Here is a 57,671-nt window from a genome sequence, read left to right on the forward strand (position 1 = left end):
GAAGTAATCAAAAAGAGTACAAAAAACAGCCTTATGTTTTTAGAAAAAAAAGAAAAAGGATAGAGACATTATTTTCTCAACTTTGCGATCAGTTTATGATAAGACGAAATTATGCAAAGACTTTTCAAGGGTTTAAAACTAGAATATTATCAAAAATTAAAGCGTTAACAACGGTTCAGTACATCTATAAATTTATATTCGATAGGAATATTAATAATATTAAAATTAGCATTATTTAAAATGCACAACGGGTATATTTTATTTATTGATAAAATTTAGTTGATTCTACTTTAACATAGTTATTTTAACTTTTACATCTTTACTTGGCTCATAGCCAATTCTATGTGCTTTAACTACTAGCATTTCTGTAGATTTTATCTTAAAAGGCCCAGAATAAACTGACCAACTCTTGGCTTTAGGGTTTGTTTTATAGCCTATAGAAGCTCCTTTTGTATCGCAACTAATTGCAATTTTACCATTTTTTATAACTGGTACTGGATTTGCTGTTTTGGGTTTTGTTTTTTTTCCATCCCAAAGTTTGGCTACCAATTCTTTTTCTGGCAAGTTAGGTACATCCCCAATTTCTGCAAGCCATCTATCCATTTCATTGCTTAATTCTGCTAATTTACCTTTATACTTAGGCTTTTCTGCTAAGTTATTCAGTTCAAAAGGATCATTTATACAATCGAATAATTCTTCTTTTGGCTTTTTATCTCTAAACCATTGCATCTGAACATCATTTAATTTACCCTTATCTTTTAACCTTATTAATTCTTGCATTGTCGGAATTTTTTCGCGGTACGTTATTGGCAAATAATATCCTTGCTCTGGCCTATAATTTCTAATATATTTAAATTGCTTGTCTTTTACAGCTCTAATTGCATCTGTAAAACCATCAAATCGATCTGCTGCTGCATGTATATAATTTCTTTGTTTTTTTGATTGATACTTTCCTAAAAAAGCTTGCCCTTGCATGTATGCTGGCGGTTTTTGATGCGTTAGAGAAAGTAATGTTGGTGCAAAATCTACAAAACTAACCAATTGATTAAATTTTGTTCCTGCTTGTATTTTTCCTGGAAAACGTACAATCATTGGGGTTTTTAAACCAGAATCATAAATCAGTCTTTTTTCTCTAGGCATTGGCCCTCCATGATCACCGTAAAACATAATTATAGTATTTTCTAGTAGCCCATCTTCTTCTAATTGTTTTAAAACCGCTCCAACTTGTCTGTCCATTTCTGCAATATTGTTGTATAATTTCCAAAGATCTCTTTGTACAATATCAGTATCTGGTAAATATGGAGGCACTTTAAATTTAGTGTCTTTTGGAATATGAACAGGAGTTTCTGCTTCTGTCATTCTATTTTTAGCATGAGATTTTCCTTTGTTTTTCCAATTGTACGATTTATCTCCAGCATGATAATGTCTTGTTTCAATTTCTCGAAATCCATAAGGTTCAAACAAACCAGATTCATGTGTTTCAGTAAAGTTAAATACAGCAAAAAATGGCTGGTCTTTATCTCTATTTCTCCAATGTGCATAAGGACTACTCTCATCCCAAGCAGTAACAGGAGGTTTAAATTGATAATCTGTTTTGTAATTATTAGTACAATAATACCCTTGTTTTCGAAGTAATTCACTAATCATTTTTACTTCTGGAGGAGGAACTGCCCCATATTTAGGCAATCCAGTTACCTCACTATAAGAAGTAGTACGCATGTGGTTTGCACCAATACTAGATGGATACATTCCAGTTGCAATTGCAGCTCTACTTGGAGCACAAACACCAGATGTAGAATATAAATTGGGATAAATTACACCTTCATTTGCTAATTTGCTTAAATGGGGAGTAACTATGGTAGAATCTCCAAAAGAAGGGATGTAATGTCCCATATCTTCTGTGACCAACCACAATATATTAGGTTTCTTAGGCGCTATTTTTTCTTGTTTACAACTGCTGACAAAAAGAATTATAACTAAAATTAAAAAAATATACTGTTTCATATTCGCTTTATTTATGATATTGTGAGTTATTGCAAAATATATATTAACTTAAACTTACGTATCTTGTACTGTACCGATTGTTAAGATAATGTTTATAAAAACACTTTCTCTGGCAGGATACCACAGGGTATCAAATTAGTTAAATCGTCTTATTTTTATTTTTGAATATCAAAACAAATAATCAAATGAAAAAAAATGTACTCGTTATATTTTTACTATTATTTTCTTTTTACCAAAGTATTTCGCAAACCATTAACCCTCCAAAAGGAAGAATAGCCATAGTTGCAGATGGAAACTCACCTGATCCAGATGATTTGGGAGGCACAGCAATTACTATTGCATTACTTAAAGCTGCTGGTTTAGAAGATAGATTGGTACATTATTCTCATAGTTGCGATTTGGTTAGAGATGATAGAATCTCTGAAAAAGCAGAAAAAGAACGTCATCATTTAATGCAAGTTGCTTGTGATATGACAGCAAGACGTTGGGATGCTTTTAATCACCTAACTTTTTTTGATGCAGTTTGGCAAAAAGAAGCAACCATTAACGATTTGTGTTGGGCAATAAATACTTCTACAAAAGAGAACCCTTTATGGATAATTGAAGCGGGTGAACCTGACATTATAGGAATGGCGTTACAAAAAACACCAAAAGAAAAACACAAATTTGTAAAAGTGATTACACATCACCCTGCAAATGATAATGCTGGCGATTTTTATTCCTGGCAACAGATTTTAGATTTTGGTATTGAGGAAGTGCGAATTCCAGATCAAAATATCAATTTAAAATTACCTATTTCAGACTGGGATTGGGCTAAAAATCACGCTGATTCTAGAATTCAACTACTATGGACAATAGGTAAATTAGCTGAGGTTGATAATGTTGTACGATTTCAAAAAGGAAAATGGGATTGTTCTGATGCTGGTATGATTTTATATTGGATTACTGGTGCTAACGTTAACAATGGTTTAAAAGCTGGAGGTCTTGAAGTGGTAAAAAAAATACTTTTAGATTTTATAAAATTAAATCCTGAACCTAAAAGAGGCCCAAAAAGGAAAAAAAAGAAGTAAGTTGCTATTTTATTTTTTTTAGTAATATATTTTTGTACTCTACTTTCATTGGTGGGCCAACATGTACTTGCACACCAATAAAGCCTTTTTTACTTCTGTTTTTGGTATCTAAATCTGTAACATCACTCATTAAAACACCGTTAACAAAATGTTGCATACGATTACCATTTACAATGATATGCATGGTATTCCAATCCTCATTTTTTATAGATGTTTTTAATGTTTTTTTATCACCTAAAGTAGCCACAATAGTTCTTGTTTGCCAACAATTCCTTTTTACATTTTTTCTGATATTGGTTGGTGGAATACTATCTGGCATTGCTTCAATAATCACTTTCTCGCCAATATAGGCTAAAGTAGTTCGTTTTTTTTCTTCGTAGTTTTGACCAGTATATTTATTTTTCCCGTCAATATCTGACTGATACCCTCTTAAAGCAAATGGTTTATTTTTTATCTTTTCACTCCTATAATTGACTCCACTATTGCCTGATTTTGAAATTCTGTATTCTAATTTTAATTCAAAATTTTGAGGTTGTTCTTTTTCATAAATGATAAAAGAGTTTCTTTTTAGAATGGTTTCTGGAGTAACTTCTCCAATTAAAATACCATCTTTTACAGACCAATAGGTTTCATCTCCACTCCAACCTTCTTGGTTTTTTCCATTAAAAATAGATGTAAAATCATCTTTTTTTTGGTTCTGGCAAGAAAAAAAACAAAAGGTAATATTAAATATTACCAAGTAAATTATTTGTCTCATTTTTTTAGTCTTTAGTAATTTTACTTTTCCACCAATTCTCATTGGGTTTAAAATCTTTAGATAATACTTTTAACCTGTTTTTTTCTAAAGACTCTAACTTTTTAGTTTTGATGTTTATTAGTCTTTTTTGACGTTTAATACTATCAAATTCTATATCCTTTTTAGGATATTTTGCACCAACTTCATGTAACCAAGATCTTAGTTGATTGCTTAATTTTTGAGCAATTTTTGGATGTTTTGTAATTACGTTTAATTCGTCTTTTTCTGTAGAGGGTAATTTGAATAATTCCTCTCTATTATCTTCCCAATAATGTATTAATTTCCAGCCATTTTGTTGAATGATAGAAGAAGGTTCTCCTCCTTGATTGCCATAATGTGGATAATGCCAATATAATGGTCTCTCTAAATTGATGTGTTTACCTTCTAAAATAGGTTTTAAACTAATGCCATCTATATGTTGTTCTGGTTGTAAGGGAACACCTGCTAAATCTAATAACGTAGGATAAAAATCGGTATGAATTACAGGAAAATCTGATGCTAGTTCTTTTGTTTTCAACCAAGGTACTTTTATAAAAAAAGGTTCTCTAATACCACCTTCCCATTGATACCCTTTACCTCCTCTTAGAGGTAAATTACTGGTAGAATAATTATCGCCAGAAGCCACACCACCATTATCAGAGGTAAAAATTACAATGGTATTTTTATCTAAACCATTATCCTTTAACGCTTTTAAAACAATACCCACAGCATCATCCATCGTTTCAACTAAACCACCATAAATGGGATTATCTTGAACTTGCCTAATTGGTAAAACACGCTCTATTTTATAACCAGATTTTGCAACTCCCAAACTATCTGCTTTATCTCTATACTTTTTCCATTTGGTTTCTGTAGTTTGTATAGGCGAATGGACAGCATAAAAAGAAAGATATGCAAAAAATGGTTTCTCTTTATTTTGCTTTATAAAACTTGCTGTTTCATTAGCTAAACGTAAGGTTAAATTCTCTCCTTCTTTCTTATCTTTTAATTTTGGATTTCTAAAAGGCGCAAAAAATCCACCTGAAGGGCCACCTCTATGAAACCCTCCTTTGTTAATATCAAAACCATGGTCTTCTGGATACGAACCTTTATCTCCTAAATGCCATTTACCTGCAAAAAAAGTAGCATATCCTTTATTTTTAAATGCTTCAGCAATGGTTATATCTTGCTTTGGAAGAGCTCTTACATAATCTGCAGGTAGTAATTTGTCGTGTCTATTTCTTGTTCTCCAATCTTTACCAACTTTGGCACCAATCCAATCTGTGATTCCATGACGAGCTGTAAATTTACCTGTTAAAATACTTGCTCTTGAAGGGCTACAAACTCTACTTGAAGCATATCCTTTTTTAAACCAAACAGATTGTTCTACTAGTTTGTCTATATTTGGAGTTTCATAAAATGTGCTACCTGTAATACCTAAATCATGATAACCTAAATCATCAACCAAAATAAAAAGTACATTTGGTTTCTTTAGATTTAACTTATCTTTTTCTGAATTACAACTAGAAAAACATACTATAAATAATAGTCCAAAAAAAAATACTATTTTCTTCAATGCTGAATTATTATTTGTGAAGAATTAAATTTTAATAATCTTTCTAACAAAATGATTTTTTTTGTCGTTGTTAGAGATAAAATATACACCTTTTTTTAAATTACTAATATCAATAGTTTGTGATGTTGATTTTACATTTATCTGACGAACTCTAGCTCCTAAAATATCAGTAATAATTAATTTTGAATTTTCTGGTAGATTTTTAATTTCTATTTTCCCATTTGTTGGGTTTGGATAAATACTAACCTCTTGCTTAATAATATTGTTTGTAGATAACGAAGCATCATAACATGTAGATTCTGGATTTGATAAATTAAAAGCAACACTATCTGAAACCGTACTTCTTTTTAATACCATTTTATCTATAAATAAATAAGACGATCTTGCGTCTACTGTAATAGTATATTCTTTTGCTTCAAAAACAACCCAAACTCTATGTGCAACATGATCGTTTGTATTGGTTACAAAACCATAATCTAAACGATTCCCAAAAGCTTTTATAAAATTCTGAGTAGAAGTTCCTGCTGCACAAGTTAATTCATTACTTGAATTACAATAAGGTTTTGGATATACTTTTGCACCATTTTTAATTCCATAAAAATCTTCTCCATCTATTTTTAACCAAGCATCATTGTGTTCTCCTTTACTAGTACCTTTACCAACTCTCATTCTCCAAGCAAACCTGTATGTTCCTGGATTATTTATTTTAATTTTATAAGTAATTGGCGCACCAGAAAGTTTACTAAAAGATTCAGCACCTGTCCAATGCAAATACGTTACTTCTTCACCTTCAAAAGTTTCTGTAGCAATTTTCCACCTATCATCATTTATAATTCCAGATTCCATTTCTATAGTTATAACACCATTTTTTTCTTCAAATGGTAATGATCCATCACAACTAGCGGTTTGCGAGAATATTTGTATTGTAACGACTGATAATATAAAAAGTAAAACTTTATTTTTCACTACTTTATTTTTATGATTAATACAAAATTAATTGAACTATAATTACAAAGTATCCTGTTGTGTATTGAATTTATTTTTATGATTTTTTATATTCAATTTTATACTTTCCAGAACCTAAAACTACTTCATCTTTATCATCAAAAGAAGCATCGTTTATTTTTAAACTTTCAAATTCTTTTTTGTTTAAAATGATTTTAGCCTTTGTATTAAAAGGTACTTCAAGATTCATTGTTAAAAGACCACTTTCTGATCTCCAACTATTTTTAATATCCCCATAAGGTGAAGGCACAGAAACAGTTGTATTGATAACTTGACTAGGAAATTCTGGATTTACCGTAAACATTTTAAAGCCTGGAGCTTCCATCGAAGATTTAATTCCTCCTAAAGACTCAAAGAAATATGCAGCAAAACCACTGTGCATAGGGTGATTTAAAGAGTTGCTTGGTCCTTCCATTTTTTCCCAAATAAACTGACGTTCTGGCCATGTGGTAAACCCTGAATTCATTACATAAGTCTGACTAGGAAAATCTGGTGTAGTTAAAATTTGATAGGCCAAATCTGCTTTACCATACTTAGACAAAACTGTGTAAATGTATCTATTACCATGAATACCTGTATTATGATGACCTCCTCGAACTTCTACAATATTATAAGCTAATCCATTAACAACAGTTTCTATTTCCTCTTCTGGAACCATACCAAATTGTAAAGCTTGTACAGTTGCAGTCTGACTTTGATACCATTTGTGTTTTGTATTTGGAATATTAACTAAAAACTCTTTATTGAATGCTGTTTTTAACGCTTCTTTTTCTTGTTTCATTTTTGCTCCATAAGCAGCATCATTATTCATTTTTGCAAAAGTTTCCATTACGCCTAAAACATCATAAAAATAAGCATTTGCAGAAATAATTGGATCACATTCCATTGCACTTGGGTTTCTTCTTCTATCCCAAAGTGGTGGACACCAATCTCCCATTCCATCTTGCATAATTCCGTTTTCTCCTTTAAAATTTAGGTAAAAATCGGTCAATCCCTTCATTGGTTCGTAATAGTCTTTTACGATTTCATCATCACCATAAAACTTATAATTGTACCAAGGCAAATACATGGTTGCAACTCCCCAATCTATTTTTGCATAGGTTGATGTTCTTTTACCTGGAGCAATCATTGTAGGTACTTGAAACTTCAATTCTGGATTGTTATGACCTTTTGTTGGCCTCATTTGTGTTTTGATGTCTTCCATATATTTTTTATAGAAATCGTACATGTCATAATTGTACAATGCATATTCGCAAAACGCATGTGCATCACCTAACCAACCACATTTTTCTCTGTGGGGACAATCTTCTGGAATACCATGTACATTGTCTACAATTGTCCATTTACTAATGCTATGCATTTTATTTAGCAATTCATCAGAAGATGTAAAACTTCCTGTTTCTTGAATATCTGTAGCTACCAAAACTGCTTTAATCATATCTGCGTCTGGTTTTCTAGAAATTCCTGTAATTTTTGCATATCGAAAACCATGGTAACTAAATTTAGGTTCCCAAGATTCAACACCTTCTCCTTTACAAATGTATTTGTAAATCTGTGGCATTCCGTTTGCACCACCACCTGTAGAACCTTTGTGAATATCTTTTCCATTGGTTAATAAGGCTTCTGTAGTAATTATATTAATTAATTGTCCTTTTTTTCCTTTTACGTTTAATTTTACCCAACCTGCAATATTCTGACCAAAATCTACAATCCACGCACCATCTGCTCCTTTAAAAACTTTTTGAGGAGCAAACTCTTGTAGTTTTTTAATTGGCGGAATTTGACTGGCACTTATGTTTCTCAATTTTGGTGATGCAATTTTTGCATTTCCCCAAGAAGTATCATCATAACCAACAGTGTTCCATTTTCCTATTTCGTAACGTGCGTCATATGTATCTCCTCCATAAATATTGTTGAATACGATGGGTCCTGTGGATTCTTTCCAATTTTCATCCGTATAAAAATCTTTTGTGGAGCCATCTGTATATTTTAATTTTACCAAACATTTTACAGTTGGTGGGCCATAAGCCATATCTCTTTCAGATTCTGGATCTCTTTTCCATGAAATATCTTGTGCATAAAAACCATTTCCTAAAATAATTCCGAATGCATTTTTACCCGATTTTACTTGTTTTGTAATATCATAATTTACATAATACGCTTGTTTATCATAATTGGAAGGTGCAGGATCTAATACATGATCGCCTACTTTTTCTCCATTTAAATACAACTCATAGTATCCTAATCCACAGATATAAACTTGGGCATTTTCTACTTTTTTATCAATTGCCAATTCCTTTCTAAAATAACTAGCAGCAAAACCATTTACCTTTTTTGCTGGCTGATTTCTCATTCTACCTGTTTTGTAATCTCTATATTGATAAGGCGAAGTTCTGGTGTCTTTATTTAAAGTAATCCATTTAGCATCTCCCCAGTTTTTTTTAGAGATTAATCCCATTTCAAATTGTTGAACAGCAGACCATTTTGTAGCTTCTCCATTTTCATCCCAAATCTTCACTTTCCAGAAATAGTTTTGCATTGCTTTTAAATCTTGGCCTTGGTATTTTACAAATGCAGATTTGTTACTTTCTACCTTGTTTGAATTCCAAACATCTGCATCAGTTTCATTTAATTTTTCTTTTGATGATGCTACTAAAATTTGATATGCAGATTGCGATTTATTGAAACCTTTTGCATCAACAGTCCAAGAAAATAAAGGTTGTTTACTTTCTATTGTTGATGGATTTTGTTTGGTGTTTACCAATAATTTCTCAAAAGTTATTGAGCTACTAGATGTAGAAACTTGTTTGCAAGAAACTAAAAGAATAGCTAAAAGAATTATGGAATAAAACGTTTGTTTTTTTAACATCATTTATGTTTAAATTTTCAGGTTATGGTTTTAAAATTTAATATACTTTATTTTATTTTACTATAATTTTATGATTAGAAATCCCTTGTTCACTCTCTAATTGTAATATGTAAATGCCTTTTTGTGTATTCTCAAAACGCACTTGTTTTTCTGATATAAAATTACCTTTTTGAACTTCCACTCCGTTCATTGAATAAATTCTGTATTGTGCCTTCTCTCTACTATTTATTTTGATAGTAAACACACCTTTAGACGGATTAGGAAAAACACTAATTAGTTCTTCCTGTACTATCTCTGAAGTGGATAATGTAGCACTAGTTAATTCAATAATATTTATAGAAAGTTTAGGCAAAGTAATTCCTTCACTTCCTTGATTAATTAAAGTCAACGGATCTACATCAATACCCATAACTCTTTCTTCATCTATTTTATTAAATGCAATCGCTTTGTGAATTGATACATCAGTATATTCCTCTCCATCTACATTTATATTGAAAGGCACATATTGATTACTAAGGTTTACAACGAAAACGGAAATCTTATCATTTTTTGTTACAACTCTTGCGTTAACAGCTTTTACACCATCTACTAAATTTGATACTTCTACGTCGCTGTCTATTAATGTGGTGTTTTCCAGAGCCAAACGAATGATTTCATAAGCTGAACCAAATAATGTTTTTTCTAAAGGATACTTAATTCTTGGCCGCTCTTTACCACTAGGAGAAATATAGGTTTCCCAAACGTAATGAGAGTTTAATTGCCCATTTACACTAAACCAGTTTGCGCGCTCAAAAATATCTTGATTTTGACTCATAAAAATATAACAATCTGCCATCCCTAAAACAGAAACTGCATTTGGACCACCAGATTTTACGCCCCATTCTGTTAACCAGATTGGTTTATTAGGTGCCACTTTATGTGCATAATTATAAATTGAATTTCCTAAATGTTTTCTAGCTGTAAGTGCAGTACTATAAGCTTCATCACTATTATTTGAATCATCAGGATCTGAACCTACATAAGTATGTACTGTAACTGCATCAAAATACGTAAGATCTTCCGTTAAATCTTTATTCCAGTTAGGGTTTGCCCAACTATCTCTTCTTAATAAAGGTACAGAAACTCTTATGTTGGGATCTTTATCTTTTAAAGCTGCAGACATCGATTTTGCCCTAGCAATATAATCTTCAGCATTTGGTATTATTGAGCTTCTTTGTCCAGGATAAAAATTTTCATTCCCTAATTCTATAACTTTCACCTCAAATCCTCTAGAAATCAAATCATTATACCTTGCTATAGTTTCTGGACTTTCATTATTAAAATCAGTACCATCTGCACTCATATTAAATGTCCACATCATATCAAACCCTTTACCTGTTTGAGATTTTCTTGTTGCATTTAAACTAGTAAGCCCATTAATACCCACTTTAATATCATTAGCATCAAATATCTTTATATTGGCTAATAAATCAGGTTTTTTTGTTTTAATCGTTTTATTTACGCCTTGTTCGTATTGAAAAGATTCTTCTCCAAAAAGTCTAGTAACATCTCTTCTCCAATCGTACCAATTTGCCCATAAACCGTGAGGAAATCTTATGGTTATTGGTTTTAATTTATTTATTAAGTCTTTTTCTTTTGCAGTTGAAAAATGATGTGTATTTGTACCCAGTAATAGATTATTAAACACTTCTGTCTTCGAAGATGTTATATTAATTGTTGCTTCCATATTGGTAGGCAAATTAAATGGATACTCTTGAGAAAATACAGATACAGTGAGTAGTAGGGTAAAGCAAAAACAAAGTAATTTCTTCAACATTTCTATAATATTTAACTTATAGTTACTCAAAAATATTATTATTTTCTAAGAGCAGTATCCTGCACAGTCCTTCAAAAAAGTTAATTTTAATTAAGGTTCTATCAATCTGAAACTTTAAAATTATACTTGAAACTATTATTGTTGTATAAAGACTATCAATAACTTAAAAGTTTTACAGGACCTTCTAATCCTGTTGGCGCTAAATCTTTGTAATTTCTAGTCCATCTATTCGTTAAAGGATTGTTGAGTGATTTACAATAATTGGCCAATACTGTAGTGTATTTAATTTCTATTTTATTTTCTCCTTTTTTTAGATGGTTTTCAATTTCATAAATTGCTTTTCCATACCAACGCTTACCAATTTTCACATCATTTATATACAATTCTGTAATTCCTCCATTTACATTTCCTAAATCTAAGTGGTTATAATCACCATCATTATTTAGGGTTATTGTGTAACTAATTTCTCCTCCAAAAGAACTTTGTGCTTTGTCTTCTGATTGACTAAAATCAATCAATTTTTCCATTTGCCAAGTAAAGATCTTTCCATCAACTCTAGCTCCTGAAACATTCCAAGTACCAGTAATTTCTGTTGAAGATTGAATGTTAGTTATTTTATTTAAAGGCTTTTCTATGGGTTTTTCATCTTCAAAAACTAACAATAAAGATTCCAAAGGATCTAAAGAAATTTCTAACTCGTTTGCATTTTTAGTATAATAAAATGATTCTCTCTCTCCAGTTTCTGGATTCCAGACATATGGATATTTCCCTTTTACAGGAAAATCAGCCTTAAATTTTGCAGTATCAAATTTATGAACATTTGTAAAAAAATACAATTCTTTCTCTTTCGTATATTGATGAATTTGATACACTTTTTTAGAAGGATTACTTATCACTACATCTGGAGCAATTGCAGATTTCTCAAGAAAATGTTTTGACCAAGTCATTATATTTTCTAAAGATTTTGGCTGATTAACTTGGATAAATGCATTTGGGTTTTTAGCCAAAAGATTCTCCATGATTTCTTTAACCTTTGTATCGTTTTTATCTGAATCTTTAAAGTGCAATGATTTTTTTGGAAGCTCATCAATCACAACAACTTTACCTCCTGAAGCCACAAATTTCTGAATGGCAATAGCGGTTTCTGGATGAATGGATTTTAAACTGGCTAAAACCAATAATTTGTAACGCATTTTTCCAAAAGCAATTTCACCATTTTTAATCTCAGCTTTGACTAACACATTCTGATTGATATATTCACAAGAATAGCCTAATTGACTGATAGGTTCCCAGATTTTATGCAAATATTTTGGTTCCATATGAAAAGGTTCTCTTGCCAAACCTTTGTCTCCCCAAATATCAGCAGTTGGCCCAATAATGGCAATCGATTTATCTGCTTGAGAATTTTGAAAGACAGCAGACAATCTTGCATTGTAATCTACCCAACTATCTATGTGTTTCCACCAGGTATTTTGCTCACTAAAATAGGCTCCATAACGAATCCACCCTGGAAATGGTGCTGATTTTGGCGAATAATTATAACCGTGTAAAATTGAATGATTAATTCCAGTGATAAAATTCATATCATCATGCTGCTTAATTTCTTCTAAAGTGGTTTTAAAAACACCACGTGTATTGGTCATTACTTCTGAACTTATAATCTTTTTATTCATTAAATGTCCTCCAGCAGAAGTATATAGGTTCCAAGTCATATACCCATGATTTTGATTCCATTGCCACAAAGAATCTTTCATTTCTGCAGAGTAAATCCAGTTATTACTTTCTGGTATATCTGGTATCATATAACCATCTAATATTCCCATTAAAAATGGTGTTCCGTAAGCTTGATATCTACACAAGACTCCATTAGCCTCACAAAAATCTTTATAGGTTTGGGTAAAGTTTTTTAAGAAAACCTCTACCAAAAGCTTATTGTAATCGTAACGAACACGCTTTAATTTCTCTTTAAAGTCTGATGAAAAACTGTTTGCATAATCATCATTAGCATAATTCCCTTTGGCTGAATAAAAAACAAAAGGCATCCATTCTTTTAATTGATAGCCATAAGCATTGTAAAAAAGTGTCTCAAAACCATCTGTCCAATTAGCACCAGAAACTTCAATACTGTCACAAAAAATAGCTCTTATTAATTGATTTAAAGAAATCCCAGAACGTTCAGAAATTTTCTTTAATCTGCTTAAATAAGCCAAAGTCATTTCTTTTTTATAATGATCCATTACAGCGCCTGCACCTCCTGGAGCGCCTAAAGTAACCTCTCTAAAATTTTGTTGAATTAACGTATAACTCAAATAATAATTACCAGATTTTTCAATTTTATAATTTAATTTTTTGTTTTTATCTAAGAATCTAGAAAGGTTAATAATTTCATCTTCATCATTACAATTTACTGGAACTAACGCTAAATTAGCAAGCGTATACGTTGTTCTTTTACTGATATGTCTTTGTGATCGAGATTTACGGTATTTTTTTTTGTACAAGTTGATTAGATAATCTTCATCAACTTCAATAATTGCATTTGAGCCATACAAAATTTTATCAGTTACCATTCGCTGACTCGTTTCTTCGTCTTTTAAAAACTCGCCTCCAAATGGCCAACCTGTTCCAGCAATAATATCTGTAATCATCCCCAAATCTTTCGCTTTTTTTGCTGCATGCACAACCATATCTACCCATTCATCACTCATCCAAACTAGTGATTTCTCACTTTTATCAAATGCTAGTGGCATCGCAATAGGGTTAATTTCTACACCACCAAAGCCACCATACTTTAGCGATTCTAATTGTCTATCAAGTTCTTTTGTTTTTATTTTATTCCCATTCCACCACCAACGTACAAAAGGTCTTGCTTCTGCTGGCGGATTTTGGAATTTGCTAAATAATATTTCTTTTTTTTGCTTACTACTATTAATGCCTTTACAATTATTAAAACTAAATATAGCAACCATCATGATTGAGATAATGACTGTATTTTTACATTTGGATATGAGCATTATTTTTAGTTTTATTAATTCCTCCAACCATTCTAACAATATTCATCTTTAATCCTGGACGAATATTAGATCCATTTCTTGGACTAATTCTATTGGCAACATTCCAAACATTATGAATAGGAAGTTTTTTATCACTTTCACTCGTAAAGTCTGTAGATAATTTTACTTGACCTTGTGTAATGGTGACAAGAGTAAAACTTAATAAAAGAAATAAAAACTTTATTAAGAAGTTTAAATTTTTCATTATCTATAATTTATTTTTGAATATATTTTCTCGAAACTAATATTTATTCATAAAATTAACATCCTGTGATGTCCTGTTATTCTTTTTTTAAATTTTTATTAAAAAGAATTTACATTACTTTTGACCTTCAAGCAAATAGCCCAAGGCTAACCACTAAGAATTGTAACCGCAAATATTATATCTTTTTGACTCATAAAAATTGAAGCAAAATATAAAAAAGAATACATGACCAAAACTATCCAAAGTAAAGAAATGAATGATACACTTGCTTCACTCTTTAGCAAGTATGGTTTTAATGACAAAAGGGCCAAACTATTGGCAGAAGTGCATACAGAAAATACTTTACATGGGGTAAATTCTCATGGCATTAATAGGGTCCCTTTTTTCATTGAACAATTGAAACTAGGATTAATCAATAAAGATATTGAACCTGAAAAAGCAGATAGTTTTGGCTGTATTGAACGATGGGATGGTAAACTAGGTTCTGGGGTTATAAACGCTATGAAATGTACCAATCGCGCTATTGAGATTGCTAAAGAAAACGGAATGGGATTAGTGGCTCTAAGAAATACCAATCATTGGATGCGAGCTGGCTATTATGGTTGGATGATGGCAAAACAAAACTGTATAGGTATTCTTTTTACAAACACAGAACCTAACATGCCTGCATGGGGTGGCAAAGAAGCAAGACTTGGAAACAATCCTTTAGTGATTGCTATACCTAGAAAAAAAGGACACATAGTACTTGATATGGCTATGAGTCAATTTTCTTTTGGAAAAATGAACGAATATAAATTGAATAATCAATCCTTGCCTTTTGATGGAGGATGGGATACCAATGGTAACCTCACAAGAAACCCTAAAGAAATTTTGACCACTAAAAGTGGACTACCCATAGGTTATTGGAAAGGTTCTGCACTCTCTATGGTTTTAGACATACTCGCTACGCTACTTTCAGCAGGAAAATCAACTTACAAACTTGGATTAGAACCACATGAATATGGGGTGTCTCAAATTTACCTATGTATTAACCCTAATACTTATAATGATAATGAACTTCAAGAAAAACTTACTGAAGAAATCATTGCTTATACTCGAGATGTTACTCCTACTCAACCAAATGGAAAGACTTATTATCCTGGTGAACGATCACTTATAAATAAGATTAAGAACGAAAAAGAAGGGATGAAGGTAAGTGAAGAAATATGGAAAAAAATAATTGATTTATTAAACAAATAAAATATAATGAATACGAATAGAAGAGACGCGCTTCGTAAGCTAGCATTCACTCCAGCGCTTTTTGTAGCACCTACAATTTTGACTGCAGCTACTAAAGATTCAATAGAACCTATTGCACAACGAATACAGTACAGTGTTAATGCTTATTCTTTTAATGACGAATTTCGAAGTGGCAAAATGAATTTATTTGATATGATGGAATTTGCCTCAGAAATTGGCCTAAATGCTGTTGACTTAACCGCCTATTATTTTTCTTCTTATCCACGTCTACCGAAAAAAACTGAAATTTTTGCTTTAAAGAAAAGAGCTTTAGAACTTGGGTTAAATATCTCGTGGACAGGTGTGAGGAACAATTTTGTAACCGCAAATGTAGAATCTAGAAAAAATGATAGAGAAATGATTAAAAATTGGCTAGATATTTCATCTATGATTGGCTCTTCTATTCTACGAGTTTTCACTGGTAGAAATTTACCTGACGGATACTCAAAAGAACAAGTAAAAGCATGGCTTATTGAAGAATACAAACTTTGTGCTAAATATGGTGAGCAAACAGGCGTTATTGTTGGACTACAAAACCATAATGAGTTCTTATTTAAAGCCGATGAAGTAATCGAAATACTAGAGAAAGTTAGCTCTGAATGGTTTGGTCTTATATTAGATATTTCTGGATTAAGAACTACAAATGATCCGTATGCAGAAGCTGAAAAATTGGCACCTTATGCTAATTATTGGTTTATCAAAGAACATGTATATCACAATCAAGAAAAAAAACGAACTGACATGTCAAAAATGGTGTCAATGATAAAGCGACATGACTTTCGTGGTTACGTCTCTTTTGAGAGTCTATCGGATGGAAATCCAAAAGAAATTATTAAAGAGATGGTTTATGATTTTAAAAGGGAATTTAACAAAATTTAGAAAAGTTAAACAAACATATTTTATGTGGTAATTTAAATTGAATTACCAGTACCCACCAAAACAACGGATAAAATAATCACAACAATTCCTGATGTTATGGTCCATTTTGTTTTTTTGGTTACACCTTGCCATTCTTTTCGATAAATTCCCCAGAGATTGGCAGTTAAAATAATAGTAGACATATGTAAAATCCAAGAACTGGCTCCATTTCCTAATTTACTTTCTCCCATTCCGTAAAAGAAAAATTGTAAAAACCAAATGGTTCCTGCTAGTGCAGAGAACAAAATATTATTACGGATTGGTGTACTTTTATTTGTAAAGTCTTTGTAAGATTTATTTTTGATACTCAAAATGGTAGTCCATACTAAATTAGTAGCTAAACCACCCCAAAGAATTACCACAAAAGTAACATTGTTAGCAAACAAATGATCATATCCTGCTGCAACAGCTGCATCTGCTAATGGTTTTCCTGCTTCTATACCAAAGCTAAAAAAGGAACTTAAAATCCCTGATAAAATTGCAACAATTAATCCTTTTACCAAATTGAATTCAGATACACTCTTTTTCTTTTCTTCTTCTGATAATTCTTTTTCTTTTAACATTCCTGCTTTCCCACAAAGCGCAATCCCTAGAAGGCAAACTAAAACTCCTAGTAAAACTACCTGTCCTCCAGAAGTACTTAACATTTCTGTAAATGAAGTTTTACCTTCTTGAGGATTAAAATTATAATAAATGGATGGAACAATTGCCCCAAAAGCAGCACAAAAACCTAAAACTACAGAGTTTCCCAAAGACATACCTAAATAACGAACCCCTAAACCATAAGACAACCCACCTATACCCCAAAGTAAGCCCATTAAAAAGGTAAAGCCTAAAATTGTATTGGAGCTTGATGCAATAATATCTACAAAACCTGGTACTGTTAAATAAGCTGCAATTGGTGGCACTATTAACCAAGACATAACTCCACCTACCATCCAATAGGTTTCCCAAGACCAACCTTTTACTTTGTTGTATGGCATGTAAAAACTACCTGCTGCTACGCCGCCTAATGAATGAAATAAAACTCCTAAAATTGCTTGCATAATTTTTTTTTTAATATAAATTAGTATTAGATCTTATTGATGTACTCTAGATTTTTAGTTTTTGGAATAGGTGCATTCGTGTATTTCCACCATTTTTTCAATATTTTTAATAACTCCGCTTTCTTTTCTGGATTCGATTCTGAAAGATTATTTTTTTCTCCAATATCTTCAGATAAATTATATAACTCAACACCATCATCTTCAAAATAATAATGAAGTTTCCAATCGCCTTTTCGTATAACAGAACCAGGACGTGTTCTAAATAAAGAATCCCTGTTTTCGTTATCATTTACATTATAGGCTTGTAAATAAATAGGAAAATGCCAAAACAAAGGGCGTTCCAATTTTTCCTCTTTTCCTTCTAAAATAGAAGATAGATTATTTCCATCCAAAATTAGACTTGTATTTTTCACTCCTGCATATCCTAAAATTGTTGGAAAGACATCTAGGTTTGTTATAGGCACATCGCTCTTAGAATTTGGTTTAATTTTATCGTTTAAGACAAAGAAAAATGGTTCTCTAATACCACCTTCATAATAACTTCCTTTTCCTGCACGCAATGGTTTTTGTTTGGTTATGCCATACAAACCACCATTATCTGAAGTAAAAACAATCAACGTATTATCAAAAAAATGCTTTTCCTTTAGTTTATCGATAAGTAACCCTATGTTTCTATCTAAATTATCAACCATAGAAGCATATTCCGGATTCCCCTGACCATTCCAAGGCGATTTATTTTCATATTTAGGTAAAATACTATCTACTGGCATTATAGGGACATGAACTGCGTATGGCGAATAATTAAGATAGAACGGTTTTTGTACGGTATCCACAAAATGTATGGCTTTTTCCATTATGGCATCCGTAAGATACTTATCAGAACCACCCTTAATTGTTACATTTTTATACGGTGGCTTATAACTTTTAGGCAGTCCATTATGACCACCTCCAATATTTACATCAAATCCATATTCTAAAGGATTATTGCTTAAATGCCACTTTCCTGCCTGACAAGTCACGTAGCCGTTATCATGCAATACCTTTGGCAAAATAGTATGTTTTTTGGCGAGTGTATGTGTGTTTTTTGTTGGAATCAATTTTCTGTCTTCAGATTTTCCGCGTGTTGACGGACTAACGGTGTAAATGCCATGACGTGGTGTCCATTGACCTGTCATTAAACAAGCTCTACTAGGTGCACAATTTGAAGCTGATGCATATCCATTGGTGAACACCATACCTAAGCTCGATAAATAATCTATGTTTGGTGTTTCGTAATATTCACTACCCATAAAACCAACATCTTTCCATCCCATATCATCAACGTTTATGATAATAATGTTGGGCTTAGCATATTCTTTTTTGTTAAATTGATTCTTACAAGAACTTATTGATAAAAGCGCAACAGTTGCAATTAATAATTGTAATTTCATACTTGATTTTTAGATTTATAAATGAAAGATAAACTTATTTTTTCTTTAACGTTTTCTTTACCAAAGGAAATTCCGAATGGTCAGTTCTAGAATTATTGATTAAATACAATAGTTCTTTAGCTTTTTCTGGGTATTGTTCTGCAATATTGTTTTGTTCACCAATATCTTTATTTAAATCGTAAAGTTCAATAGCTTCATTATCGAACTTCACAGCTTTCCAATTGTTTTGTCTTACCGCTTGTATGGGCCCTTGTCTTTCATTAAACTCCCAATACAAATACTCGTGTTTTTGTTGTTGACTCTCATTTCCTAAAAGTGTTGGCGCATACGAAACACCATCAATTGTATCAGAAGGTTTTACACCTGCCAATGCACATGCCGTAGGTAAAAAATCCCAAAACGCAGAAATATGACTAGTTGTTGAACCAGCTTTAATTTTATTCGGCCAATAGGCTATAAATGGGGTGTGAATACCACCTTCATACAAATCGCGTTTATGCCCTTGAAAATCGCCATTACTGTTAAAAAACTCATTTTTTAAATCGTCATATTCGTGCCCATTATCACTCGTAAAAACAATTAAAGTGTTATCGGCTACACCTAGATTTTCTAGCCGTTTTAAAAGATTTCCAATATCTCTATCCATAGTAGACACCATTGCTGCATAAGTAATATGTCCATCTTCATCATGCCGATAATGCCCAGGTTTCATCTTTCGTTTTGGCCAACCTAAATTCTTGTATTGCTCTTTTTCTTTTTCAAGAATTGTTAATTCAAAATGCGGAATTGTATAAGACAAATACAAAAAGAAAGGTTTTTTATGATTTTTATCGACAAATTCAGTTGCTTTTTCAGTCATTAAATAATGAATGTGTTGTCCTTCTTTTGTTTGAGGATTATTTCCTTTTAAGGTAATTCTCTTCTCATTTTCAAATATACTTTTCGGGTAATAGTGGTGTGCTGGGGAGTGTTGATTGAAGCCGTAGAAATAATCAAAACCTTGTTTATTAGGTACGCCATCTTTCAAATTTTCTGCTAAGCCCCATTTACCAACAATTCCTGTGGTATAACCTGCTCGTTTCAATTCTTCTGCTACAGTTACATCTTCTGCATTAATATCTACAGGAGTACCACTTGCTGTCCATCTTGGATTGCCTCTAACTGTGCTGTGTCCCGTATGTTTACCCGTCATTAATACTGCTCTTGAAGGCCCACAAACCGAAGAGCCTGTGTAATGATTGGTAAAAATCATTCCGTTTTCTGCTAGTTTATCAATGTTTGGGGTTTTTATTTTATCTTGTCCATTAAAGCCCACATCGCCATAGCCTAAATCATCTGCTAGGATAAAAATGATGTTTGGTTTTTTTACTACTTTGATCTTTTTATTTACTGTTTCATTTTTACAGCTAGAAACTAACAACATCAAAAAAATCAAAGGAATTACATAAATTGTTTCAATTATTTTCATTCTAAATTTTTATTGTTTTTTAGTTGATTAGCGCTTTTAGTTTTAGAATTCCAAATTAACACTTTTTTAAACTTTTTATTATCCTGTAAAATCCTGTTCCAAATTAATTAACAAATACGTACCACTCGTAAATTTAAAATATTACCTAATTTATCTATTTTATTGGCAATATGCCCAACACCAATGGCACAATGATGTGATGGCCCTTGCTTAGACCATTCGTTCATAAAAGCACGTGCGCCTATTGAAAAACGATAGCGGCTATTGGTATTCCCTATTTGCAATACAGGCCCTTCTACAGATTCACCTTCAGCAACCAATAAAAACACATCATCTTTTCCTTCTACAACTGATAATAGCGTTACTGGACCATGTTTTACAGTCATTTGAATGGACAATCCCTTTCCTGGTTTTCCGTGATAAACGGGTAAAGGTACCAATTGTACATTTCCTTCTGCAATGGCAAAATGTGCAGGCCCATCATGTCCTAACATGACAATATCATCATTAAAATCCATCGCATAAAATTCAGAAAAAGAACCACCAACACCAAAAGCATCCATAATTTTCATGGCTTGCGCATTCTTTACTTCATACTCTCCTGCAACTGGTACATTTTTACCTGTTAGTAAGGTATTTCCTGCAATCACAGAAGTCACAATATTTTCATATTCGTTAGCTGTTTCGCCTTCGTAATAATAGGCTAAAGACCCTAAATCGTGATTTTCAACCAATTTATCTAAAGCTATTGATGTTTTTGCTGCGCGAATTAATTCGGATTCTTCACAAGCATCAATCACTTCAAATGTGTTATTAAACTCTTTTATTTTTTCATTAACCTCTGCTTGTGTAACCCCATCTCTATATTTTTTTACTTCACACATTTCAACAATTTCTATGTGAGTTCCAAAAGCAGCAGATTGTTTGGTTAAATCGGAATATACATCTAGCATTCCTGCATAATAATGCCCTAAAACACCTAATCTGTTATTTTGCATTATAGATGCAACTTTGGTGGCATCAATCCAATCCTGAATGTCGTCCCAAACGACTTGTTCTCCCAAATATCCTGTAACAAATTCATAATCAATTCCTGCACGATTAAATACATTCGCAAATTCTGGTACAGAACAAGCTTGACAATGTGCCAACCACTCTCCTGTCATTTTACCACGATCTCCCAGCGCATTAAAACTGTCATAATCTATGGCTGCAACTGGTTGTATGTTTAAAATAACCACAGGGCATTTTACTTTTTGTACAACAGGTAATACTGTTGATGACAAGGCATAGGTTGAGATGTATAAAAACAAGATATCTACATCTTCTTTTTTAAGTACCTCCGCTTTTTCTCTAGCAACTAGAGGAGAATCTACTAAACCAACATTTACAACCTCAGCGCCAAAACTTTCCATTTTAGTAGCAATTTGTTGTTGATAACCTTCTAAACGTTCTAATAGTTCTTCAAATTGTGGCCAATAGGTATCTAAACCTATTCCAAATAATCCTACTTTTATCATTATTTTATTTATTTTTATTTTAGATTTAACCTAGTTCTTAACTTCACCTTTAACTCTTTAACTAATTCTGGGTGTTCTTCTGCTATATTCTTGGTTTCCTTTTCTGTTGTTGTGTGATCATATAATTCTACAAATCCATCCTGATGTAATGTCATTCTATGCGTTGAAGTTCTGATAGTTGAAGCTTTATTTATGTATGATATAGCTGTATGACCATCGGTATTCGGATTAACCAATATATCTTTAAGCGATTTTCCTTGGATATAATTTGGCTTTTCAATACCTGTTAAATCACATAAAGTCGGGAAAATATCAAGGGTTTCAACGACAGCATCCGTATTAGCTCCTGACTGTTCCATCCCAGGGTAGTGAATGACTAGAGGAGAATGCAAGGACTCTTCAAACAAACTATGTTTCCCCCAAACGGCGTGCTCTCCCAAGTGCCAACCGTGGTCGCCCCAAAGCACCACAATGGTATTCTTATCCGCACCTGTTCTTTTCAGTTCGGCTAAAACTTTACCTATTTGTGCATCTGCATAACTCACACAAGCGGCATAATGACGGCGCACTTCATCCGCAAAAGCTACATCTTTATTGGGGTTTTTACCCCAACGGTTATATCCCATAAACTCACCAGAGCCATGCCATGTTGTTTTTCCTTCTGGTTTTTGAGGGTGATTTATTGCTGGCAGTTTAACGCCTTCATACCTGTCATAGTAAGTTTTAGGCGCACCGAAGGGTAAGTGGGGTTTAATAATTCCAACAGTAAGAAAAAATGGTTTTTCTTTATTACTGGCAAGTGCTCCTAGTTGTTTCACGGCTTCATCTGTAATTGCTCCATCTGGATAAATGTTGTCGTCTCCTTCTACTGTCTGAAAAACGTCCATGCCGCCTCTTGTTACCCGAATCTCTCCATTAGCTAATCCGTGCATCATCCCACGCGGATGTTGCCATTCCGCAACTGGCATCAAATGTCTATCCCATGCATTTGGCATTTCAATTTTTGTACTATCATTCCAATTTTTACCACCTCTTCCTCCAGGGTGATGAGATACTTTCCCGACTGAAACCGTTGTATAACCATGTGCTTTAAACCACTCTGGCATACTTTGTTTTATTTCTTCTTTGCCATTTTTTATTTTCTTTGCTCTAAGAAAAAGTGCGTTATTTCCATAATGCCCATATTGTCCTGTTAAAAGCGTATATCGAGATGGACCACAACTTGGGGCGTTTACAAAATGATTTTGAAAGGCCACCCCTTTTGCTGCAAAAGCATCTATGTTTGGTGAACTTATATAGTCTGCTCCAAAGCTCTTCAATTCTGGACGAAGGTCATCCACACAAATAAGTAGTACATTTGGCTTTTGAACAATTTGTTCTTTTTGACAACTCGTTATCATAAAAAAAGATAACGCCGCACAAATTAACGGTATTGTCTTTTTAAGGTTCATCATTATATTTTTTATCATTTTCAATATTCTTTTAAAAATTTGTATTTATGTTAAACTTCTATATACAATTCACTTACTTTTTTCAAACGGTCTGTATCTATTTCTAGTCCAAAACCAGGTGCTGATTTAAAGGAATAATATCCATTGGGTTCCTTTTTAGTAGCTGCGCTTTGCAAACATTCTAAATAGTTTTTAGAATCTTCTTTTTTCTCAATCGCTTCTACCCAAGTGGCTCCAACGCCTATTGCTATTTGTTGCCACGCAGAACAAGCTGGACCCACCAAACTATCATCACCTATCATTACTTTTGCATCTATTTCCTTTACTTTATGCGCTAATTTTGCTGTGTGGGTTAAACTTCCCATTGTAGAGGGATGCAGATTATAAATGTGTCCCATTCCTTTTTGTATTGTGTTGATGCCTTTCCAAGCAGGACGCATAGGCGCATCTGGAATCAAGTTTAAATCACCCACCATTTCTTGTAATTGTATCCATTGCTTTGGTTTTAAATGTGCAGGATCTTCTATTGCATTTAGTCCATTTGCACTAAAACGATCTAAAATCCCTTTTAATTCGTCTAAAGATTTCCACTTTTTATAGCCTTTATTCACATCTGAAATTACTACAGATTCATCGCCCAAAACATCTCTAATGGTTTTAAGTAACTTCATATCCACTTTTTCATCACCATACATTTTAAACTTCATATGATGCGCTAGATTCTGTTCGATACTTTTTTCAGCCTCTTCTCTAACTTTTTTCTCGTCTTTGTCTAGTATGCAATACAACCCTGGAACTGGATTTGTTCCTGTTAAACCTAATAATTCAACAGCAGATTTGTTTTGTAATCGACCTAATACATCTAAAAGCGCCATATCTAAAGACTCTAGCATTTTTAGAGAGCGTTTAGAACCCAATACTTGTTCTGATGCTAATAATTTTTGTGCTTCACCTAAGGTTAATCCTTTAAATTGTTCTAGATATTTAACCCAAGCCGTTGGTTTAAAATCTGGATTATTTTTGGATGCAGGTGTTTCTGTCCAACCATAAAAATCTCCTGCAGATATTTTTATAAATAAATGCTGACGGTTGTGCCAAGTTCCCCATGAAAAATAACGAGGTATGTTAATATCGTATCGAAATATTTCGATTTTTGTAATCTTTTCGTTTAAATATTCATTTCCATTTTTACTTGCACAAGCAGATAAAAGAGGATATGTAGCACCAACAATACCTAATGCTGACATACTTTTTATAAAATCACGTCTGTTTGTTTTCATAATTGTTTTTACCAAGGGTCGTTCATAGAAGTTAGTAATGCTGCCAACTCTGTTTTCATTTTATTATCTAAAGTTGGATTTTCTCCCCAAATATTTTTCATTTGATAAGGATCTTTAGCATCGTTATAGAGGTAGTGAAATTTATTCCCATTTTCGTGTTTTACCACAGCATAGGTGTAGTCTTTCGTTCTAAAACCTCTAGCATCGCCATTAGAAGCAAAACTTTTTCCTCCAAAATACAATTGCTTTTCTGGGCGGTTTACGGGTTTATCAAAAAATAAATCCGCATAATTTTCACCTTCTACCACATCTGGTATTTTATTTTCAAGTCCTATTAAGCCCAACAAAGTGGGCATATAATCAGGAACACTTAATAAAATATCATCTTTTTTGGGTTTTACTTTTTTTGGATAATGCACAATTAACGGAATTTTATACGCTTCTTTAAACCATACATTTTTATGCATTAAACCTTGACTTCCTAACATTTCGCCATGATCTGCAGAAAACACAATTACGGTATTTTCGTATAATCCTTCCTCTTTTAGTTTTGAAATCACACGTCCTATTTGATCATCAACTCCATTTACAGAAGCAAAATAATCGGTAGCTTGATCTAAGCGTTTTTCTACACCATGATCGCCTCTTTTTAATTCATAATTGTCATCAAACTGCACATTTGGTCTATTTAAAACGTCTTTATGCGTCATTCCTTCATAACGTTTTCTATAACGTTCTGGCACTTGTTTAAAAGGTGTATGTGGTGGATTTATAGACCAAAACAAGGCAAAAGGCTCATCCGATTTTCTTTGCTTTTCATTGTTTTTCAGGTAATTGATAATAACACCTGCTTCGTGTTCTGCAGACCATTTTTTGATGTATGTTTTTTCATCTTCTTTGGCATTGGTTGTCCAATAATAAGGTGCATTATGTCTATTGTGAGTTCCGTAAGCATACCAAAAAGAAAAACCGTGTCTTCTATCTGGAGGACACCAAGTATCCCAAACCCGTTTTACATTTGGTGGTGTTGGTTCTGGACCATCTAAATGCCATTTACCAACATAACCTGCACTATAGCCATTTTCTACCAAAACATCAGAAAAACAAATTTCATCTTTCTTTAAATAATTCCCCAACGCAGTTCTTTGAGAATTGCAATTTTCTACAACTCCTGTTGATAAAGAATAACTTCCAGTCATTAGCATCGCGCGGTACGGACTGCATAAAGGATTGTTTGAAACGGCTTCACTAAAAAACACCCCTTCTTTTGCCAATTGATCTAAATTTGGGGTATGAACAGGATCTTCATTTAAAAACCCTAATGAGGCTTGACGATACTGATCTGCAAAGATGAATAGTAAATTAGGTTTAGTTTCTGTGATCTCTTTTTTTTGTTGAGTTTTACAGGAAATAATACTGCATAAAATCAATCCAAAAACAATTAAATTTCTTGATGTTATTTCTTTCATATTTTTTCCTTTCTATTATTTATAAAACACTTTGACTTTCCAAATACCAGATTTAGCTTGAAACTTCAAAAATTCAGGATTCTCACTTTCAAAATCAAATCCACTAAATCTTTTTTTCAACTTATTTTTTCTCCATATACTTTTACCATTTACTTCAACCTTTGCTATTTTTTTTCCAGCTTTAGGAATACAAATTGTTGCTGTTGTGCTTTCTGGGGAAATTAAATTAAGATTGTAATTGTTTTCTGTTTTATTGACTTCGACTGTAATATCTCCTTTAACTGAAGGTACTATTTGCTTTACAGAAGTCATGTGCGCCAAATTTGGTTTTACTTCATAATTTGACCAAGCAATAGCTGTTGCTTTTATACCGGCAATGTATCTTGAAAGCACGTAGTTTGGTGCATTCCAAGCATGATTATATGTTCCTCGTAATTTTGGTTGATATTTTTCATACAGTGTTGTCAACCATTTACGATCTACTTGTTGTTGATAACGTTGTTTCATTCGCTCTAAACCTTTATCATATTTTCCTGTTAGCATAATAGCTTCTTCGGCTATCCACTCCATGTGTGGACTTGATTTCTTTACAGGCACTAAAACACTATCTACTAAAATAGTGTAATTTTCTTTTTTAGCTAATCCACTAATAATCGCTAAAGCACTTACCCGTTCTTCAATTTTTTTCTTTTTAGATCCGTAACGATTCCCTTGCCAATATTCTTTATCAAAATTCTTTTTAATACTGTCGATACGAGTATCGTACCAGGCAACATCTTTGGTTTCTCCTAAAGCAATAGCCATTTTTTTAGCGGACTTTAATGCCATATAGTACAATACTACATTTGTTGCTACTGGGTCTGTATCAATTCCCCAATCTACCCAATTGGCATAGCCTTTTCTGTGTTTTGGTAAACCATTTTCTTGCATGCCCCATAATTTTAAATAATTTAAAACAGCAGGGTATGCATTTTCAAGAGTCGCTTTGTCGCCAGTATTGTAATAATATTGCCAAATACCTTGATCAATATACTGTAAACTTTGCCCAGTTAACTCACTGCTTTTTCCACGATATGCACCAAATCCAGGTGCTAATCCTTGAATAGTATCTCCCTTTCTATAAGCAATCGTATTATCAATTCCTTTTTTTAATAACAGACGCCCAGGCTCATCCAAGGTATAAAAAACTGCTCCTGTTTGGTCGGCTACATCTCCAACCCATAAACCACGTTCTCTATCTGGACAGTCCATATAACCATCTCTTGCGCAAACATATAGAGTATTTCTAGCCATCCACCACAAACGTGTAAAGTAAGGATCGCTTGTTTCAAAAGTACCTGTCATTTCTCCAACACCTGTCCAACGATATTTCAATTCTAATACTTCAACTCCTGCAGGAATTGTATATTCTACCACGTGACCATTTATCCAAGAGTAACTTTCAAAGGACTGTACACCATCTTTAGTAATATACGTTCCTTTTAGCATATTAAACCGATTGTCCATATCTGCAATAATGGTTTTACCAGCTTTACTATTTACTTTTAAATAGGGTGTAATTTGTTGATTGAAAGGCAGTTTTGCGTGAATTACAACTATAGAATCTGTTGTGTTTTTAAAAGGTAATTTAATTTTGTTTTTGTTTGATGCTAAAGTAAGAACCTCGTAATTGGTTAAGCCCCTATCATTCCACTGTGGAATTGCTCTTTTTACTAGAGTTCCCCATGGTTTACTATTTGCAACTCCCTTTTCAACTGGTTTATTCCAATTAGTATCATCAAAATTATTAGAATACCAGGCTTTATCAGACCAATCTCCCAGTGCTTTTCTAGCATCAAACTTAACATTATAAGCATTTACTCTGTTTGCGCTTTTACCTCCTCCTCCACTTCGTGGGTCATATGCAGGATGTACTTTTAGTTTCCAATCAGCATTAGAAACTAACGTTTGTTGCCCTAAATTGGCATGAAATAACAAGCCTCCTTTTCCACTATCATCATGAACTTTTCGGGTTCTGCCCCAGTACCAAACCAAAATAGCAATGGTGTTTTGTCCTTCTTTTAAGTAGGGTTTTAAATTTACTTCATCATAATAATTGGTATTTGGTGCAGCACCTCTAGCTAATCCGCCTTCAAACAATACCATCTCTCCATTAATCCAAAGCCAATATTTGGTATCCACAGCAATTTTTGATAATGCTTGGTCTGGAATTTCATTTAAGTTGAATGATTTTCGAAATGCTACCCAAGTGTTTGCTGGCCCATCTTCTTGTTGCCAAATCCATTGTGCGTCTTCCCAACTGGGTGAGTTTGACATACTAAAAGTTGAAGTGGTTAAAAAAACTACTCCAAATAATAATAAAATAGTTTTCTTCATCTTAAAATAAGCCTTTTATTATTTATAAATTGCTTTAACATACCAAGTTCCAGAATTTGCTTTAAATTTCAAATATTTAGAATCTTCACTGCTATAAACCAAGCCATTAAGTTTCTTTTTATTTTTTCCTTTTTTCCATATACATTTTTCATTAACCCATACTTCTTTAATAACTTTATCTGTTTTAGGTATCCCTATAATAGCCTTGGTATTTTCTGGGGATTTTAATGTTATCTGGTAAGTAGTTTCTTTTAATTCCAAATCAATTTCTATATTTCCTTTTACTGTTGGAATGATTTTTTTCAACTGCTTAAAATCTACCAAGTTTGGCATAATTTGATACTCGCTCCAAGCTGGCTTAGTTGGTTCTACTCCAGCAATATATTTTGATAAAATTTTATTGGAACCATTCCAAGCGTGGTTATAACTTCCACCTTTTGGAAACATTTCGTACAAGGTTGACATGCCTTCTTTATCAACCTGACTTTGATACTGTTCTTTCATTCTTTCCAAAGACTCCTTAGGTCTATCAGCAATACACATGGCTTCTTCTACAAGCCATTCAAAATGTGGACTCGAATAACGATTTGGGATTAAGACATTATCTACAATTTGATTATAATAATTTGGATTTGCAATTCCTGAAACAATAGCAATAGCATTGGCTCTATCGTCTTTTAACTTTTCTTTATTTGTGCTATAAAAACCATCTTTCCAATACGTCTTCTCAAATGCTGGTTTCATAGTTTTCATTCTATCTTCGTACCATTTTATATCTTCTTTTTTTCCTAAAACTTTAGCCATTTCTTTTGCTTTATCTAAAGCTAAATAGTAAAAAGCCATTTGTATCGGCTCTTTATCCGCAGTATTTTTAACACCCCAATCTACCCAGTCCCAAGAATCTGGACTTTTCCTTTTACGATATTCTGGCAATCCGTTTTCTTGCATTGGAAATAATGCTAAATAATCATAAACAAAAGGATAGGCTTTTTCTAAAGTCTCTTTATCGCCCGTATTTAAATAATAAGGCCAAATACCTTGAGCTATAAATTGTAAACTTTGCGCAACCAACTCACGAACTCTTAATGGTCCTAAAGCTCCAATCACTCCATTTTCACTAAATGCAGTAGTCTGTAAAATAGCTTTTTTTAATAACTGACGCCCAGAGTTATCCATGGAATAAAATAAATAACCCACTTGGTCTGCTACATCACCAATCCATAATGCACGCTCTCTATCTGGGCAATCCATAAAATTATCGCGAGCACATACAAATAAAGTATTGTTACCCATCCACCACAAACGATTATAAAATGGATCGTCAATTTGAAATTTACCAACCATTTCTCCAACACTCATCCATCTGTACTTTAATGCTTTTACTTTAACACCTTCTGGAATGGTATAGCGTATTTCATTACCATTCATCCATGAAAAACTCTCAAATTTTTGAGTTCCTGCTTTGGTAATGTAGGTTGCTGTAATTTTATTTAATCGGTTATCAGTGGTTACAAAAATTGTATCGCCTGCTTTGGCTTCGACTTCTAAATACGGTGTAATTTGTTTATTAAAAGGTAATTTACATTTAATAACTTGCCCTTTGCTTATAAATGGAAATTGTAAATCATCATGATTTTTGTAATTTTTTAAACCATGATTTATTAATTGAGGTACAATATTGGGTTCTAAATTATACCAAGGCGCAATACCTGCTTTTCCTTTTTCTTTTGCTTTTGGCCAATTACTATCATCAAAATTAACTTTATACCAAGCATTTTCAGACCAATCTTTCATTGCATTTTGTGCATTAAATTGAACTGGATATTGCACTAAAGCTTTACTTGCTGGTGATATGGTATTGTCATATCCTGGATGCTGAATGGCTTTCCAAGATGCATTAGAAACTAATTTTTGACTTCCAATTTGTGATGAAAATAACAAACCTCCTTTTCCACTATCTATATGTGTTCCTTTATGGGTTTCACGCCCCCAATACCAAACTAAAATAGCAATTGTATTTTCTCCTTTTTTAAGATATGGTTGAATGTTTACTGTATCGTACCAAGAGTTTGTAGGTGTTATTTTTTTCTTCCTATCCCAATCTCCTGCTTGACTTGGTCCTCTAGACAGTCCACCTTCAAAAAGTACCATCTCCCCATTTATCCATAGCCAAAATTTACTATCAACAGCAATATTTGCCTCAGCAATAGCTGGGACTTCATCTACAGAAATTGTTTTTCTAAAACTCATCCAAGTGTTTGATGGACCATCTTCTTGTTGCCAAATCCATTGGGCATTGTTCCAATCGTTAGAAAATACCAAGGAAAAATTCAACATAAGTAGTAATAATATTAGATTTTTTTTCATAATTGTAATCTGTTTTTTAGTAATAAATAGTTTCTGTTTAATAATTAGTTTCAAATGAATATGCACCAGGCTTCACCTCAAAGATAAAAGCATTCTCCGTTTTATTTAGTAATTTAATAGCTGCACTTTCAATAAAAGCAACACCATTAACCTTTATACTTTTTGGGGTATTAGCGGGTACTGTAACTTTAGCTGTTGTGTTTGGTGGTACTTTTATGTCTAATATAAATTGGTTGTTTTCGAGTTTCCAATTGGAACTTACCTCACCATAAGGTGAATTATAAGTTGCAGCTGCAGCTGTTAATGGTCCTCCTGGAATGGGCGCAATTTCTATTTCTTTATAAGCCACTTTTGTGGGTTTTATACCTGCAATGCGTTCATACATCCAACGCCCAATAGCACCATAAGCATAATGATTAAAGGAGTTCATACCATCTTTATGAAACCCCTCTTTTTTAGTATAACTATCCCAACGTTCCCACATAGTTGTAGCGCCTTGATTGATGGAATAAAACCAAGACGGATAGGTTTCCTTGAACAAAATGTCATACATCAAATCATATTCCCCAGCTTTATCAAGTACCAAAGGTAATATAGGTGTTCCTAAAAAACCGGTGCGCAAATGATTATCATACTCAGCGATTAAATGCTTAAGATGCTTAATAGCCTTAACTTCCATTTCATCTGACAAGAGTTCAAACTCTAAGGCAACTAAATAATGGGTTTGTGTTTCAACTTTATGCTTGGCACGTCCATCTGCATGAAACCAACGTTTCTCAAAAGCCGATTTAATGGAATCGTGAAGTATGGCGAAGTGTTCAGCCTCCTGAGTTTTCCCTAATACACGAGCACTTTTAGATACTAAATCAACACTGTGGGCATAGTAGGCCATTTTGATGAGTTCTTTAGATACATCGCCTGCTGCACGTCCATTTTTAGTAAGTGGTTGCAACCAATCGCCAAACGACTTAATATCTGGAATGTGTTCTATTGCCTGATTTGTACAATAGTTTGTCCATTTTACCATGGCTTCATAGTTTTCTTCCAATACCTCTTTATCTCCTGTTCTAAAATACAATTCCCAAGGAATAATAACAATGGCATCTGCCCAACCTGAAGAGTGTCTTTTTCCCAAATTATTAGGGACTACCCAAGGGATGCCTCCGTCTTCAAATTGCTCATAGCGTAAACTTTGCAACCAGCCTGCCCAAAAAGCATACATATTGTTATGAAACATAGATGTGGGTGCAATAATTTGTGCATCGCCTGTCCAACCCAAACGCTCGTCTCGCTGTGGGCAATCAGTTGGTATGTCAAAAAAGTTCCCTTTCATACCCCAGCTAATATTACTTTGTAGTTGATTTAATTTTTCGTGTGAGGATTCAAAAGTACCATTCTTATTAAAGTTAGAATATTGAACTATGGACTTTACCCAGTTTTTTTCTGGTTTTGCACCTTTTGCATAACCACTTAATTCTACATATTGATACCCATGAAACGTAAAAGTGGGTTTATAAGATATCGTACCATTTTTGGCAGCAACATAATAATCTGTAGATTTTGCCGATCGATAATTGGTTGTGTACATCGTACTGTCGCGATCTAGCATTTCAGCAAAACGAATTTTTAAGGTATCGCCTTTCATCATCGGAACTTTAACTACTGGAACACCAACATTATTCTGTCCCATATTAAAAATGGTTGCGTTCGTACAAGGCTGATGCATACTTTTAACTTCCAATACTTCTCTATCTACAACTGTTTCAAAGCGTTTAGGCAATAGTAAAACTGATTTTTCTATATTTCGAGTTTGCACTTTGTGCCATTCTGCATCATCATAGTTATTGGTGTGCCAATTGCCTAATTCGAAATTAGCATCATACGTTTCACCATCATAAATTTTGGCAATACGAATAGGGCCATCTTTAGTTACTTTCCAATTTTCATCTGAAACAACTACCGATTTTCCTTCCTTATGTTCCATTTCAAGCTGACATAATAACGCTGGAGTAAGACCGTGCTTCTTTTTTCTTCCTCTTAAATAAATCTTACCTGCATACCAACCTTCGGCAAGTGCAAAAGCAATCGTATTTTTGCCTTCCTTTAACATATCTGTAACATCATAAGTAAGTGTTGGAATATATTTACGATAAGGCACCCAACCTGGAGGCATAATATCTTCGCCTACTTTTTTACCATTGATGTAAGCCTCGTAAATTCCTTTGGCAGTAATATATAAGCGTGCTTTTTTTATAGTTTTATCTATATTAATTTCCTTGCGGATGTATTGGGCAGGAAATAACAGCGATCCTCTATAATCTAATTCTGTAAGTTGATTATGAGGAATACTCATCCATTTTCCTAACCAGTCTTCATTTTTTAACAACCCAAGCTCAAAATGAGCAACTTCACTCCAATCTGATTTATTGCCTTTTTCATCCCAAAAACGTACCTGCCAATATACTTTTTGTCTTGATGTTAACGCAATACCTTTGTAAGGTATATATAGTGTTTGATCGGATGTTACTTTGCCAGAATCCCAAATATCTGGTGCACTAGACAGCAAATCTAGACGACTCGCAGCAACAATAGAATAAGCAGTTTGAGACCCTACATTTTCTGGTAATTTCCAAGAAAAAGAAGGCGTAGCGTCATAAAAACCCATTGGATTTTTAAACTGCTCGCTTACAGTCAATTCCTTTGGCTGCATACTATTTTGTTTTTGAGAACAGGACTCTAAAAACAGCACTACTACAAAAACTAGTAGAAGCAAAAAGTTAGTATTTATTTTCATTTTAAACATTTAATGTACGTGTTTTTTTTCATTATCAGTACCGTCCCATTTATATCCCCAAGCTTTCATATATGCTTCTGCAGGTAAAAATTCATCATTATTTTTATCTAAAATTGTTTGCAGCTTATTTTCTAAATCAGCTTGAATGTCTTCATACGCTTCTTTGTCTGCAACATTATTTAACTGATAAGGATCATTCACATTATCATACAACAACCAAGGACCTTTAAGATCTTTTACATAAGTGTATTTCTCTGTTCTTACACCTCTATATTCGCGACCACCTCGCTTATATTTCCATTGATGAAAAGGAACTGGACAGGTAATTAATGCAGCCTCTACATCTAATTCTTCTGTACCCAATAATTGTCCTGTATAATCAATACCCTCTACTGATTCTGGGATAGGTAAATTAGACATTCCCAACAGAGTAGGCATAATATCAGGGAATGAAAACATTTTTGCCATTTTTGTACCGCCTTTTAATTTGGCTGGATATTTTATAATAAAAGGGACATTTATAGACTCTTCCCACGGCTTTTGTTTCTTAACCTGCGAATGAGAATATAACATATCTCCGTGGTCTGATGTTAACACAAAAATGGTATTTTCTTCGATACCTAAATCTTTAATTTCTTTTTGTAATGCTGCGATACAATCGTCTAATGCTGATATATGTGCATAATAGCCTCTAATGTCTTCTTTGGCTTTTTTAGCTCTATTTTCTGGTACATTAGGACGAAGTTTAATATCCATATCTTTATACAAATCCTTATACTTTTGAGGTGCTGTTTGATAAGGTGCGTGTGGCGGTCCATAAGACAAGAACAATACAAAAGGATTTTCCTTATTGGTTTGCATATATTTTATGGCGTCTTTGGTTTGCGCAATAGCATCATAACCTTCCCATTTGTGTTTTACATCGTTTTCATCATAATAAATAGAATTATTATAATTGTGAGTGCATTCATGTACTTTCCAATAGTCAAAGCCTTGACGACGATCGGCTTTCACAGGAAGTTGTCTTCCTTTGTAGTTTTTCATCCCTTGGGGATGACCATTAATATGCCATTTGCCAATATATCCTGTGTTATAACCATTTTCTTTATATACCTCTGCAACACAATTTTCTTCTGATTTTAAGGGCTTATCATTGTAGAAAAGGCCGTGACTAAGTGGGTATTTCCCAGTCATTAGAGAGGCACGTGCTGGTGTACAAACAGGAATATTTGAAATAGCATTGGTAAAAACCACAGCTTCTTTTGATAAACCGTTTAGCGTTGGTGTAATCACTTGATTGTTACCTGCAAAACCAATGTCTTGCGCTCTCCATTGATCGGTTAAAATAAACACAACATTGGGTTGTTTTTTTACATCTGTTTTAACCTCTTGCTTAGATTTACAAGAGATTAATTGTAATGCACATAATAGTATGATAAAATGTTTCATCTTTTCTGTTAGTTATTTAAAAGTTTCAATTAAAACTGGTCCTAATAAACCTGACTTTTGCAATGTAGACTCTGGTGTAATTTTATCGATAACAATCCACGTATACTTTTCATCTTTGTCCCGCGATTTATCTCTTATCAATTGATTTCTCCAAAGATTTACCACTTCAATTTCTAAAGTATTTTCACCTTGTTTAATTGCTTCGGAAATATTTAGTCGGTAAGGCGCCATCCAAACGCCTCCAATAGCTTTTCCGTTTAATTTTACTTTAGCCATTACTGATAATTTTCCTAAGTTGATATAGATGGCTTCATTTTCAGGACGTTTATCTAGGTTGAAATTAGTTTTATAAATAGCTGTTCCTGAATAGTATTTTATTTGCTCATTATCAGAATTTCTCCAATCGATTAATTTATCAAATACTACAGGTTTTTCAGGCGCAATATCTTTGTTTACAAAATCGACTTTAAATGGCGATTCAATCGACTTCAATTTTTTATATTCAGGGAAATTTTTGGAGTACGCGGGTTGAACGTTTGCATTAGTTTCATTTTCCGAAAATACCACAAACCAACTTTGAATAGCCTCCATTTTTAGTGGTACTTTAATACCTGTTTCTGTAACTTCATAATCTGGCAACGCCCTTATTTCTCCGCTTATAGCATTCCATAATTGTGGTTTTAAACTTTTGTCTGTTCTAAATACGGGCGCTATTTGTAGTGTTTCATCACTTTGATTAGAGATGAAATAAATATCCATGTCTTCAGTTTTTCGGTGTATCCATAATACTGGCTTATCCTGTGGTACATCAACATCCTTTGTTAAATTTAAACTTTCAAATACTTCTGGTAATTCGTAACCATCCCAAATTTTACCTTTACCATAATTCACATTCATTTTACCATTAGCGTAATCGCCATGCCACATTTTATCGACTAATTCTTTTACTTGCTTATCAGCCATTGGATAATTTTCTAAACTTGGTGATTTTTCTGGTTTTGGTCCTAAAATAGTTCCACCTTGTTGCACCAACTGTTCAATTTTGGCTAATAATTTTGGACGCATGGTTTTAAATGGTGGCAATACCATCACTTTATACGACATGCCGTCTGGCAATACAAATCGTCCATCTTTTACAGTCAATCTATTTAGAATAACCTCTGCGTTTATGTAATCGTACGAATAGCCTTTTGGAATTTCTGGTTGACGCACACCCGTCATTACTGGAGCATCTTCTCCTATATAATAACATACATCAGCAACGTATTTTCCTTGTTGTAATAAGTGTTGACAACGACGTAGATAATCGAAATAACTGTCTGCCTGACTAAACCAAGTATTATGGCGGTTAAACTCGGTACCAAACCAAGCATTCATTCCTGGTTTTCTATTATCATCGGGTTGTTGAATGTACAAATGCAATACAAAATGATTGATACCCTCTGTTAATGCCCAATCACCTCGCTTTTTCAGCATTGCAGGATGCCTTAAATAAGCTCTTCTTGAAGAAGTAAAGGCTTCTGCTGACGTAATTGGTTTTCCGTAGGTATGGGCTGTTGATGAGGACGCTTTACACTCGATATTACCCAGTGTACCCTCATTCCAAAATTCTCCAGAAATTAAATCAGATTGCCCTCCGTACATCATAAATTCTCCTGGAAACCCCCAATGCCCATAGTTTTCTAACCAAGTTTTTAAGTTGTGTTTGTTACTTGCTTTTCGCAGTCCTCCAACGTATTCGTAAGCGACATCATCTGCAATAGAACGACGCAAATCCCACAGAAAACGTTCGGATAACTCCACACTTCCTACAATTCTACCAGATAATACTGGTAAAAATGGCACAGGGTCATAGCCGTATTTTTCTTTGAACTTTACTTCGTAACCATCCGTCCAGTTTTGAGAGCCTTGTTCGTAACTATCGGCCACGACATATTTAAACGCCGATTTGCTTTCTTCGGGAACACGTTTTAACAATTCACCTACAAAATTATCAAAATGGTATTGTGCCAAATCGCTATTCATTTTATCTATTTCATAACCCACACCTTGAGGTGCAGCAGGCGCATTTTTTGTACCTGTTGGCGTCATTCCCATACGCAGAATTGTCCAGTTGCCTTTTGGTGCATCCCAAGTTAAATTCCCATTTTCATCAAGTTTATTGCTTAAATCAATAATAGTTTCTGGGTTTATAGACAGGCTTTTATCTTTAATTTCGTCTTGATTGCCAAAGATGTAAGAATCCCATTTAATACCTGGGGTAGAATTCATCTTACCCAATTGTTTCTCTATATATTTGTCTAATACCAATGCTTCAGAAATCGTAATTTCAGCAAAACCAAAACCTGCTTTTCTTTTTGTTCTAAAGTTGGTACATTTTAACACAAAATGCTGTGCTTTTGTTTCTGGCAAAACCGTAGCAAAATCTCCTGTTTCAATAGAGGCTACATTAGGTGTAATACGAAAACGGTCGAACTGAAATTCTTTAATGAGTTTTTCTTTACCATCTACAACTGCAAAAAGGCTCATCTTACATTTAAATGGTCTGCTTGGGATTACAGTAATAGAACGCGTTGTAATGGGTTCTGATAGTTGAAAATTAATAGCTAAAGTCTCTCCCTTTTTTGGCTCGAAACTGGTATCGTTTTTTTTATTTCCATCATTTAGAATACCGACATTAACATCTTGCCAATTGGCTGTTATTTTTGTTGCAATGTGTTGGGTACTCTTTTCTTCTAAATTTGATGTTTTAAAAGCAAGCGTATGTGTATCTTGAAATTCTTTTTTAGGCTGAGCCAATACTATATCAAGTGTTTTTCCTCCTACAACTTTCGTTTCACTATAAGTTAGGTAACGCATGGCTTTTGTATAATCTACCCATGGTCCGCCACTTTGGCTCCATCCTGGGCAGTTGAATACCCCAATATCTACCCCAATACGTTTACCTTCTTCTACTGCATGTACCATATGAGACCACCAATCTTCACTCAACATAGGCACTTTTCCATCTCTATGTGCTGGATTGATGTTACCTATTAGCGCCCCTCCAATACCCGCTTTTTTCATCGCCAATAAATCTTTGGTAATACCATCTTTAGAGATATCGTCGTTAATCCAATACCAATAGCACCATATCGTATTGTCTTCCGTTGGTTTTACAAAGCCTGATTTTACAATCTCGTAGTTTTTTGAATTTTCACAAGACCAAAGCATCAATATAAAGATTGATGACAGCATCAATAGTTTTACTTTTTTACTTAAAAACATGTATCTGTATTTTTATTATTTTTAATATTCTATTTTAATCCTATACTTTTTTTAGTGGGTATTTTTATAGATGAACTCGTATGCTCCACTTTGTAAATTATCTATGTTTACTTTTTCATTTTTTATAGTGACATCTATTTTTTTTCCATTCATGCTAATATCTGGCATGTTATTAAACTTAGGGAGCACAACCTTTGCTGTGGTGTTTGGTGGTACTACGATATTGTATATAAAATCATTGCCTTTAAACTTCCATTTCGACTTAATTTTACCGTAATTGGATTCGTAATCTGCAGCTACTGCTGAAAGGCTTTGATGTGGCAAAGGTGCAAATAATATTTTCTTGTAACCTGATTCTAAAGGTGCAATGCCTGCGATCCGTTCGTACATCCATTGCCCAATTGCTCCATAAGCATAATGATTAAACGATAATGCTCTATTGGCAAAACCTTTATCATGTGTATAACCATCCCATCTTTCCCACATGGTGGTAGCGCCTTGCTTGATACTATAAAACCAAGAAGGATAGGTTTCCTTTAATAGAATTTCGTAAAGCAAATCGGTTTTTCCATATTTATCTAAAACTGAAGCCAACAATGGTGTGCCAATAAAGCCAGTACGCAAATGATTTTGTGTTGCCGCTATTTCTTTAACTAAGTGGTTTATACCTTGATTTGCCATTTTTGGAGATAATAGATTAAAGCCAAGTGCTAAAAGATAGCCTGTTTGCGTTGGCGTATAAGGTGCTTTTATTTGTCCGTTATTATCAAAATACTCTTTTTCAAAAGCCTGGTTTATGGAACTTAACAATTCACGATAGTAATTCGCGTCGTCTTCTAATCCTAAAATTGCTGCACTTTTCATGGTTAACTGCACTGAATAGGCATAAAAAGCGGTTGATATAAGTGTATTAGGTGTATCACCTCTTCTATCATCTTTTTGTTGTGAATAAGGTTGTAACCAATCGCCCACTGTAGACATGTGGCTAAGATGATTTGTAGCTTCAGAAGTATGATAACTACACCAACGCTTCATCATTTGGTAGTTGTCTTTTAATATTTCTACATTACCTGTTCTGTAATAGAGTTCCCAAGGTACTATGGTACAAGCGTCTGACCATCCTGCTTGAGCAAAGTTTCCTGTAAAATTTGGTACAACCACAGGAATACCTCCATTTGAGAATTGTTCTTCGCGCATACTGCTGAGCCATGCCGCCCAAAAGGGGTGTGTGTCTGATAAAAACAGGGATGTTGGTATAAAAACCTGAGCATCACCTGTCCAACCCAAACGTTCGCTTCGTTGTGGACAATCTAAGGGAACATCGAAAAAGTTGCCTCTTAATCCCCATTGAATATTGCTATGTAATTGATTTAATTTTTTATGTGAGGACTGAAATTTTCCTGACATTTCAAAATCGGAGTGCTGTACAATGCCTGTAACCCAAGATTTTTGAGGAGTAAAGGCTTTGTGAAATCCGCTTATTTCCACATAACGAAAACCATGAAACGTAAATTTTGGTTGCCAAGAAATGGTCGTGTCTTTATTGGCGATGTAATAGTCTATAGCTTTGGCGGAACCCAAATTTCTTGTAAACAATTTGCCTTTGGCATCTAGCATTTCGCCATGTCGTAGCTTAATCGTATCTCCTTTTTTTACTGGAATTTTTAAATCTACTACACCTACCATATTTTGACCCAAATCAAATAAAACCTGATTCGTTTTCTGAACCGTCATTTTAACAGGATGTAGGCTTTGATTATTTTTTATTGCAGCGTGTTTTTTTGGAAAAAGTTTTGTTTTTGAATCTATTTCTTCTGTTGTAACGCTCTCCCAAGAGCTGTCATCAAAATCAGGTTGGTTCCAATTTGGTAGTTCAAAATTAGCATCGTATGTTTCGCCATCATATAATCCTGCAACTCTTATAGGACCATTTCTTGTGGCTTTCCAACTGTTATTACTCGTAATCGTTTTCAACTTACCTTTGGCGTCTTCAATTTCTAATTGACATATGGCTCGCGGTGGTGCGATTACAGTGTCCCATCGCCTGCGTGGGCCAAAACGCCCTGAATGCCATCCTTCAGCCAAAATCATTCCTATGGTATTTTCTCCTTTTTTTAATGCTTCTGTAACATCATAAGTTAAAGTTTCTAAACGTTTACGATAAGGTGTCCACCCTGGTGTTAATACATCTTCAGTAATTTTTGCACCATTAATGTATGGTTTAAAAACACCTTTAGAGGTAATGTATAAACGTGCTTTTTTAATATCGGCATCTATGTTGAATGCTTTTCTCAAATATTGTGGTCTAAACAAACGTGTGCCGTATCTTGTAGTATCCCACACTTTAGGATCGGGAATTTTTATCCATTTTGCTTTCCAATCCGCATTAGAAAGTAAGCCCATTTCTATACTGGAAATTTCACTCCAATCGGAAACACTATTTTCTGAACCCCAATAACATACTTGCCAATATATTTTTTGCCTTGATTTTAACGGATTTCCAGTATATTTTACAAAAACAGATTGATTAGACATCACTTTTCCAGAAGACCATACATCAGGAGAATCTGGTAATAAATCTGGGGCTGAAGCTAATACAATGCTATATGCATTTTGTTTTTTTACAGCACTTGTTTTAGGTAATTTCCAAGAAAAAGACGGCATACTATCATGAAAACCTAAAGGATTTTGAAATCCTTCAGAAACAGATAAGTCATAAGGTCTTTCTAGATTGCTTCCGCTTTTTTCTAAGCAACTTAAAAATAGAAGCGGTATAAATATGACGAATATTAAATTACTTTTCAATGTATTTAATTTATAATTTTCTAGTCTGTTTTTTTTAATCTTAAATGGCTTTTTATACTTTAGAAAAAAAGCTTTACATCTATTTTACTAGTTCGACTTTTTATAAAGTGAAATATTTAATTCTTTAATGGATGGTACTTGCTTTGCATCAACAATAAATAACCTACATTTTATAGATGTAATGGCATCAAATTGATGACTTTTATTTTTGCCACAATTTTTTCCTTTTGCAATATCTTTCCATTCATCATTTTCCCAATATTGTATTTTATAAGAAGTGATATTATTGTCAAATTCATCAACAACAACCTGATTAAAAGTTTGTGGTTTTATCCATTCTACTTCTAAATATTGATTTTTAGTTTCGGTAGCCAACCAACGTGTTTGGTCATCTTCATCATTTACTCTAAAAGCTTCAAAAACAGGTAGTTTTTCAGTTTTAATAAACATCGATGACGCATTCATTCTGCCTAATTTAGCTAAGTTTTTTAAATCTTCTAAAGGTTCTGGAAATTGGGTTACAGGCAATTCATCTACCTTAAAATTGTAAACTCCAGAAGTAACCTTATAAATTACATAATTACCAACAGCTTTACTTTTTTCTGTTCCTACAAAAGTAATTCCTTCTGCATTTTCAGCCAATACACCACTTTCTTGAATTCCGTCTTTACTAGTTGCTGGTACATATACTTTTGCGGTTGTATTCACAGGAACTTCAATATGAAATGTTGCACCTTTCTCTTCTTTTTCCCAGTTTACAACTACGTTTCCATACATGGATTCATAGCTTGTATTTGCAAAGGTTAAATCACCAACTGGCGCTGGTTTGATCATCATATTTTGCATTCCTAATTGGTCTGGATTTGGTCGAATTCCACCAAAACCTTTGATAAAATAGCCACCAATTCCTGTATAACACGTATGGATTTGGCTGTTACCAATTGCTGACCAACGTTCTGGCCAAACGGTTTTACCTTGTTCTAAAAAATACCCATAACTAGGGTGATGTTTATCTCTCAACAACTCATAAATTAAATCCATACGCTCTCCAGATTCCGTAAAATAACGCGTGTATAAGGCTTGTCCAGAGCTTCCTGTATCATAATATGGAAATTTATACAAGACATTATCTGTTAAACTGGCTTCTACTTTTTCTATTTCAGAGTCTGGTGTCACACCAGATACTAAGGCAAACGCTTGATCCACCTGATACCCCTTTAAATATTTACCAGTTTCAGGATTATAAGATAGTTTATGGGTTGCTTCCTGCTGAATTTTTAGTCTGTCTTTATAAATTTTAGCGTCTTCCGTTTTATCTAATTCGGTTGCAATGTGCATCGCATTTTCTAACATAAAAGCATACAAACAATTGTTAAAATGTGCTGCGTCTGGAGAGTTACTACTGGTCCAGAAGTTACCACGTGGCGTACACCAATCTCCTAAACCTGGCATTTCTCTTTTGCCTTGTTCTCCAATTATTAAAGCACCACCAGTATTAGAATTTGAGTGCTCGTACAACCAAGTCATCCATTTTTGCATGGATTGGTAATTATCTTCTAACACTTTTTTATCACCTAACATTCTGTAGGTTTCCCAAACCGTTAATGGATTGTTGGCTTTCCACATTAAAAACGGACGGTCTTCTTCGTTTATAACGGCTCTAGTTTGACCATCTGATAATTGTGCATCTCTGGTATATTGTAAATACTGATCCATGTAAGCACCACTTTCAAAATTTGGTAAGGCATCACCATACATAGCAGCCACTGTAACTTCTCCCCAACCTCGACGTTCACGATGTGGACAATCTACCAAAATACCATCCATTGTATTCGCTAAATAGGTATTTAAATTGACTTGGTAAATTTGGTTTAATAATGAACTTGAAGATTCGAACTTGCTAATTTGTTTTCTATTATTAGTTACAACATAACCTTTTACATCATATAGTTTAGGTTGATATTTTAGACCATAGACCGTAATCCATCTACCACCAGCAACATTAAAACGATTTTGAAATTTACCTTTTCCTGATTTTCCAAAAACGTATTTACTCTTCTGATTCCAGCTAGAAGTTTGCCCAAGTTGATCACTTATTTCAATAAAAATTTCGTCTCCTTCCTTACCATTATACAATTCCATTTCAAAAAAGCCGGTATAATTTTCTCCCATATCTATAATGCAACTACCGTCTTTATTGTATCTTATACTCTTAGGTCTTATTTCTTTAAATTTTACTTGAGGCTCTACCATTTGAGCACTTAGTTTTGCTTTTATAGGGCTATACAATGCGCGTACTTCTCTATCTTTTCTGCTATTTAATGCAAAACTGATGTTATTGCCTTCTGGAATTTTCGCGTTCAATTCTTCGTGATTGTAAACACTTGCGTTCATCCAGTTACTATCATCATATTCTGGTATATTCCAATCGTCTTCGCGTTTGCTATCGTCAATAGTTTCTCCACCAAAACGCAAAATATCCCAGTCTCCATAATATTCTGAATGACTTTTTTTGGTTTTCCAACTGGTATCTGTTTTTAAAGTGATTTGTTCTACTCCTGATACAATTTCGGCTTGTGCTTTAAACACAAAAGGCACCATTCTATATTCTCTTATTCGTTTCCAACGCGCCCAACCTGCAGCGTGCCAAATGGCAATAACATTGTCTCCTTTTTTTAGTTTATCAGCGATATCATATGTTAAGTATGGAATTCTCTTCTTCATATAAGAAGACACAGGATTCATCACATTATCTGTAATTTTTTCTCCGTTTACATACAATTCGTGATAGCCAAAAGACCCAACAAAAACAAATGCAGATTCAGCTGATTCTTTTAATTCGAAATTCTTTCGATACCAGTTATGGTCAGTTTTTTCTTGATCTTCCTTTAATATCCAATCGCCTTTCCAATCGGACTGTTTTAATAATCCCATAGAAAATTTTCCATAATCACTCCAGTTTGAAGCATTACCCTCTTTATCCCAAACTTTTACTTTCCAGAAATACGCTTTTGCAGATTGCAATCCATTACCAGCATAAGTAACATTTACAGATTGATTAGAGTCTACTCTACCAGAATCCCAAACATCGCCAGTATTATTTTTTAAATTTTCTAAACTACTAGCAACTAAAACTTGATAAGTGGTTTGTTTTTGTCCTCTGGTTTGATTGTCTTCTGTGAGTTTCCAACTTAATCTAGGACTTGTATTATCAATCCCTAAAGGATTCATGCGATACTCGCAACGTAAATCTGTAATAGAAATATGGGGATTTTTGGTTTGACAGCTCGTTAGCAAAACAAATATGATTGCTAAAAAACTTAATTTAGTATTAAAACAAAACATTTTAAAATTTAAACTTTTTTCCATAAGTATATTATTCATTTTTAAAAACAGACTTCAATGACTCTATTATAATTCAATTTGATAACTATATTTTCCTGACTTAACTTTATACTTTACATTAGGCAAAATAACTTGTGCACTACAATTAACAGGAACTTCTATTTTATATTCGTAAGCATTATTTGAAACCTTTTTCCATTCCGCTTTTATTTCTCCGTGAATAGAATTGTAACTAGCTTTTGCAAAATCCATTGCTTTTATAAAGTTTGGTTTTAAGATGATATTTTGAAACCCAGGATTGGATTCATCTACATTAATACCTACCATGTGTCTGTAAAAGAAATTATCTACAGCACCCATAAAATGATGAATGTTTGAAGCCGTGAATTTATAACCTTCTGGCAATGTTGTAGCTCCATTTTTTATCATCCACCCAAAAGATGGCCATTCTTCATTTACAACTACCTTATGCATCATATCTGCATAACCATTTTTGGGTAAATATTCATAAGCAGAATGCACAGTAAATACACCACCCCATAAATGATGGTCTTTCTCTTTTACAATATTATTTACTACCTTTTTTTCTAATTGTTCTCTATATTTTTCTGGTACAATGCCGTAATTTAATGCCAAGATATTTACAACAGGTAAAAATTCATGAAATGGTTTTAACCCTACATATTCTACTTTTTCTTCATCAAAAGCCCATTTTTGTAAACCTTTATGAATACGTTTTACTTGTTCTTCTAATCGCTTTTTATCTTTCTTTTTTCCTAGTTTATCAGCCATATAAGCCATACGTTTTAATACTAAATAAAAGTTCATAGAGGCAATTACTTCATTTCCTCCAGGTTTACCTCGTCCTTTATAGGTAGCATCATAAGGCGTAACCCAATCATTAAAGCGTTCTTTAAACATACCGTCTTTTTCGGGAATATTATTGAACTCCCAAGAGCGTTTTATAAAAAGCATCATTTTATCCCAATACAAATCAAACAAACGTGTATCGTTATAATATTGGTACATATACCAAGGAATATGAATTCCTGCAGATGACCACAAACTCGATTTTCCTGGACCATAATAATTGGCAGGAACTATTGCAGGAATTCCACCAAATTTATCTTGTCCATCAAAAATATCTCTTGTAAACTTTGTCATTAGTGCAGCTAAATCGTAATTAGCCATACCAAATTCCATTCCTGTAACAGCATCACCCAGCCATCCGTTTTTTTCACGATGTGGACAATCTGTAGGGATACTATGTAAATTAAAAATCAAAGATTTTCTACAGATGTCGTGTACTGAATTTACGGTTTTGTCAGAGGATTCAAAATATCCCACTCTTGGTACATCAGAATGCACATATTTTACTTCTACATCCTCTAATTTAAACTTTAGTTTACTAAAACTTTTTACTTTGATATAGCGAAAAGCTTTATATGAAAAGCGACATTCGGCATACTCCACACCACCACCTTTACAAACGTAGGCCATTTGCTGAAGTCCTCCTGGTTGGCTTACTGTAATAGGATCTTCATTTTCTCCAAAATAAATAGTAATACGTTGGCCCTTTTTAGCATTTTTGATGCGTAAACGTACCCAACCAGACATATTTGTACCTACATCAAACCATTGGCCTCTGCTTGAATTTTTTGTAGCTATTGGATGAAATGTTTTGGTAACACGAATAGGCTCGTTCATTTGAGAAACCAATTCTCCTCCAGGATGTGGTGCTGGGTTTACATTATTCCAACTAGAATCATCTAAACCAGCTTTACTCCAATCCTCAATTTCTTTAGTAGCATCATAAATTTCGCCCATGTGTGGACCATCATAAACTACAGGACCGCCTGTGACTTTCCAGCTTAAATCGCTAACAATATCTTTTGTAGTTCCGTCTTCATATTCAACTTTAATGCGACATATTAATTTTGGCTGACCAATCCAACCATTTTTTTTATAAAATCCCCAATGATCGTAAGCCATCATTCCATAAAAACCACGCCCTAACATTACACCAGCCATATTTTCGCCATCTTTTACCTCTTTTGTAATGTCGTGTGTGGCATATAAAATTGTTTTGCGATAATCTGTCCAACCAGGATCTAAAACAGAGTTTCCTGTTTTTTTACCATTGATATACAACTCATAATATCCAATTCCGCTAATATATGCTTTAGCACTTTTAACCTTCTTTTTTACATTAAAGCCTTTACGTAAGAGTGGTGCTGCATCGTGTTTTTTTTCATCAAAGAAATGATATCGTTCAAACATATTTAAATGGGCTCCAAAATAACTTGGCAATTGAAACTCGATGGCTTTGGATTCAACTTCCTTTTTTCGCCACCATTCAGTTGCCCACTCATCTTGCTTTTTCCAGGCAATCCATTGTGCTCCTTTCCAATCGTTTTCTTTAAATAAACCTGTTGAAAAAGTAGCTGTTTTGCTCCATTTTGAAACGGTATTATTTTTATCCCAAACTCTTACTTTCCAATAATATTGAGATGCTGATTTTAATGGTATCCCTTGATATTCTATTTGAGTAGATTGACTGCTTTTTACTTTTTTAGAATGGAAAACGTCTCCTAAATTCTTTTCTATTTTTTCTTTTGAAGTAGCAACTATTATTTGATAAGCTTTTTGAAACTGACCAGATTCTTCAGACTTTAGTTTCCAAAAAAAACGAGGTTGTTTAACATCAACACCTTCAGGGTTTGATCGATATTCTAATTTTAAATCGTATGGTATTATTTGCGCAAATACATTTTGCATGCTAATGCATGCCAATATTGTAAGAACTATAATTTTGATATGCTTTTTCATCTAATTTGCTATTTCTTAATGTACTTCTATAAAAACTAGTCCGTAATCTTCAAATTATCAAAAAGGTTTTCATCGTACGAACTTGCTAACATAGTGTAACCTGAAGTCTGCTTATGTGACACACTTAATAACGAATCTCCATCAACAAAGGCTTCTATATTTTCATTTTGAAATTTAAGTTTAAGATTATGCCATTGATTACCATCAAAACTGGCTAAAACACCATTTTTAATAACTTTTTTATCAAAAATCAGTTTCCAATGTCCATTCTTTGCTACCTGAAAACGATAGCCTTTTAAATAACTCCCCTTTACACGACCTCCTAATTCTACATTACCACCTTCAATAAACACATCTACGCTACATGTATAATTTTTCCAATTAACATCACCTATTAAGGTATTTGGTTTTATATTAGAACGTCGATATACTCGCATCCAATCGTAACCTTGTTCAGGTACAATTTGCTTTAAACATTGAGAACCATCTTCTTTTAATGCAATTTCAAAACTCCCTGTTTGATCTGAATGGTATTTAGGTAAATCTCCTAATTTTCGATCTTCGTAGTCCTCATAATATGGAAAAGGAAATGGTTCTTCTTTAGGAATTTCATAAGTCCCTTTTTGCTGACCAGAAGTCGTGGTTAAAGAGTAAATACTTTGCGTATCTAATGAAACTTTTATCATTCCATCTTTCGGAACAATATTTTCTTGCTTTACAAATTGTTCATTTTCGTTAGACTTCCAAACACTAATCGTATCTAAAGAGAATCCTTCTCCTATTTTAACCTCAATGTCTTCTTGCTTTTCAGTACAAATAATCATACTCCAATTAGCGCTATTCTTTTCCTTTAGGGTAACACAGCTTCCTTTGTAAGTACTTTTATCAAAGAGCCCACATGCACTATCTAGGTATTGCCAACTATTAGGTTCGGCAAACTGCGTAGTATGCGCTGTAGCCCAAATAGTTGGCCAAACTTCATAATAACCACTCCACGGACTATTGGCTTTCATGGCACCAGCTTTATCCCAAGTTACCGATTCATAAATAGAGCCAATAGGTGCCCAAATTAATGTTTTGGTAATTCGGTCACGGATGTAAAACTTATTATAAACACGTGCTAAATTTAACGCTCCTGCGCCTCTCCAGTCTTTTCCTGTCCAGCTCCAATCTTCACTAGCCCATAATGGTTTACCTGTGTTTTTTGCTTTTTCAGTTGTTGGTCTACCACGACCATCTACCATATTTTCGGTGAACTCCCTACCTGTTACATAGTGGTAGCCTACAGCCTCAACAATAGTGTCAAAAGCTTTATCATTTTCAAATTCGTCGAATATTTTCCAGTCGCCACTATTGTCATCAGGTCCTTGAATTTTCACATTCTGATAACCCCTACTGTTCAATAATGGACGCACTTGATTCACTAACCAATCACGATTTGTATAATTCTCGTTCTCTGCAGCAGCTACCCAGTCAATATCTAAACCCCATTGTTTTTTAGCTACATCCAGAAAGCTAACAAAATATGCTGCTGATTCCTGCGTAAAAATGTTAGGTTTCAAATATGCCGGAAAACTCCAAGGTAAATATTCAAGAATTACTTCCGAATTTCTATTTTTAGCCTCTTTCATCAACCAAAATTCATAACCGCGAGATACTGGTTTTTTTAACTCCTCTCGTGTAATCGCATGTGAAGGTTCTGATCCGCAAGTAGAGTTTTCGCCTCCACCCATTTCTACTTTTAGATGCTGAAAACCAGCACCAAATTTAGGCTTGAACAAAAGGTCGAGTATTTGACCTCGAACTGGATCTTCATAATCGTACAATAAATCAGAAGAAGCACCTGCACTTACCCCTCCAATACCTTCGAAAACTCGACCTGAGTCATTTTTATCTAAGATAATTTTTACAACCCCATTGAGCTTTGTGAATACATGTGGTTGGAATGGTTTTTCTGGGTTTTGAATTTCACCCATCTCGAACCAAGAAGGTTCGCTATGAGCTACTCCGCGATTATTACCCCAAACCGTTACCTTCCAGTAAATTCTCTGACCAGATTTGAGAGGTGCTCCACAATATTTAAATGGACCAGTTTCTGAAGTACTGGTTGGTCCTGTATCCCAAATATCTGGGTATTTAAGTTTTTCAATTGATGTAGCCATCATAATACGATATCCTCCTTGTATAGGGCTCTTTTCATTTCCAATATATGCCCAACTAAAAGTGGGATTTGTATCTACTATACCAGATGGATTTACTTGACCATTACATTTTAAATCCTTAACATTAATACCATATGTTAGAAAACAAAAAAACAAAAGGCAAAATAAAATCGAATTCTGGTAATAATTTGTTGGCTTAGTCATATTTTCAATTATTGAATAGTTATTACATATTTGCCCGAATTTAATTCGAACTTATTACTTTTAACTTTTTTATTATTTAGTTTGATTTGTTTTGATGTATACATTGGTAATTGAACCAAAGCAGTTGTATTTTCTGGAATTGTAACGGACCAAGTTATTTTACCTTCGTTCTTTTTCCAATTGCTTTCTATTTTTCCTTGTGATGATTTATAAGACACCTCACACCATTCTAAACCTTCTAAAAAAGTTGGCTTTAAATAAAACTTTTTAAATCCTGGATGGTTTTCATCTGGACGAATCCCTCCTAAACTCTCATGAAAACTAGCAGCAAAACCACTATTCATAGGGTGATTAAAAGAATTACGATAATAGCGTTTTGATTTATCCCAATTGGCAACCAATTCTGGCCAAGTGCTTAAATTATGTTCCTCAGTCACGAAACCTAAACTAGGATAATCTGTAATTTTCCATAAGTGTTGGGTTACTTCACTATGCCCAAAATCATTTAGCATTGTATACAAAGCACGATGTCCAAAAATTCCTGTGGTAAAATGTCCATCTTTATCTTTCATAATAAGTTGCGCCAAATTATCTGCAACTAGTTGCTTTTTCTTTTCAGGAACTAATTCTGAATATAATGCAAATGCATTTCCAGTTTGCGAGCCGTAAGAATTGGTTTCTTCATTAAAAAATTCATTATGAAAAGCTTTTTTAACAAACTGTACTTTTTTGGCGTATTCAACAGCAACTTGGTCTTTATTTAATAAAATTGCCATTTTTTGCATCGCTACTAAAGATTGATAATACAATGCTGTTGATGTTAGTGCTGGTGGAGTATCCATATTTGGATTTCCTCCAGGAGGACACCAATCTCCATAACCGCCATTTATAATGCCTTTTTCTTGTACCTTTTCATCTAAATACGCCATCCAACCTTGCATCATATTCCAAGATTTTTTCACAATAGCTGTATCGCCATAATAAACATAAGAAAAATAAGGAATCATTACTGTGGCTGCACCCCAATCTGGTCTTGCTTGCAAGTTCAAACGTTTACCAACAGACACATTTGCAGGCGCTCTTTTATCATAAGGAAAAGGATCTTTAAAATGTGCTTTAGAAACGCCCAAGACGGTTTGCATATCGTCTGCCGTTTTTTGCCATAGACGTTGTAAATCAAAATTAAAACTTGCTGCTTCTGCAACTACATAGGCATCCCCCATCCATGCACAACGTTCTCTATGGGGACAATCACTTAACAAACCTTGAATATTATCTTCTATGGTTAACATAGAAGTTTCGTAGAATTTATTAATCTGTGAATTAGAACATTTAAACGTTCCTATTCTTTCCACATCAGAACGAACCAACCAACCTGTAAATTGATCTAGTGTTGGTTTCTTTTGTAAACCTTCTATTTGAACGTATTGAAAACCGTGATACGTAAAACGAGGCTCCCAAGTCTCAACGCCATCACCTTTAGCAATATATATATCTGTTTGCGTATTTCCGGTAACGTGAATGCCTGTTGAAGCTGGATCTATATTTTGTTTATCGGGCATTAAATGCTCTGAAAAACGCATTTTAATTTCTGTGTCTTCATTTTCTTGAACCCTTATTTGCAACCAACCTGTCATATTTTTCCCCATATCAATTATCCAACCTTTTTCTGCTGGTAAAATTGCGACTGGTACAATTTTTCTAACTTTTCGCATTGGTTCCAGTTGTTGCTCCAATAAGTTAGTAGTTGGTGCTTTCATTAGCTCTACAGAATTCCAAGTAGTATCTGTGTAATTAGAACTAGACCAATTTTTAATTTCCTTTCTGGCATCATAAGTTTCTCCGTGAAAAATATTATCAAAAAGAATAGGACTGTTATGTGCTTTCCAACTTTTATCGGTTACAATTTGTTCTGATGTACCATCTTTATAATTTATATCAAGCACCATAATAGCGCGTGGTTTTCCATAAGCAAGTCCAGACCAAAAGGCAATATTTTGCGCATAAAAACCATTGCCCAACATAATTCCTAATCCGTTATTTTCTTTTAAAAGTTTTGTAACATTATGACGCACAAAAAAAGCGCGTTTATCATAAGACGTTTGTGCAGGATCTAGCACTCTGTCTCCAACTTTATTTCCATTAAGATGTAATTCATACAATCCTAAACCACAAATTATAATTTCTGCAAATGCAATTTCTTTGGTTATCTCAAATGTTTTTCTAAGTAATACTGATGGATGTGCTTTACGTTTTACAGCTTTCAACTCTTTTAAAGTTGGTTGCCAAGTATTGATATCCATTGGAGGCTGATTTCTAACAAAATCTCTTGTAGACCATTTTTCTGGACGGTCGTCTTTTGTGTAACCTATCCAATCAGCCTTATCCCAACTGATAGTAGATTCTTTGGATTGACCGAAAGTATCTTTAGTTGATATTATAAAAGACACTAAAATTAAAAGGACTTTAAGTTTCATTAGATAGTTTATGCTCTATTTTTTATTTATTTCTTATAAATCTGAAATTCAGAAATCATTGGTTTTTGCTTTGCTTCTAATATCATCAACCTACATTTTGATGCTGTAACTGCTTCAAAATTGTGTATTTTTTTAGCTCCACAAGATGTTCCATTTACAACATCTTCCCATTTACCGTTTTCAAAATATTGAATGGTATAATTTGAAATATTACTTCCTTCTTCCTGAAGTAAAATGGCATTAAAGGTTTGTGGTTTAAACCATTCTATTTCTATCCATTCATTTGATGTAGATTTTGATTTCCAATGGGTTTCTAGATTTTCGTCATTCGCTCTAAAAGCTTCAAAAACAGGTAATTTTTCTGATTGAATGGTCATTGAAGAGGCATTCATACGCCCGATTAATGCTAAATTGTCTGGTTTATTTATGGGATTAGGATAATTTACTTTTGGTAATTCTGAAACTTTAAAATTATAGACTCCCGAACCTACTTCGTAGATAATATAATTCCCTACTGCATCACTTTTTTCTGAGCCAATATGTGTAACTCCTTTTGATTTTTCTGCTAAACCTTCACCTTCTAAAACAACTTCCTTTTTAGTTGCAGGAATATATACTTTTGCTGATGTATTTACAGGAACTTCAATAGTAAATATGGCACCTTCACCCTCTTTTTTCCAATTTACTTTTATATTACCATACATAGATTGATAACTTGTATTGGCAAATTTTAAATCGCCAACAGGTGAAGGTTTTACTATAAAATGTTGCATACCTAATTTTTCGGCATCTGGACGAATTCCTGCAAACCCTTTTATAAAATAGCCACCAATACCAGTATAACAGGTATGTATTTGACTGTTACCAATAGCAGACCATCGCTCTGGCCAAACCGTTTTTCCTTGTTCGATAAAATAGCCATAACTTGGGTGTCTCTTATCTTTTAATAACTCATAAATCAAGTCCATACGCTCTCCATTTTCTGTAAAATAGCGCGTGTATAATGCTTGACCAGAACTTCCAGTATCGTAATAAGGAAATTTGTAAAGTACTTGGTCTACTAAATTATTGTACACTTTTTCTTTTTCAGCATCTGGAGTAACACCAGAAAGTAATGCAAATGCTTGATTTACTTGATATCCTGGTCCGTACTTTCCTGTACTAGCATCGTAAATATTTTTATGTGTGGCTTTTCGTTGAACCTCTAAACGTTTTTTATAAACTTCAGCATCTTCTGTTTTATCTAATGTTTCTGCTATATGTAAAGCATTCTCTAACATAAACGCATACACGCAATTGTTAAAATGTGCAGATTCTGGCGAGTTGCTAGACGTCCAAAAATTACCTCTAGGCGTACACCAATCGCCTAAACCAGGGAATTCTAAAGAGCCTCGTGTTCCAATTTTTAATGCGCCACCAGTTTCATAATCCGAATGTTCGTATAACCATTGCATCCATTTTTGTAGTGTTGGATAATGGTTTTCTAGTAATTTTTTATCACCTAACATTCTATACGTTTCCCAAATCGTAATCGGGCTGTTTGCCATCCACATTAAGAACTCAAAATCATCACCATTAATTACCGCTCGCATTTTTCCATCCTCAGCTTGTGCATCTTGCATAAACTGTACGTATTGTGTCATATACGCCCCACTTTCAAAGTTGGGTAATGCATCACCATACATAGCAGCTACAGTTACTTCTCCCCAGCCACGACGTTCACGATGAGGACAATCTACCAAAATACCGTCAATCGTATTGGCGATGTACGTATTTAAATTGACTTGATAAATTTGATTTAACAGTTCGCTAGAGCTGTTAAACTGACTGATTTGTTTTCTATCATTGGTAATGACGTAGCCTTTAATATCTTTCAATTCCGGTTTGTAATTAATTCCGCTAATGGTTACCCAGCGACCACCTTCCAAATTAAAACGATTTGTAAAATGCCCTGTTCCTGTGCTATCAAACACATATTTACTACGTTGATTCCAAGACGATTTTACAACTTTACGGTCGGCTATTTTAAACGTAATGGTATCTCCTTCTTTTCCGTTAAATAAATTCATTTCGAAAAAACCAGTATAGTTTTCGCCCATATCAACCACATAGTTTCCTTTTTTGTCTTTTTGAACGCCTATTGGGTTTATTTCTTTATATTTTACTTGTGGCTCCACCATTTGAGCGCTAAGTATTGCTGTAATTTTACTTGTTGGTGGATTTGCATCTGTACTCGGCACCACAATAGCTCCTTTAGGGCCAAGGTTTACATTGGAAACCCCAACTTCTTTTGCGTCATCATTATCAAAAACTACTGCGTTCTGCCAATTAGAATCGTCATAGTTAGCCATATTCCAATCTTCCTCTCGAAGACGTTCATCTATAATTTCTCCACCAAAATCTTTAATATCCCAACGTCCAACATAGGCGCTATAGCTTTTTTTACATTTCCAAGAAGCATCAGTATTTAATATTATATTTTTATCACCAATATTGATATCAGCCTGTGCTTTAAAAACAAAAGGAGCATCGTAATATGCTTTTACTCTTCCCCAACGCGCCCATCCTGCAGCATGCCAAATTCCAATGACATTATCTCCTTTTTTTAGGTGTTTTTTGATATCATAAGTTAAATAAGGCAAGCGTTTTTTTACAAAAGAATATACTGGATTCATTACAGCATTACTTACTTTTTTGCCATTTACATAAACTTCGTGATAACCAAAAGATGCTACATATATAAATGCGGCATTTGGATTATCACCTAAAGAAAAATTCTTTCTGTACCAATTATGATCTTTTTTATTTTGGTCTTTTTTATAAATCCATTCGCCTTTCCAATCGGTTTTATCTAATAAACCCATTGAAAAATTTGCTGATTCACTCCAATTGGAAACTGTACTTGATACATCCCAAGTTTTTACTTTCCAAAAGTATTGCTGTGCAGAGGCCAGATCATTCCCATTGTATTTTACATTAACAGATTGATTGGATTCTATTTTTCCAGAATCCCAAACATCACCAAAATTGTTTTCTATATTCTCTAAAGAACTTGCCACTAAAATTTGATAAGCAGTTTGTTTCTGTCCTCTAGTTTGATTTTTATTTATTAGTTGCCAACTTAATCTTGGAGATGTATTATCAATACCTAAAGGATTTGTGCGGTATTCGCACTTTAAATTTTTTATTTCTACATCAGTAGATGAAGTACAACTAGAAATAAAAATTAACTTAAATGATATAAAAAGGGCATAAATTATTTTAAGTCTAATATTATAAGATTTTTGAGTTTTCATTTTATTAGGTAACCATAAGTTTTTACAATAACAGCAATATTCAAATTATATTTACTAGGTATTTAAAACACCAATGATTTTATAGCTGAAATATCTAGTAAATATATTTTTAATACTACAATTTACTATCCTGTAAAGTACTGGTATCTGGTTTAAAAGTTTAATTAATTGTTAATGTGTAAATTTAAATGATAAAAGTGATTATTTCAATTGACAATTTGATATATTAGTTGCACAAAATGATATGAAAAACGACTATAAAAAATATCTAATTACTTCTAATAAAGATAAATCATGGGGGTTCTACGTAAATAATTTAGGACGAAATGTTATTGGGAAATATGCTGAATACCCATCTATGGATCACCCTGATCAATATATTTTTACTTGGGATAAAGGACGTGTTTTAGATGAATTTCATTTGGTGCTTATTACTAAAGGTGAAGGTGTTTTTGAGAGCAATGCTACTGGAAAAATAAAAGTTTCTGATGGTGATGTGTTTTTATTATTCCCTGATGTTTGGCATCGCTATAAACCTAAAAAAAGTACGGGTTGGACAGAACGTTGGGTTGGTTTTTCGGGAGCTATTGCTAATCAATTTTTATCTAATGGTTTCTTTAATGCTGATGAACCTATTGTTTCTAAATGCAATATACCATCTGTTTTACATCATTTTAATACACTTTTCAAGTTATTTGATAAAGCTACTTATGGCTATCAACATCTGGCTTCCGGAGTTTGCATTCAATTAATGGCAGAATTGCATGCTATTAAAAGTGGTGGTAGCAATTTAGATAATTTAAACTCTATGATATCGCGTGCAAAAAGTATGATGTATAAAAATATAAATGGTTCAATTGACCTCTTAGAAATCGCCTCTAATTTGGGTGTGAGCTATTCTAAATTCAGAATTGATTTTAAAAAACAAACAGGAGTATCGCCTTTGCAATATTATTTACGTTTAAAAATAGAAAAGTCTAAAGAATTGTTATTAAATTCCAAAAAATCTCAGAAGGAAATTGCTTTTGAATTGGGTTTTGAGTCTGAAGTTTACTTTAATAGACTATTTAAAAGAAAAACGGGATGGGCTCCTGGTAAATTTAGAAACTTGAGTAAAGATATCATATAGTATTTTAGATTTTTGATAAAAACAGAGAATTACTTAAAATAACTCTCTGTTTTATATTATTTCTAGCTAACTGTTATCGATAATTCTAACGTTTTATTATCACTTTCAAAAAACAACTCTAAAGGTAATGCCTCAACTCCTGGAACCATATTAAAAGTTCTTTTTCCTTCCATTTCTTTGGTTTTAATTGGCACATTTGCTTTAATTGTTACCAAACCTTCTGGTTTTTGAATGGTAATTTCGTTCTCACTAATATTTGTTACAACTTCACTAGAAGGAGATACTATTGGCAATACAAAAGCCGTTTGTGTTTTAATTTCTTGTTGTGTAGTTACTTTAATTGCTGTTTTATCTGCAATACAATTATAACTAATATTAAATGCAGCAGCAGTTCCTTCAACTTCTTTTCTATCTACATTTTTTAATTTTACGTCAGCGATCAATTCAATCGCTCCATTTTCATCTTTAGAAGCAACTGTTGCTGGCAAATCGTATAAGTTTGTGTACCAAACCTCATCTTTAAAAGTTTCTATTCTTGGTGTTAAACAAATATCCTTATTAGGTTGTACTTGTTGGTTATTTTTTTCAACTAAAGCATATTCTGCCATACTTGCAGCACATAAAAGCCCAACTTTGTTATGATATAAAACTCCTAAAGCACCACCTGATGCTTGACGAAAATCATATTTGTAATGATATTCTGCATCGTAAGCACTTACAGTCCCTCTCCAATCTCCTCTTGCAAAAAGATACACCTCTAAATCTTTAAAGTGTTTTACACCATCTGCGGTTTTTCTAGGCAAACTTGCAGTTGCATTTATTTCTGGTAAATAATCCCAATGGTCTAACAAGGCTGCTAAAGGTTTTGCGTGTGTAAATGTATGGTGTACACAAGGAGGTATTCCTGCCTCAATAAAACCAGGTCCTCCATGAATTAAACC

At 33.5% G+C, this 57,671-nt stretch carries 32 protein-coding genes (1 of these 32 running past the window's edge); 5 read left to right on the top strand and 27 right to left on the bottom strand.

The features are described 5' to 3' along the window. Positions 1-239, top strand: a 239-nt coding sequence (locus AC2D6T_RS06655; protein ID WP_484680917.1) for a transposase, incomplete at its 5' end; no start/stop codon positions are given. 46 nt (positions 240-285) lie between these two features. Here AC2D6T_RS06655 and AC2D6T_RS06660 read toward each other — a convergent pair. After that, the gene (locus AC2D6T_RS06660) at positions 286-2,004 is read right to left on the bottom strand and encodes a sulfatase family protein (RefSeq protein WP_484680918.1); all 1,719 of its coding nucleotides are present in this window, start codon (positions 2,002-2,004) and stop codon (positions 286-288) included. A gap of 185 nt (positions 2,005-2,189) precedes the next feature. Here AC2D6T_RS06660 and AC2D6T_RS06665 point away from each other — a divergent pair, with 185 nt between their 5' ends. Further along, positions 2,190-3,074: a hypothetical protein gene (locus AC2D6T_RS06665; RefSeq protein ID WP_484680919.1), complete on the top strand. Its 885-nt coding sequence runs from the start codon at positions 2,190-2,192 to the stop codon at positions 3,072-3,074. A 4-nt stretch (positions 3,075-3,078) separates the two neighbouring features. Here the strand turns inward: AC2D6T_RS06665 and AC2D6T_RS06670 are convergent, their stop codons facing one another. The 7 genes from AC2D6T_RS06670 to AC2D6T_RS06700 form a co-directional block, all read right to left on the bottom strand. Continuing rightward, complete coding sequence (locus tag AC2D6T_RS06670) at positions 3,079-3,831, bottom strand: 3-keto-disaccharide hydrolase (RefSeq protein WP_484680920.1); 753 nt, start codon at positions 3,829-3,831, stop codon at positions 3,079-3,081. 4 nt (positions 3,832-3,835) lie between these two features. Further along, complete coding sequence (locus AC2D6T_RS06675) at positions 3,836-5,425, bottom strand: sulfatase (RefSeq protein WP_484680921.1); 1,590 nt, start codon at positions 5,423-5,425, stop codon at positions 3,836-3,838. Positions 5,426-5,449: 24 nt separating this feature from the next. Continuing rightward, positions 5,450-6,391 (bottom strand): T9SS type A sorting domain-containing protein, encoded by a 942-nt coding sequence (locus AC2D6T_RS06680; RefSeq protein WP_298947381.1) that lies wholly within the window; start codon positions 6,389-6,391, stop codon positions 5,450-5,452. A 76-nt stretch (positions 6,392-6,467) separates the two neighbouring features. Further along, positions 6,468-9,302 carry an alpha-L-rhamnosidase gene (locus AC2D6T_RS06685; protein WP_484680922.1) on the bottom strand — a complete coding sequence of 945 codons (2,835 nt, stop codon included), beginning with the start codon at positions 9,300-9,302 and terminating at the stop codon, positions 6,468-6,470. Positions 9,303-9,351: 49 nt separating this feature from the next. After that, a complete protein-coding gene (locus AC2D6T_RS06690) occupies positions 9,352-11,145 on the bottom strand; it encodes a T9SS type A sorting domain-containing protein (RefSeq protein ID WP_484680923.1) in 1,794 nt (597 codons plus the stop codon). A 125-nt stretch (positions 11,146-11,270) separates the two neighbouring features. Continuing rightward, positions 11,271-14,126 (bottom strand): glycosyl hydrolase, encoded by a 2,856-nt coding sequence (locus tag AC2D6T_RS06695; RefSeq protein ID WP_484680924.1) that lies wholly within the window; start codon positions 14,124-14,126, stop codon positions 11,271-11,273. Continuing rightward, entirely contained in the window at positions 14,107-14,370 is a 264-nt protein-coding gene (locus AC2D6T_RS06700) for a hypothetical protein (protein ID WP_484680925.1), read from the bottom strand. Before AC2D6T_RS06700 ends, AC2D6T_RS06695 begins: the two co-directional genes overlap by 20 nt. 225 nt (positions 14,371-14,595) lie before the next feature. On the opposite strand from AC2D6T_RS06700, the gene yiaK reads away from it, so the two are divergent. Together yiaK and AC2D6T_RS06710 are read left to right on the top strand one after the other, a co-directional pair. Beyond that, the gene (gene yiaK, locus AC2D6T_RS06705; protein ID WP_484680926.1) at positions 14,596-15,609 is read left to right on the top strand and encodes a 3-dehydro-L-gulonate 2-dehydrogenase; all 1,014 of its coding nucleotides are present in this window, start codon (positions 14,596-14,598) and stop codon (positions 15,607-15,609) included. Positions 15,610-15,615: 6 nt separating this feature from the next. Next, positions 15,616-16,527, top strand: coding sequence for a sugar phosphate isomerase/epimerase family protein (locus AC2D6T_RS06710; RefSeq protein ID WP_484680927.1), 912 nt, complete (start codon positions 15,616-15,618; stop codon positions 16,525-16,527). 32 nt (positions 16,528-16,559) lie between these two features. On the opposite strand, the gene rhaT is transcribed toward AC2D6T_RS06710, so the two are convergent. The 18 genes from rhaT to AC2D6T_RS06800 all read right to left on the bottom strand — a co-directional run bounded on the left by rhaT (position 16,560) and on the right by AC2D6T_RS06800 (position 55,601). Further along, complete coding sequence (gene rhaT / locus AC2D6T_RS06715) at positions 16,560-17,612, bottom strand: L-rhamnose/proton symporter RhaT (RefSeq protein WP_484680928.1); 1,053 nt, start codon at positions 17,610-17,612, stop codon at positions 16,560-16,562. 26 nt (positions 17,613-17,638) lie between these two features. Then, a complete protein-coding gene (locus tag AC2D6T_RS06720) occupies positions 17,639-19,042 on the bottom strand; it encodes a sulfatase (RefSeq protein WP_484680929.1) in 1,404 nt (467 codons plus the stop codon). 34 nt (positions 19,043-19,076) lie between these two features. Further along, a complete protein-coding gene (locus AC2D6T_RS06725) occupies positions 19,077-20,510 on the bottom strand; it encodes an arylsulfatase (RefSeq protein ID WP_484680930.1) in 1,434 nt (477 codons plus the stop codon). A 107-nt stretch (positions 20,511-20,617) separates the two neighbouring features. After that, complete coding sequence (locus AC2D6T_RS06730; protein WP_484680931.1) at positions 20,618-22,030, bottom strand: hypothetical protein; 1,413 nt, start codon at positions 22,028-22,030, stop codon at positions 20,618-20,620. 14 nt (positions 22,031-22,044) lie between these two features. Next, a complete protein-coding gene (locus tag AC2D6T_RS06735; RefSeq protein WP_484680932.1) occupies positions 22,045-23,499 on the bottom strand; it encodes a sulfatase in 1,455 nt (484 codons plus the stop codon). A gap of 32 nt (positions 23,500-23,531) precedes the next feature. Then, positions 23,532-24,761, bottom strand: a complete 1,230-nt coding sequence (locus AC2D6T_RS06740; RefSeq protein ID WP_484680933.1) for an enolase C-terminal domain-like protein — start codon at positions 24,759-24,761, stop codon at positions 23,532-23,534. Between the two features lie 8 nt (positions 24,762-24,769). Continuing rightward, positions 24,770-26,230, bottom strand: coding sequence for a sulfatase family protein (locus tag AC2D6T_RS06745; RefSeq protein ID WP_484680934.1), 1,461 nt, complete (start codon positions 26,228-26,230; stop codon positions 24,770-24,772). A gap of 15 nt (positions 26,231-26,245) precedes the next feature. Beyond that, positions 26,246-28,606, bottom strand: coding sequence for an alpha-L-rhamnosidase-related protein (locus tag AC2D6T_RS06750; protein WP_484680935.1), 2,361 nt, complete (start codon positions 28,604-28,606; stop codon positions 26,246-26,248). Positions 28,607-28,624: 18 nt separating this feature from the next. Continuing rightward, positions 28,625-30,973: an alpha-L-rhamnosidase-related protein gene (locus tag AC2D6T_RS06755; RefSeq protein WP_484680936.1), complete on the bottom strand. Its 2,349-nt coding sequence runs from the start codon at positions 30,971-30,973 to the stop codon at positions 28,625-28,627. A gap of 37 nt (positions 30,974-31,010) precedes the next feature. After that, positions 31,011-33,767 carry a family 78 glycoside hydrolase catalytic domain gene (locus tag AC2D6T_RS06760; protein ID WP_484680937.1) on the bottom strand — a complete coding sequence of 919 codons (2,757 nt, stop codon included), beginning with the start codon at positions 33,765-33,767 and terminating at the stop codon, positions 31,011-31,013. Positions 33,768-33,776: 9 nt separating this feature from the next. Continuing rightward, a complete protein-coding gene (locus AC2D6T_RS06765) occupies positions 33,777-35,216 on the bottom strand; it encodes a sulfatase family protein (RefSeq protein WP_484680938.1) in 1,440 nt (479 codons plus the stop codon). A gap of 12 nt (positions 35,217-35,228) precedes the next feature. After that, on the bottom strand, positions 35,229-38,483 hold the full coding sequence (locus AC2D6T_RS06770; RefSeq protein ID WP_484680939.1) for a glycosyl hydrolase: 3,255 nt from the start codon (positions 38,481-38,483) through the stop codon (positions 35,229-35,231). Between the two features lie 51 nt (positions 38,484-38,534). Continuing rightward, positions 38,535-41,288, bottom strand: a complete 2,754-nt coding sequence (locus AC2D6T_RS06775) for an alpha-L-rhamnosidase (RefSeq protein WP_484680940.1) — start codon at positions 41,286-41,288, stop codon at positions 38,535-38,537. A gap of 87 nt (positions 41,289-41,375) precedes the next feature. Further along, positions 41,376-44,672, bottom strand: coding sequence for a family 78 glycoside hydrolase catalytic domain (locus tag AC2D6T_RS06780; RefSeq protein WP_484680941.1), 3,297 nt, complete (start codon positions 44,670-44,672; stop codon positions 41,376-41,378). A 27-nt stretch (positions 44,673-44,699) separates the two neighbouring features. Beyond that, positions 44,700-47,462, bottom strand: coding sequence for a family 78 glycoside hydrolase catalytic domain (locus AC2D6T_RS06785; RefSeq protein ID WP_484680942.1), 2,763 nt, complete (start codon positions 47,460-47,462; stop codon positions 44,700-44,702). Positions 47,463-47,497: 35 nt separating this feature from the next. Then, positions 47,498-49,828, bottom strand: a complete 2,331-nt coding sequence (locus AC2D6T_RS06790; RefSeq protein WP_484680943.1) for a glycoside hydrolase family 78 protein — start codon at positions 49,826-49,828, stop codon at positions 47,498-47,500. Between the two features lie 8 nt (positions 49,829-49,836). Beyond that, positions 49,837-52,305, bottom strand: coding sequence for a family 78 glycoside hydrolase catalytic domain (locus AC2D6T_RS06795; RefSeq protein WP_484680944.1), 2,469 nt, complete (start codon positions 52,303-52,305; stop codon positions 49,837-49,839). Between the two features lie 26 nt (positions 52,306-52,331). Next, complete coding sequence (locus AC2D6T_RS06800; protein ID WP_484680945.1) at positions 52,332-55,601, bottom strand: family 78 glycoside hydrolase catalytic domain; 3,270 nt, start codon at positions 55,599-55,601, stop codon at positions 52,332-52,334. 244 nt (positions 55,602-55,845) lie between these two features. On the opposite strand from AC2D6T_RS06800, the gene AC2D6T_RS06805 reads away from it, so the two are divergent. Beyond that, positions 55,846-56,730, top strand: a complete 885-nt coding sequence (locus AC2D6T_RS06805) for an AraC family transcriptional regulator (RefSeq protein WP_484680946.1) — start codon at positions 55,846-55,848, stop codon at positions 56,728-56,730. 62 nt (positions 56,731-56,792) lie between these two features. Here the strand turns inward: AC2D6T_RS06805 and AC2D6T_RS06810 are convergent, their stop codons facing one another. Continuing rightward, positions 56,793-57,671, bottom strand: the final stretch of a protein-coding gene (locus AC2D6T_RS06810; RefSeq protein WP_484680947.1) for an ulvan lysase-like protein. It continues 1,038 nt past the right edge of the window; only the last 879 of its 1,917 coding nucleotides appear in the window; the start codon falls outside the window, past its right edge — the gene reads right to left on this strand; it ends in the stop codon at positions 56,793-56,795.

The organism is Polaribacter sp. YIW18 (genome assembly GCF_057219325.1).

What these genes read in the sequence shown, in the direction of transcription:
- AC2D6T_RS06780 (WP_484680941.1), bottom strand. Translation starts at nt 44,672, where the DNA reads ATGAATAATATACTTATGGAAAAAAGTTTAAATTTTAAAATGTTTTGT.
- AC2D6T_RS06695 (WP_484680924.1), bottom strand. Translation starts at nt 14,126, where the DNA reads ATGCTCATATCCAAATGTAAAAATACAGTCATTATCTCAATCATGATG.
- AC2D6T_RS06740 (WP_484680933.1), bottom strand. Translation starts at nt 24,761, where the DNA reads ATGAAAACAAACAGACGTGATTTTATAAAAAGTATGTCAGCATTAGGT.
- AC2D6T_RS06660 (WP_484680918.1), bottom strand. Translation starts at nt 2,004, where the DNA reads ATGAAACAGTATATTTTTTTAATTTTAGTTATAATTCTTTTTGTCAGC.
- AC2D6T_RS06785 (WP_484680942.1), bottom strand. Translation starts at nt 47,462, where the DNA reads ATGAAAAAGCATATCAAAATTATAGTTCTTACAATATTGGCATGCATT.
- AC2D6T_RS06765 (WP_484680938.1), bottom strand. Translation starts at nt 35,216, where the DNA reads ATGAAACATTTTATCATACTATTATGTGCATTACAATTAATCTCTTGT.
- AC2D6T_RS06735 (WP_484680932.1), bottom strand. Translation starts at nt 23,499, where the DNA reads ATGATAAAAAATATAATGATGAACCTTAAAAAGACAATACCGTTAATT.
- AC2D6T_RS06725 (WP_484680930.1), bottom strand. Translation starts at nt 20,510, where the DNA reads ATGAAAATAATTGAAACAATTTATGTAATTCCTTTGATTTTTTTGATG.
- AC2D6T_RS06745 (WP_484680934.1), bottom strand. Translation starts at nt 26,230, where the DNA reads ATGAAAGAAATAACATCAAGAAATTTAATTGTTTTTGGATTGATTTTA.
- AC2D6T_RS06795 (WP_484680944.1), bottom strand. Translation starts at nt 52,305, where the DNA reads ATGAAACTTAAAGTCCTTTTAATTTTAGTGTCTTTTATAATATCAACT.
- AC2D6T_RS06670 (WP_484680920.1), bottom strand. Translation starts at nt 3,831, where the DNA reads ATGAGACAAATAATTTACTTGGTAATATTTAATATTACCTTTTGTTTT.
- AC2D6T_RS06750 (WP_484680935.1), bottom strand. Translation starts at nt 28,606, where the DNA reads ATGAAGAAAACTATTTTATTATTATTTGGAGTAGTTTTTTTAACCACT.
- AC2D6T_RS06665 (WP_484680919.1), top strand. Translation starts at nt 2,190, where the DNA reads ATGAAAAAAAATGTACTCGTTATATTTTTACTATTATTTTCTTTTTAC.
- AC2D6T_RS06800 (WP_484680945.1), bottom strand. Translation starts at nt 55,601, where the DNA reads ATGAAAACTCAAAAATCTTATAATATTAGACTTAAAATAATTTATGCC.
- AC2D6T_RS06685 (WP_484680922.1), bottom strand. Translation starts at nt 9,302, where the DNA reads ATGATGTTAAAAAAACAAACGTTTTATTCCATAATTCTTTTAGCTATT.
- yiaK (WP_484680926.1), top strand. Translation starts at nt 14,596, where the DNA reads ATGACCAAAACTATCCAAAGTAAAGAAATGAATGATACACTTGCTTCA.
- AC2D6T_RS06760 (WP_484680937.1), bottom strand. Translation starts at nt 33,767, where the DNA reads ATGAAAATAAATACTAACTTTTTGCTTCTACTAGTTTTTGTAGTAGTG.
- AC2D6T_RS06710 (WP_484680927.1), top strand. Translation starts at nt 15,616, where the DNA reads ATGAATACGAATAGAAGAGACGCGCTTCGTAAGCTAGCATTCACTCCA.
- AC2D6T_RS06755 (WP_484680936.1), bottom strand. Translation starts at nt 30,973, where the DNA reads ATGAAAAAAAATCTAATATTATTACTACTTATGTTGAATTTTTCCTTG.
- rhaT (WP_484680928.1), bottom strand. Translation starts at nt 17,612, where the DNA reads ATGCAAGCAATTTTAGGAGTTTTATTTCATTCATTAGGCGGCGTAGCA.
- AC2D6T_RS06805 (WP_484680946.1), top strand. Translation starts at nt 55,846, where the DNA reads ATGAAAAACGACTATAAAAAATATCTAATTACTTCTAATAAAGATAAA.
- AC2D6T_RS06730 (WP_484680931.1), bottom strand. Translation starts at nt 22,030, where the DNA reads ATGATAAAAGTAGGATTATTTGGAATAGGTTTAGATACCTATTGGCCA.
- AC2D6T_RS06720 (WP_484680929.1), bottom strand. Translation starts at nt 19,042, where the DNA reads ATGAAATTACAATTATTAATTGCAACTGTTGCGCTTTTATCAATAAGT.
- AC2D6T_RS06700 (WP_484680925.1), bottom strand. Translation starts at nt 14,370, where the DNA reads ATGAAAAATTTAAACTTCTTAATAAAGTTTTTATTTCTTTTATTAAGT.
- AC2D6T_RS06790 (WP_484680943.1), bottom strand. Translation starts at nt 49,828, where the DNA reads ATGACTAAGCCAACAAATTATTACCAGAATTCGATTTTATTTTGCCTT.
- AC2D6T_RS06770 (WP_484680939.1), bottom strand. Translation starts at nt 38,483, where the DNA reads ATGTTTTTAAGTAAAAAAGTAAAACTATTGATGCTGTCATCAATCTTT.